The organism is Streptomyces sp. NPDC002536, from assembly GCF_053594995.1.
Window position 1 is genome coordinate 1 of the sequence record NZ_JBSFWU010000046.1, and the last position, 56,534, is coordinate 56,534.

Here is a 56,534-nt window from a genome sequence, read left to right on the forward strand (position 1 = left end):
ACCCGCGGTGCGCTGACCACCTTCTCCATCGCCAACGACGTCGCGAAGTACTTCGCGATCATCCCCGCGATGTTCGCGGTCGCCTACCCCGGCCTCGACAGGCTCAACATCATGAAGCTGCACAGCCCGACGTCGGCCATCTCCTCCGCGATCATCTTCAACGCGCTGATCATCATCGCGCTGATCCCGCTCGCCCTGCGCGGCGTGCGCTACCGGCCCTCGTCCGCGGCGGCCCTGCTCAGCCGCAACATCTGGCTCTACGGCCTCGGCGGCCTCGTCCTGCCCTTCGTCGGCATCAAACTCATCGACCTGGCCGTCCAGTTCGTCCCCGGCCTCCACTGACGGCAGTCAGAAGGCGAAGAAGGCGAGTCCTCATGCTCCTGCGTCTCCCGTCCGCGGCCCGGCAGTACTTGTCGGCTCTGCGCATCCTGCTGGTGTTCACGGTCGTCACCGGCATCGCCTACCCCCTGGCCGTCACCGGCATCGCGCAAGCGGTCTTCCCCCGCCAGGCCGGCGGCTCCCTGATCGAGGACCACGGCAGGCCCGTCGCCTCCGCGCTCCTCGGCCAGAACTTCGCCCTGCCGAAGCGGAATCCGGCGGACCCGGCCGAGCAACTGCGTCCCGATCCCCGGTGGTTCCAGCCCCGCCCGTCCGCCGCCGACGCGGGCAAGGGGGCGGGCCCGTACGACCCGACGGCCTCCGGCGCGTCCAACCTCGGCCCCACCGACCCCGACCTGGTCGCGGCCGTCGGCCAACGCCGGGCCGCGGTGGCCGCGTTCGACGGGGTCGATCCGCGGACCGTCCCGGCGGACGCGGTCACCGCGAGCGGTTCGGGGCTGGATCCGGACGTCTCCCCCGCCTACGCCCGCGAGCAGGCGGCCCGGGTGGCCCGGGCCCGTCGGCTGCCCGCCGGGCGGGTGCGGAGGCTTGTCGACGCGCACGTCGACGGGCGCAGCCTGGGCTTCCTGGGCGAGCCGCACGTGAACGTCGTGGAGCTCAACCACGACCTGGAGTCGCTGGGATGACCAGCGCCCCGTCAGGGGCGCGGGGCTGCTGACATTTGCGGCTCCGCCGCGTGGGCGCGACCAGCCACCGACGTCGACTGCGGGTGCGTCGTGGCCGATCGCGCAGTTCCCCGCGCCCCTGACGGGGCGCAAGCCCTACCGGGGCACCGAGGCCAGGAACTCCAACAGGGCCGCGTTGACCTCGCCGGGGCGTTCCTGCTGGGTCCAGTGGCCGCAGCCGGGAAGGGTGATGCTGCGGGTGAGCCGCGGCAGGATCCGGTCCAGGGAGGAGAGGACCTGGTCCATGCCGGGGAAGCCGCGGACGAGGTCGCGGTCGCCGGACACGTAGAGGGCCGGGACCTCGATGCCACGGCCGGCGAAGGGGGCGAGCAGCTCCCAGTTGCGGTCGATGTTGCGGTACCAGTTCAGGCCGCCGGTGAAGGCGCGGTCGCCGTGGTACGCGTACTCGCGGACGAAGACCTCGACGTCCTCCTCGGTGAGCCACGCGGGGAGTTCCTTCGGCTCCCGCATGGTGTCGAGGAGCGTGGCGCCCTCGGGGACGACCCAGGGGCGCGGCGGGTCGGTGGCCGGGCTGTCGCCGGAGCTGCCGGACAGGAGGCTGCGGAAGGTGGCCGCCGGGTCCTGCGCCAACTCGGCGTCGGCGACGCCCGGTTCCTGGAAGTACTGCTGGTAGAACCCGTCCCCGAGCACCGCGCGCAGCGCGGACAGCGGGGGCGCCGCACCGCGCGGCAGGTGCGGGACGCTCAGCCCGGCGACCGCGCGCACCACGTCCGGGCGCAGCAGCGCCGTCGTCCAGGCGACCGGGGCGCCCCAGTCGTGGCCGACGACGACGGCGCGCTCCTCGCCCAGCGCGTGGATCAGCCCGATCACGTCGCCGGTGAGGTGCAGCAGGCTGTAGGCGGCGATGTCGCCGGGCTGGTCGCTGCGGGCGTACCCGCGCTGGTCCGGTGCCACCACCCGGTACCCGGCCGCGGCCAGGGGCGCGAACTGGTGGCGCCAGGAGTACCAGCACTCGGGGAAGCCGTGCAGCAGCAGGACCAGCGGGCCCTCCCCCTGCTCGGCGATGTGCAGCCTGATGCCGTTCACCTCGACGTGGCGGTGGTCGACCGCGACGCTCATGTGCCCTCCCCTGCTCGAAGGTTGCTTCCCGCACGATACGCCGCACGTCGGCGGCGCGGTCAGAGCACCCCGTGCGCGAGCCGTTCCAGGTCGGCGACGGCCGACTCGACGGGCGGCAGTGTCAGTATCTGCCGCTGGGCGCAGCGCACTTCACCGGCGATCCGGGGGCTGTCCAGCACCTGCCCGCAGACGGCGGCGACCCGGCCGGGGTCCGGGATCTCGCCCGCGTCGGCGAGCCGGCCGCCCAGCCCGAGCTCCTGCACCCGGTCCGCGTTGCCCGGCTGGTCGCCGAAGCAGGGCGCCACGGCCATGGGCACGCCGGCGCCCACTGCTTCCCTGATGCTGTTGTATCCGCCGTGGGTGACGAGCAGTTGGGCGCACCGGAGCAGCAGGGGCTGCGGAAAGCGGTCGACCAGGTGCACGCCGCCGTGTGCCGGGTCGTGCTCGACCGGGAGACCGCCGGTGGCGACGAGGGCCACGCAGTCCAGCTTCGCCAGCCCTGCGACGACGGCGTTCAGCACCGGCACGGCGCCGAAGGCGCCCCCGGGCAACCCGGCCAGCAGGGGCAGCACGGTGCCGACGGCGGCGAGCACCAGCGGTCTGTCCGTGGGCAGTTCGGCCATCCAGTGGGGCAGGACCTCGGCAGGGTCGACGTCCGCCGGCTGACGGTAGGCGAAGGTCGTGGCGGCCGGGTGGGTCATGAACGAGAAGGCGGGCGGCATGCAGTCCATGCGGCCGTACCGGTGGATCCAGTGCGGATCGTCCTCGGCGGGCAGTCCCAGCCGGACGCGGTGCCCGTTCAGGACGGGCAACAGGCGCACCGGGTCGAGGTGGTTGGCCGCGCCGGACGGCGCCGCCACATGCGGGATGCCCAGCACCTCGGCCACCAGGCACCCGGCGAGCTCGCCGCCGTCACGGACCAGCAGGTCGGGGCCGAAGTCGCGGGCGGCGGGCAGCAGTGAGGCACAGCTGTCGGCGAGGTGGGGGCCCGCGAAGAACTCCACGGCCCCCGCCCCCGGCGGTCCGGGCTCGGCGGCCCCGCCCCCGCGGAACCGCCGGGCCATATACGCATGGAGATCCGCCATGACCCCCGCGACCCGCACCGGACGGCCCGCGAAGCCGGGCACGAACGGCGGGGGCACGGCGACGAGCACGGCATGACCCGCCGCGGCCAGCGCTGAGACCAGCGGCAGCAGGGCCCTGGCATGCGAGGAGGATCCGGTGACGGTACAGAGCACGCGCACCCCGGGATCCCTGTCCGCGGGGCCGCAAACGGAAACCCGCATTCATCCCCGGGACGGAAAATACCCCGGAGCGGATTGACGCCCGGGGTATTTCTCTGCGTATATTGAGTGTTTCCCTGTCCGGTTCAATTCAGGCCAGGGAGAAGCCTTATGGGGACATGCTATCGGGGCGGGAGCCGAATTGTCAAACGAGGAAATGCAGCACGAGCAGGAATTCCTCGATCTGCTGTACGCGCGGCTCGCCGAACTGCGGGCACGCGCCGAGGAGTCGGTGCGCGAGGCCCTGGGCCGGGACGGGCGCACCTTTCAGGCACGCCTGGAGCGGGACGTCGCGGTGGCCGAGCAGTCCGGGCTGCTCGCCGCGTTCGACGCCGGGGAGCACGGACTGTGCTTCGGGCGGCTGGAGTTCCGCGACGGCCGCGACCATCACATCGGGCGCATCGGCATACGCAGCGACGACGCGGAGCGCACCCCGCTGGTCGTCGACTGGCGGGCCGAGGTCGCGCGGCCGTTCTACCTCGCCACCGGGCACACCCCGATGGGGCTGCGCCGCAGGCGGCACATCAGCACCGAGCAGCGGCGGGTCACCGCACTGCACGACGAGATCCTGGACCTGACCGACCCCGAGCGCACCGGCCACGAGGGGACGGACGCGGACGCGGTGCTGCTGGCCGCGCTGGACTCGGCGCGCACCGGGCGGATGCACGACATCGTGCAGACCATCCAGGCCGAGCAGGACCGCATCATCCGCGCCCCGCACCACGGCGTGCTCGTCGTCGAGGGCGGCCCGGGCACCGGCAAGACCGTCGTCGCCCTGCACCGCGCGGCGTACCTGCTGTACGCCCACCGGGAGCAGCTCGCCCGCCGGGCCGTGCTGATCGTCGGGCCCAACCCGGCGTTCCTCGGCTACATCGGCGAGGTGCTGCCCTCGCTCGGCGAGACGGGCGTGCTGCTGGCCACACCCGGCGAGCTCTTCCCCGGCGTGACCGCCACCGGTACCGACACCCCGCGGGCGGCCGAGGTCAAGGGCGGCGCGGCCATGGCCGGGGCGCTGGCGCGGTTCGTCCGCGACCGGCAGGCGCTGCCCGAGCCCGGGATCGTGATCGACCACGAGGACGGCGAGCTGCGGCTGGATGCGGAGATCGTGGAGGCGGCCCGGTGCCGGGCGCGCGAGACCGGGCTGCCGCACAACCTGGCCCGTCCCTACTTCGCGTTCGCCGTGATCGACGCGCTCACGGCCCAACTGGCCGACCGCCTCGGCGCGGACCCGTACGGCGGGCCGAACCTCCTCGGCCCGGACGACGTCGCCCAGCTCGGCAAGGCCGTCGCGGCCAGCGCCGAGGTGCACGCCGCCGTCGACGAGCTGTGGCCGGCCCTCACCCCGCAGCAGCTGGTCGCCGACTTCCTCGAAGAGCCCGTGCACCTCCCGGAGGCGGACGCCGCGGCGATCCGGCGTGCGGGCGGCGCCTGGACGCCCGCGGACGTACCGCTGCTGGACGAGGCCGCCGAGCTCCTCGGCGAGGACGACTCCGCGGCCCGCGCCGCCGCCGAGGCCGCGCAACAGGAGCGGATCGCCTACGCGCAGGGCGTGCTCGACCTCTCCTACGGTTCCCGCACCCAGGAGTTCGAGGACCGCGAGGACGAGGACTCGGAGGTGCTGGCCGCCCACGACCTGGTCGACGCGGAGCGGCTGGCCGAGCGGCACGAGGAGGCCGACCACCGCAGCGCGGCCGAGCGCGCCGCCGCCGACCGCACCTGGGCGTTCGGCCACGTCATCGTGGACGAGGCGCAGGAGCTGTCCGCGATGGCGTGGCGGCTGCTGATGCGGCGCTGTCCGACCCGTTCGATGACGCTGGTCGGCGACCCGGCGCAGACCGCCGAGCCGGGCGGCTGCGGCGCGTGGGAGAACATCCTCCCGCCCCACGTCGGCGACCGCTGGGAGCACGTCCGGCTCGGCGTCAACTACCGCACGCCCGCAGAGATCATGGACGTGGCGGCGGACGTCGTCCGGTCCGCCGACGCCTCCTTCGCACCGCCGCGCTCGGTGCGCTCCACGGGCGTACGGCCCTGGGCGCTGCGCGCCGGCGACCTGCCGGGGGCGGTGCGCGACGCGGTCCTGCGCGAGGGCCGCGCCGAGGGCCGGCTCGCGGTGATCGCCCCGCGCGACCTGCTGCCCGCTCTGGCCGCCGTCCTCCCGGACGCGTCCTGCGGGGCCGCTCCGGATCTCACCCGGCCGGTGGTGCTGCTGGATCCGCGCCAGGCCAAGGGGCTGGAGTTCGACACGGTGATCGTCGCGGAGCCGGCGGAGTTCGGCGCGAGCGACCTGTACGTCGCGCTGACCCGGGCGACACAGCGACTGGGTGTCGTGCACACGGAGGCCCTCCCGGCGGGGCTGGAGGGTCTGGAGCGACTCAAGGGAGGGGAGTGACGGGAGTGATCACCGGGCGGTAGCATCCAACCATGGTCGCTCACAAGGCAGTTGTCGCAGTCGAGGTCAGGCCCTTCCCCACCGCGGCGTTGTTCCATCACCTCCTGACGTACCCGGTCGTCGAGATCGACGGCCGGGAGTACGCCATGAAATGGGGTACCCAGGACATACCCGTCACTGCCGGGCAGCACCGCATCAGCGTGTTCTTCCGGTACCGGGGGCAGAAGAGCACCCATCTCGCCCAGGCGAGCCGGGAGTTCACGGTGGACGGTGCGGCCCGGCGGGTGAGCCTTGCAGCTCGGCTGGGCCCGCGGAACGGGAGCCGGTTCCGGATCAGTGAACCGGTGACGGAGGCCTGACCTGCACTTGCAGGTCGTCGGTAGCTGGTCGCGCAGTTCCCCGCGCCCCTGACGGGGCGCGGCCCTCCGGCGTGGCGCATACCACCGCCGAGCCGATCATCACCAGGGCGAAGCTCCACAGGCCCATGGTGAGGATGATCGAGCCGTGCAGCACGATGTCCATGGCCAGTCCCGCCTTGCGCCAGCGGTCGGAGGCCAGGACGCAGACGCCGATGGCGATCTCGATGATCAGCGCGCCCCAGGTGAGCGCGACCACGACGAACGCGTTCTTGGACAGCGCGAGGAAGAGCCCGTCCCAGGGCTGTCCCACGCCGAACATGTTGTCGCGCAGGAAGTAGTACTCGGCCGTGCCGTTGGCCCAGTCGGCCACGCCGAACTTGCTGATGGCGCTGTCGAGATAGAGGTACGCGATCTGCACGCGGATGGCCAGGAACGCGACGAAGGTGATCGTGCGCCACGAGGGGGCCAGTTCCCGGGTGGGCTGCTGCCAGTGCCAGGTGCGGTCGTCGGCCAGGCCGATGGGGATCATGAGGAAGCACATGATCATGGCGACGGACTCGCCGCCGTCGGGCACGGCGATGCTGACCGCGATCGAGTACGTGGCCCACGCGTGCGGAATCGCCGTCCAGCGCGGGCGGTATCCGCTGGCGGCCACCGCCAGGATCACGATCAGCAGCCAGCGTTGCACCTCGGGGCCGGCTCCGGCATCGCCGAGGCACATGGCGGAGGCGGCGCGGACGGAGTTGCAGTGCGGGTAGTCGGCCATACCGACGACCGGCACGAGCAGGGCCTTGACCGGGGTCAGCAGCATGAAGCTCAGCTGGGCCACCGCGATGACGGTGCGCCCGATGCCGAACCAGCGGGAGCGCATGTCGTGCCGGGCGGTGCGCGCGGCCAGGCGGTCGGCGAGGGACTGTACGGCGGGCATTATCGGCATCGGATGTCCAGGTGGGCGACGTGCTCGACGCGCCGGTCGTAGGAGACTTGGTTGCGGAAGCTCCACGGCACCGTCGTCTCCCGGGTGAGGTAGGCCTCACCGCAGACCGTCGGCACGGGGCTGGTGTTGTTCACCTTCAGCGCCGGCTTCTTCGACGCCTCCCGGAGACAGTCGTCGAGATAGCCGGCACAGCCGGACCAGTGCTGCGTGGCGTTCGTGCTGAAGAAGCCGATCTCCGGCCCCTGGGCCCGCTGGGTGCGGGACAGGCCGAAGAGGTTCGCGGGTGAACCCTGAGGCGTGTTCAGGAGGTTGTGCACCGAGCCGTCGGCTCCGTAGGAATAGATTCCGATCTGTTCGCCCTCCGGGTTCCGGGTGAAGAACGCCCAGTTCTCCGGCGTGAGGATGTTCAGGGCCGGCCGGATCCCCTTGGAGTGGCGGCTGCTCAGCGCGTTGGTCGGCATCGTGTAGAAGAGCGACAGGGCGAGATAGCCGAAGACGAGCAGACAGGCGGTGACGAACAGGAGGAGCTGGCGTGCGGATCCGGTCCGGGTTGCCGTCGGTCCGGGGTGGGTTTCTGTGGACGTACTGGTCATCCGGGCATGGCCCCTATGCGGCGCTGGTACGGGTCGGGTCTCGTGCAGGCGAATGCGCAGGTAAATGGGGCCCTGCCGGGCCGCGTTGTGCGCGACGCGGCCCGGCAGGGTGTCGGTGGGTCAGAGACCCTTGGCCACTGCGGAGACGAAGTTGCCGGCGTCCAGGCTGTTCGACTTGCTCATGTCGAAGCCGTAGCTCACCGCGGCCGGGACCACGACGAGGGTGAAGGCCACCTCCGTCGCGACGGCGCCGTTCGCGTAGCCGATGGCATTGATGGCACCGAGGACGTTGATCTCGATCAGGACGTTGGCGTCGTGCCAGGCCCAGCCGTTGGCACGGTCCGGGCTGTTGCCGAACTTCTTGTGCTGCGCGATGAACGTCTTGATGTCGTCGTTCAGCCGCTCCATACCGGCCTTGGCCGCGTACGGGTCGTTGATCTGGACGGGGACGGTGACCTTGTCGTGGAAGTCGGCGTCGATCGCCTTGAGCTCCTTGGTGAACTCCGCGATCTGCTCGGGCGTCACCTTGTCGGCCTCGGGCGTGCGGTGCGCCCGGATCTGCTTGGCCAGGTCCGGGTGCTCGTCCGCTGCCTTGCCCTTGGCGAAGATGAGCAGACCGACGATGTCCTCGTCGGAGTACTTGATGGTGTGCTTGGCAGCCTTGCCGGACAGCGACGCGGTCACCCCGGAGTTCTTCGCGGGGGCGGCCACGGCCGCCGTGCCGGAGACGACACCCACGGTGAGGACGGCCGCTGCGCAGGCGAGCGCAGCACTCTTCTTCAGCTTCATTGAGGTACCTTCGATGAGTCGTTGCAAACAGGTTTCACCGCCTGGACGGCGGCAGGCCGGCGCTCCGCTTGCGGGCATGCAGAGGAGGAGGCCGGCGCTTGAGGACCGGTGGCGGAGGGAGTCGCCTCCGCCACCGGAAATCGGAAGGGGCGTGCCGCGCGGGCCGGTTCAGGCGGGCCCGTGGTGCTCGCGGCGTGCGGCGGCGTTGGCCGCGGCGGTGGCCGAGACGGCGATGGCGACGTCCACCGCCCCGCTCGCTGCGACGATCGCGACAAAGACCCAGGAGGGCCCGCCGGCAAGGCCGTTGGCCAGAGCACCGACTCCGGCGACGAGCAGTACCGGCACCAGCCGCAGGTAGCGCCGCCGGGCCGCGAGCTGCCCGGCCTGCCAGGCCGCGTCGCTGCTGCGGACCTCCCGGGTGCGCACGCCGACGAAGGCGTTTCTGCCGAGCGTGCCGTTCCGGCTGCTGCGGGCAACGGCGAGGACGACGAGAGCGGCGACGAGACAGATGACGGCGAGAATGACGCCCACGGTCAGTTGAGAACTCATGGTGCTGCTTCCCCCTGGCGAGCCCACATGATCTGCGACTCGGCCATCGTGGCACTGTCGTTCGAGGCGATCAACGGCGCCGGGGTAAATCTTGATGTGCTCCTGCCGCACTTGAACACCTGAACCTCACAGGCGACTTGGGGCGGCCGACTCGGCGCCGCTGCCCTCGGGCCGGAAAACCATCACACCCGATAACACCTGATATCCGGACACCTCCCCCTACCCTGAGAGGCATGACGCAGACACCGGCAACGCGCGCCTATGACGAGCGCGCCCTCGTCCAGGGCACCGCCTGGGTCCTCGTGCTGCTGGCCCTCGGCATGGACGTCTTCCACCGGTCCTGGAAGTCCCTCGCCGTCGTGGCCGGGCTGGTCCTGCTGATCAGCATGGCCATCGCCATCCGGCACGAGAACGTCAACCTGGTGGCGTTCCTGAAGAAGACCGGCATCTGGTCCGCGCTGATGATCACCGTGCTCGTCGTGGAACTGGGCGTCCACGCGCACTGGGACATCGACTCGGTGACGAGCGGGCAGGTCACGACGGCCACGGTCCTCGTCATGATCGGGGACCTGGTCGCCGAGGCCCGCGACCACGTCAGCGAGAAGGTCGGCAGCCACCAGCAGAACGACCGGATCCGGGACTCCGTCAACACCATCGGACTGACGATCGAGAAGCTCCGACTCCTCACGGCAGGCCGGCGAGGACGGTGAGCAGGCCGTCGATCTCCTCCGCGGTGTTGTGGACGTGCAGGCTGACCCGCACGGAGTGCTCCCGCTCCCCCGCCCCGGCCTGGCAGTGGTTGTCCGTGCGGACCATGAAGCCGTGGCTGAAGAGGATGAAGCCCAGGTCGCCGGAGCCGATGTCGCGGTGCCGGAAGGTGACGATCGCGGTGCGCCGCTGCACGCGGGAGTCCGCCGCCAGGCTGAGGCCGCAGCCCAGCACCCGGTAGGCGGGCAGCCGGCTCAGGCCGTCGGTCAGCCGGGCCGCCAGGGCCGTGCACCACTGCGCGATGCGGTCCGGGCCCGCCTCCTCCAGCCAGTCCAGGGCCGCCGAGAGCGCCGCGATGCCGACCGTGTTCGGGGTCCCGTCCCAGCCGCCCGGCGAGAAGCGCGGGCCGCGGCGGCCGCGTGACCACACCGCGCCCGTGCCCGGCAGGGCCAGCGCCTTGTGCGCGGAGAAGACCACGAAGTCCACGTCCAACTCGGCCACGGAGACCGGCAGATGGCCGACACTCTGGGCCGCGTCCAGACAGATGGGCACGTCCGGGCCCACCGCCTGCCGGATGCGGTGGACGTTCATGTCGCCGCCGTAGACGTGGTGCACGTGCGTGGCCGCGACGAAGCGGGTGCGCGGGCCCACGACGGCGGCCAGCGCCGCCGGGTCGTAGTCGCCGGAGTCCTCCTGGTACGGCAGTTCCCGCACCCGGATCCGCACACCCTGACGTGCCAGCAGGTCCCGGGCCTCCAGCCAGGGCGTCAGGTTGGCCTCGTGGTCGGCGAACGGGACCACGATCTCGTCCCCGTCGGCAAGGTGCGCGGGCAGCCAGTCGCGGGCGACGGTGCGCAGGCCGTCCGTCGTGCCGGCGGTGAAGTGCACGGCGGAGCGGTCGGGGGCCGGGTCGCCGAGGAACTCCTTGACCCGGGCGCGGGTCCGTTCCACCAGCGCCGTCGTGGCGTTGGCCCAGGGGTACGTGCCCCGGCCCGCGTTGGCGTTGCTCGTGGTGAGGTAGTGCTGCACGGCATCCAGGACGGCCTGCGGCTTCTGGGAGGTGGCCGCGCTGTCCAGGTAGGCCAGCTCCGGGTGCGCGACGACGATCGGGAACTGGGCGCGCAGGGCGTGCTGCCAGGCGGCGAGGTCCTCCAGCGGTCCGGTCATGTCACTCACGCACCAGCGGGGCGCCCGCGTCGCGCCAGGCGATGATGCCGCCGGCCAGGCTGCGCGCGTCGGGGTGGCCCATGCGGGCCAGCAGGGCGGCGTAGCGGGCGGACTGCTCGCCGACCGGACAGGCCAGGAGGACGGGCTGCTGCTTGCTGAACGGCAGGCCGCCCCGCAGGAGTTCGTCGAAGATCTCGTCGACGATGTTGATCGACCCCTCGATGTGCAGGGCGCCGTAGGCGAAGGGGCTGCGCAGGTCGATCACCAGGGGCTGCTGTTCCGCGATCCACCGCTGGGCGGCCGCGATGCCGACGGCCGCCGCCGACTGCACTTCGGCGGGGGTGAGGGTGGCCACGGAGTTCTTCACCGGCGGCCGGTTGAACAGCTCGGGGCGGTGCCGGCGGACATAGCTGAGGTAGCTCTCGCCGCGGTCGCAGACGATGAAGACCGCGGTGGCGCGCTCCGTCAACTCCTCCTCGGCGGCCCGCAGATGGCGCACCGCCCCGTAGTAGGCCGCTCCCCCGGTCGGTCCTGCGAGGATGCCGCAGCGGCGGGCCAGGGTGAGCATGCCGTCGATGGCCTCGTCGGTGCCGACGGCCTCGATCGTGTCGTAGGTGTCCGGGGCGAAGAGGCCCACCTCGTGCACCTCGTCGACAGTGCGGATGCCGGGGATGAAGTCGGCCTTCCTGCCGACGAGTCCGACGACCCGGACGTCCGGGTCGTGGGCGCGCAGCACGCGGGCCACGCCCGTGGAGGAGCCCGCGGTGCCGATGCAGGCGATGAACCAGTCGGGGGCGCGGCCGTCGAGGTCGGCCACGATTTCCGGGCCCGTGCCCGTCGCGTGCGCCTCGGTGTTGCGGTCGTTGAAGTACTGGTCGGTGTGCAGGTGGGCGCTGCCGGGCCGGGTGAGCTCGCGGTGGAAGAGGGTCAGCGGGTCCTCGGTGAGGGTCGGGTCCAGGCACTCGGTCTGGCCGGGCAGTTCCTCGATCTCGGCGCCCAGCAGCAGCAACAGGTCCTTGATCTCCGGGATGCGCATCCGGTTGGTGACGCTCTTGAACGGCAGCCCGTGCATGCCGGCGATCAGGGCCAGCGCCTTGGCGGTGTTGCCGCTGGACAGCTCCACGACGGTCTCGCCGCGCCGGACGGCGCCGGGCAGGCCGGGCCGGGCCATGTGCCAGGCGGCCCGGTCCTTGACGGAGCCGAACGGGTTGAGCATCTCCAGCTTCGCGTAGAGGTCGATGCGGCGCAGGCCGTGCACGGCCGGATCGATGCGGACCAGCGGGGTGTTCCCGATGACCTCGGTGATGCTGTCGTACCTCATGCCTGTCGGTCCCCCTGCCGCGTGATCGGCCAGTACTGCTCGTCGAGGCACCACTGCCAGCCGCCCGCCGCGCGGTGGACCGCGACCTTGCGGGCGGGGGGCTGCCGCTGTGCGCGGGTGGCGCCGAAGTCCATGCAGTAGCCCGCGGTGTTGGCGAAGGCCAGCAGGTCGCCGGGGCGCGGCGGGCGGGGCAGGAACACCGTCCTGCGGGTGATCAGGTCGCTCTCCAGGCACAGGCTGCCGGTGAGGTGCACACCGGTCGGCGGCCCGCCCGGGGCGTCGCCGTCGCGGCCGACGAGGACGGGGTCGACGAGCACGCCGTGCTCCTCCAGACCGATGTCGCTGGCCTTCGCCGCGAGCCGCACCAACTGCTCGCCGGAGTCGGTCCGCCGCACCTCCAGCACCCGGGCGAGGGTGAACCCGCACTGGTCCAGCAGGGCGCGGCCGGGCTCGGTGTGCAGGTCGTAGAGGTTCTCCAGCAGCAAGGCGCCCAGCGGGCGGCCGAGGGAGGGGGCCGGCAGGGAGAGCAGTGCGTCGAGGTAGGCGGCGCCCGCGACCGGGCGGTGGGAGGGGTACAGGCCCAGGGTGCCGCGTAACGTGCCGTTCTCGGCGCGCAGGCCGTAGCCGTGCCCGGCCCAGGTCAGCGGGGGCCGCCGGCCGAGGACGGCGTGGGTCAGCGCGGTGGTGTAGCGGTCCCACTGGTCGCCGTGCGCGAGGTAGTTCACGCCGAAGCCGCCGCCGACGTCGACGGCGCGCGGCCGGAAGCCGCGGCGGCGCAGGGCGTCCATGGCGTGCAGGCAGCCCTCCAGGGCCACCGCCTTCTCATCGAGGCTGGTGGTGTCCAAGTGGTAGGCGGTGCCGGTGGGTTCGACGGTGTCGCGGTGACGTTCGAGGGCGTCCAGCAGTCGGTCGAGCGACCCGGCGGAGGTGCCGAAGCGGCTGGGCCGTGACCGGATCCGGACGCCGGGCGCGCGGAAGTCCGACAGCCGCAGCAGGACGCGCACCCGGGGCAGGCCGTGCTTGCGGACGAGGCCCGCCAGCTCCTCCAGCTCCCCCTGGCCGTCGATGTGGACGGTGGCCCCGGTCAGTGCGGCCAGCCAGAGGAATTCCGGGTCCTTGGGGCCCGTGGCCACGATGCGGTCCGCGGTGAACCCGGCGCCGAGGGCGTGCTGCAGCTCGCCGAGCGAGGCCGCGTCGAGGGCGGCGTCCGTCACGGCGAGCCGTCGCACCAGGGCACTGGACCGGTTCGCCTTGTGCGCGAAGAAGACGCTGCCGGAGAGGTGGTGGCGCCGGTAGACCGCGCGGAAGTGCTCCGCGTTCTCCGCGATCCGGTCGGGCAGCAGGACGGCGAGCGGGGAGCCGAGCGCGTCGGCGAGCGCGTGCAGGAACGCGCCGGACTCCAGCAGCGGGGCGAGCGGCGGCTCCAGCCGCGGTTCCAGGTGGAGCGGTTCCGGGTGCAGCGGTTCCAGGTGCTCAGGGGCCTCGTTCATCCCGGCTCCCTCTCCCTCGGACGGATGCCCACCGCGACGGGCATGAGCCCATGATTGCCTTCTGTTCCTGTGCCGTCCATTGTCTGTCGGCAGGCCGTGGCCGTGAGGGCCCTCTTGCTCCGGCAGCGAACAGCCGCATTCCCTTGAGGAGTTGCCCGGGAGACCTCATCGCTCCGCTGGAAGTGCAGTACTGCGGCTGCGGGTGGTCCGTGGCTGATCGCGCAGTTCCCCGCGCCCCTACGGGGCGCGGAATCGCACTGGACTTCGACAAGTCCGCTGAGGAGGTTCCGTGGCACAGATGCGGGCGAGAACCGGCACCGCCGACCCGGCCGTGGCGAGGGTGCCCCGGCGGGTGCACCTCGTGGCGGCGCTGGGCGGCATGTCCGGTGTGCTGTACGGGTACGACTCCGGCGCGATCTCCGGCGCGCTGGAGCCGCTGTCGGACCGCTTCGGGCTGGACTCCACCGGGCAGGGTCTGGTCACCAGCCTGATCCTGCTCGGCGCCCTGCCCGCGATCGTCGCCGGTTCGCTGGCCGCACGGCGCTGGGACCGGCGGCATCTGCTGATCCTGGCGGGCGCCGTGTTCCTGGCGGGCTCGGTGGGCTGCGGCCTGGCGCCGAACGCCCCGGTGCTGCTGGCCTCCCGCTTCGTCCTGGGCATCGCGGTGGGCCTGGCGAACATGTTCGGCCTGATCCACCTCAGCGAGCTTGCACCGAAGCACCTGCGCGGCCGGATCACGGCGCTGTACCAACTCGCCGTCAACGTCGGCATTCTGCTCGCCTACACCGTCGACGACGCGCTGTCGGACGCGGGGGCCTGGCAGTGGATGCTGGGCCTCGGGGCGCTCCCGGCGGCGCTCTTCCTGGCCGGCATCGTCGCGAGCCCGCCGGGCCCGCGCTGGCTGATGCTGCGGGGCCGCGAGGCCGAGGCGGCCCGGGTGCTGCGCGGGCTGCGCGCCGACGCCCGGGCGGCGGACGAGGAGGTCGCGGAGATCCGCGCGAGCCTGGCGGAGCAACACGCGGGGGCGCGGGAGCTGTTGGGGGAATACGCACCGGCGCTGCGGGTGACGCTGGTCCTGACCTTCTTCCAGGTCTTCACGGGCATCAACGCGGTCGTGTACTACGCGCCGGTCATCTTCTCCGGCAGGGCGGGCGCGGGCACCATGGCCAATTACGGTGTCGGAGCGGCGCTGGTCCTCTCGACGGCGCTCTCCCTCCCCTTCATCGAACGCCTGGGCAGAGTACGACTGTTGAGTGTCTCCCTGACCGCCCAGGCCCCGCCGCTGGTGCTGCTGGCGCTCTTCCCGCACGTCACCGCCCTCGCCGTGCTGTGCGTCTTCGCGTACACCTTCGCCTTCGGCTTCGGCCTCGGCCCGGTGTTCTGGCTGTACTGCCCGGAGGTGCTGCCGCTGCGGGCACGGGCGCTCGGCATGGGCGTGGTGACGTTCACCCAGTACCTGCTCAACTTCTCCTTCGCGCTCGCGTTCCCGGACGTGCTGCGGGCGTTGGGCAGCGGGGTGTTCGGGGTGTTCGCGGTGCTGTCGGCGGTGGCCGCCTGGTACGTGCTGCACAACGTGCCGGAGACGGCGGGGCGTTCGCTGGAACAGATCGAGGCGTACTGGAGGCGGAAGGAATGATGAAAACCTCTGTACTCGGCCGGACCGGCGTCCCCGTCACGCGGATCGGCTTCGGGGCCGCTCCGCTGGGCGGCCTGTTCCGCCCGGTGCCGGAGGCCGAGGCGGAGGGCGCCGTGACGGCGGCCTGGGAGGCCGGGATCCGCTACTTCGACACCGCCCCTCACTACGGCGCGGGCCTGTCCGAACAGCGGCTCGGCGCGGCGCTGCGGGGGCGTCCGCGGGACGCGTTCACGGTGTCCACGAAGGTGGGGCGCCTGCTCGGCGCGGAGGGAAGCGGGGGTGCGCCCGAGTTCACGGGCGCACCGGACCGGGTGCGGATCCGCGACTACAGCCGCGACGGGGTGCTGCGCAGCCTGGAGTCGAGCCTGGGGCGGCTCGGTCTGGACCGGGTGGACGTGGTGTACGTCCACGACCCGGACGAGCACTGGGAGCAGGCGGCGGACGAAGCCTTCCCTGCGCTGGCGCAGTTGCGGGCGGAGGGCGTGGTGCGGGCGATCGGGGCCGCGATGAACCAGTGCGCCATGCTGGCGCGGTTCGTGGCCGAGACGGATCCGGACGTGGTGCTGTGCGCCGGGCGCTGCAGTCTGCTGGACGGCAGCGCACAGCGGGAGTTGTTCCCGCTGTGCCGACGGGAGGGGGTGGCGGCTGTCGCCGCCGGGGTGTTCAACAGCGGGGTGCTGGCGGAGCCGTGCCGCGGGGCGCGATACGAGTACCGGCCCGCACCGTCGGGTGTGGTGGAGCGGGTGCGGCGGATCGCCGCGGTGTGCCGGCGGTACGGGGTGCCGCTTGCGGCGGCGGCGCTGGCGTGGGCGGGGCGGGATGCGGCGGTGGCGTCGGTGCTGGTGGGGATGCGGAGTGCGACCGAGGTCGCGGAAGATGTGCGGTTGGCCGGTGTTGCGGTTCCGCCAGAACTCTGGCGGGACTTGGGGGCAGCGGGCCTGTTGCCGTGAGCCGGGGGCGCCCCGTAAGGGGCGCGGGGAACTGCGCGAGCAACCACAACAGGCCCGCAGCCAACGAGCCGAGGGGGGCGCCCCGTAAGGGGCGCGGGGAACTGCGCGACCAGCCACCCACGGCTCGCAGCCGACGAACCGCGCCCCCGAAGCCCGCACCGGAACCGCCGACTTCGGGGCGAAACCATAGGTTCGCCCCGTATGGTTCCGGCATGCCGCTGCCGCGCCCCCGCCGGACCAGCTCGACGCTCGCCAACGTCTACCGACTGCTCGCCGCCGGCGCACTGGCCGGCCTCCTCCTCGCAGGCATGGCCATGCCTGCCGTCGGCGTACTCGGTCTGAGCGCCAAAGCCGCGACCGATGATTTCAACGGCCTTCCCGACATCCTCACTTCCTCCCCCCTCACCCAGTCCTCCCGCATCTACGACGCGAGCGGCGGCCTCATCGCCACCGTCTACGACCGCAACCGGACCGTCGTGCCCGGCGACCGGATAGCCCCGCTGATGCGCAAGGCCCTCGTCGACATCGAGGACAGCCGCTTCTACCGGCACGGCGCGATAGACCTCAAGAGCGTGCTGCGCGCGCTCGACCGCAACACCACCAACGGCAGTGTCGTGCAGGGCGCTTCGACCCTCACCCAGCAGTACGTGAAGAACATCTTCGTCGAGGAGGCGGGCGACGACCCGAAGGCGGTGCGGCAGGCCCAGCGCCAGACCGTCGACCGCAAGATCCGTGAACTGCGCTACGCGATCGAGCTGGAGAAGACCCTCACCAAGGACGAGATCCTCACCGACTACCTCAACATCACCTACTTCGGCGAGCAGGCGTACGGCGTCGAGGCCGCTGCGGAGCGGTACTTCGGCGTCCACGCCGCGGACCTCTCCCTGCCTCAGGCGGCGCTGCTGGCCGGACTGGTCCGGTCCCCGTCCTCGTACGACCCGATCGTCAACCCGCGGCTGGCCCGGCAGCGCCGCGACACCGTCCTGCGCAAGATGGCCCAGTACGGCACCATCACCACCGCGCAGGCCCGGCAGGCCATGGCCGCGCCGGTGAAGCTCGACCCGAACCCGCCGCGCGAGGGCTGCATCACCGCGCAGCAGGGCGAGGGGTTCTTCTGCGACTACATCCGCCGGATCGTCCTCGACGATCCGGCGTTCGGCAGCACGGCCGCCGCCCGCCGGGCCCTGTGGCACCGCGGCGGCCTGCAGATCCGTACGACCCTGGATCCCCGCGCGCAGCAGGCCGTTCAGCAGTCCGTGACCTCCCACGTCTACACCACCGACCAGGCGGCCGCGGCGACGACCCTCGTGCAGCCCGGCACCGGCCGGATCGTGGCGATGGCCCAGAGCCGCGACTATGGCACGGGGGCGCACGAGACCGGTCTGAACCTCAACGTCGGTACGGCCATGGGCGGCGGGCTCGGTTTTCCCACCGGCTCCACGTTCAAGCCCGTCGTCGCGGCGGCGGCGCTGGAGGACGGCGCCCGGCCGGACCTGAAGTATCCGTCGCCGTACTCCATGCCGTGGCCGGCCATGACCGACTGTGCGGGGCACGGCTACACGAGCGGCGGGCAGCAGGTGCACAACGACAGCCCGTCCCTGGTCGGCCCGTTCGCGATGCCGGAGGCCATGGCCAAGTCCGTCAACACCTACTTCGCCCAGCTGGAGGCCGACACGGGCCTGTGCAAGGTCGCCGCGATGGCCGGCCGGCTGGGCATCGCGCGCCAGGCCGACGGGAACGCGCTCCAGGTCGTGCCATCCCTGACACTGGGCACCAACGACCTGACCCCGCTGGACATGGCGAACGCCTATGCCGTGTTCGCCGCCCACGGCACCTACTGCGCCCCGGTCGCCGTCACCTCCGTCACCGGTCCGGACGGCAAGGAGCTCGCGGTGCCGCAGGCCGGCTGCCGGCAGGCCGTGTCGCAGGGGACGGCCGACGCCGTGTCGGCCATGCTCAAGGGCGTCGTCGAGGACGGCACCGGCAAACCGGCGGGGCTGAACGGCCGAGCCAGCGCCGGGAAGACGGGCACCACCGACGCGGGCAAGCAGGTCTGGTTCGTCGGCTACACCTCCGGGCTGTCCGGGGCCACCGTCGTCAGCGACCCCGCGAGCCCGCAGGATCTCGACGGGCAGAGCATCGGCGGCGCCGTCATCGGCCAGGCGTTCGGCGGCACGCTGGCGGGGCCGATCTGGCGCGACGCGATGGAGGGGGCGCTGTAGCGCCCCCATCGGGGGCGCGGGGAACTGCGCGATCGACCACAACGCGCCCGCAGGTGGCTGATCGCGCCCACGCGGCGGAGCCGCACATGTAACAGCCCCGCGCCCCTTACGGGGCGCCCCCCGTCACCCCGCCAGTACCGACTCCGCCGCACCCCGCCCCAGGAGTTCGTGCAAGAGCCGCGTGGCCGGCAAGGCGGGGTCGAGATAGACGTGCTCACGCCGGTGGCCGACAACCGCGAGCAGTTTGCGGAAAGTGTCCTTCGCCTCCTCCCGCTGCCCGGCGCGGTGCTGGGCCTGGCCGAGCAGGCCCAGGTGCAGCGGGAGGCGCAAGTGGCTCCTGGACAGCCGCAGTTCGTCCAGGGAGGCGTGCATGAGCGCGAGGCCCTCGGCCTCCCGGCCGGAGTGCGTCAGGGCCCAGCCCCGGGGCAGGCTCAGCATCGCCTTCCAGTAGAGCAGTCCGTGGTCGGCCGCCACCTGTACGCCCTCGTCGGTCGTGGACAGCGCCGTTTCGGCGTCGCCCTCCCAGGCGGCCAGCACCGCGTCCACGTACAGGGCGAAGGACCGGTCGGAGGGGCGGCTCTCGTAACCGGTCAGGCGCAGCAGTTCCGCGCGGCGCCGCGCGGCCGCCTCCCGGTCGCCGAGGAGCCAGTGGGTGAAGGCGTCGTAGGAGCGGCAGGAGACGCGCGGGTCGTGCTGGAAGGTGCGGGCCAGCTCGTGCCCCTCGCGGGCGAAGCGGTCGGCCATCGCGACGGCGTGTTCCAGTTCCCCGAGCGCTTCGGGCAGCCGGCCGCGGAGGTGCAGGACGATGCCCTCGCCGTAGGCCGCGCCGAGGAGGGCGACCGGGTGCTGGGTCCGGGCGGCGATCTCCCGTGACAGGCCGGAGAACTGGCGCGATTCGTCGTAGCGGCCGGTGACCAGAAGTGCTGCGCACAGGGCCCAGAGCACCGACGGGTCCTCGGGGGCGTGCGTGACGGTGCTCAGGGCGCGGCCCCGGCCGAGGGCCGCCTCGGCCTCGGCGTCGCCGTAGCCGCGGGTGGTGGCCAGCACTTGGCCGAGCTGGATGTGCAGCCGCTGCTCCAGGCCGCGGGCCGAGGTGTCGTCGGGCGACAGGTAGCCGACGAGGTGCACCGCACGGCGCAGCCAGGTCTCGACCTGTTCGTACGCCAGGTGCTGCTCGGCGTGTTCGGCGGCGCGCAGCAGCCGGGGCAGCGCCTCCTCGGCGTGGATGGCGTCCTTGGCGTTCCAGGTGTGGTGGGCGACTCGTTCGATCTCCTCGTCCCCCACCACCTCCCCGTGCCGCCGGGCGCACAGGGCCTCGGCGATGCGGGCGTGCAGCCGGTGGCGCTCGTCGCGGGCGATCTCGTCGACGAGCGTCTCCCGCACCAGCGCGTGGGCGAAGTGCAGCCGCCCGGGGTGGTGCGGGTCCTCGCCGAGCAGTTCGGCGCGGATCGCCGACTCCAGTGCCGTGACGACCGGTTCGGCCTCGGTGTCGGCGATGCGCAGCAGCAGGTCCGTGTCGATCACGTCACCGATGACGGCGCACAGCCGCAGGAGGCTCAGGACCTGTTCGGGCAGTGCGGCGAAGCGCTGGCGCAGCGCCTCGCGCACGCCGGTGGGGATCCGGGTGAGGAAGACGTCCGTGGCGCCGCTGTCGTGCAGGCGCCGGGCGTCGCCGAGGAGGGAGAGGAGCTGCATGACGAAGTACGGGTTGCCCTCGCTGCGTTGGTGCAGCGCCTCGACGACGCCGGCGTCCACGCCCGGCCCGGCCTGGGCCTCGACCAGGGCGGCGACGGCGGGCCGGGAGAGCCCGTCGAGCCGCAGCGTCTCGGTGCGGGGGCCCCTGAGGACGTCGGACAGCAGCCGGCTCATGGTGGCGTCGGAGTCGACCGCGAAGTCCCGTGCGGTGAGCACGATGCTCAGCGAGCGGCCCTGGCGGCGGGTGCCGAGCAGGGCGAGCAGTTCCAGGGAGGGGGTGTCGGCCCAGTGCAGGTCTTCCAGGAGAAGCGCGATCGGGCGCTTGTCGGCCAGGGCGACCAGGACCTCGCAGACCGCGTCATGGGTGAGGAAGCGGGCCTGGGCCCAGTCGGCCTCAGAGGCCGGCAACGTCTCGGGACCGGCGAGCCGTTCGGGCATCAGCGGGGCCAGGAGTGTGCCGAAGGGGGCGGTGGCGGCGCGGAAGGCGTCCGGCCGGGCGGCCGAGAGGCGGCGCAGGACCTGGGTCCACAGCCAGTAGGGCGGGACGCCCTCGCCGGGGTGGCAGTGGCTCCACACCACGTCGAGGTTCTCGTAGGCGGTCTCCAGGCCGGGGGCGAGCTCGGTCAGCAGCCGGGTCTTGCCGACGCCGGCCGGGCCGAGGACGGCCGCCACGTGGCCGTGGCCGGTGAGGGCGCCCGCCGCGGCGGTCACCAGGCGGTGCAGCTCCTGGTCCCGGCCGACCAGCGGTGAGGGGACTCCCCCTCGGGGCCGGTCCGGCTCCGAGGCGGCTGCGGCGGAGGGTGCTTCGGCCGCGGGCTCGGCGGGCGGTACGGGCAGTACGGGCGGTACGCCGCCGTCCGGTTCCGCGACGGCCGGCTCCTGGCGGAGGATCGCGGTGTGCACCCGCTGGAGTTCGAGGGCGGTGTCCACCCCGAACTCCTCGACGAGATGGCTGCGGGTGCGCTCGTAGACCTCCAGCGCCTCGGCCTGCCGGCCGAGCCGGGAGAGCGCGGTCATCAGGTGGCCGACGAGCCGCTCGCGGGTCGGGTGCCGGCGCACCTCGCGGTCGAGCTCCGCGGCCACCTCGTCGGCGGCCCCGAGGGCGAGTCCGGCCTCGGCGCACGACTCCAGGGCGGTGAGCCGAAGTTGCTCCAGCCGGATCGTTTCGTCGGCCAGCGGCGGGTGCGCGCCGAACTCCGTGTACGGGGAGCCGTGCCACAGGCCCAGCGCCTCGGCGAGCCGGTCGCGCGCGGTGCGCGGGTCGTCGCGGTCCAGCAGCTGCCGCCCGGCGGTGACCAACTGCTCGAAGCGGCCGACGTCGGTCCGCTCCGGGGCGAGTTCGAGGACGTATCCGGGCGCCCGGTAGCGCAGCACCGAGGGCGTGCCGCCGCCGGCTGCGGGGTCCAGGACGCCGCGCAGGTGGGAGACGTGGCTCTGCAGCGTGGCGACGGCCTGCCGCGGGGGGCCGTCCGGCCACAGCTCCTCGACGAGCAGCTCGGTGGGCACGACCCGGCCCAGGCGTATGAGCAGCAGCGCGAGCAGCGTCCGGCGGCGCGGGGGACCGAGCGGCAGGTCGTCCCCCTCGTGCTGCGCCGTCATGGGGCCGAGGACGCGCAGCAGCGGTCCGGGCGGCACGGCCCGTCCGGTGTGCGGCGACGTGCTCGGCGACTGCGGTGCGGGCATACGGGTTCCTGTCGTTCTACGCGCGGGCTGTGCCGGTGGACAGGGCTCGGTGTGACCGCCCCCCTCCGGAAAGTGATCTTGGCATAGGGAACGAATCATTCCAAGACCTCCAATCAGCCAACGACATCCCAACGGCAAGCAGACGGCAAGGAGTCGGCAAGTGCCGGAGCGCGAGCGGCAAGGCGCCGCCAGCGTCCCGACCAGGCCACGGCAAGGACGGTGACGCACGATGAGGCGACGTCCGGCCGGCGACCCCCCACCGCCGGCCGGACGCTGCGCCGGACCGGACCCCGGCGCAGACCGCACAGCAGACAGGGACCACCAAGCCCCCATGCCATTCGCGATTCTCTTTCCAGGACAGGGCGCGCAGTTCCGGGGAATGGGAGCGGACGTCTTCCACCGCTACCCCGGGCTCACCCGTTTCGCCTGCGACCTCCTGGGCTACGACCTCGTCGCGCTGTGCCGCGACGACCCCGACGGCCTGCTCTCCCGCACGGAATACACACAGCCCGCCCTCTACACCGTCAACGCCCTGCACACCTTCGAGCGTACGCACCGCGAGGACCGGCAGGCCGACTGCTATCTCGGGCACAGCCTGGGCGAGTACAACGCCCTGCTGGCCGCGGGGGTTTTCGACTTCGAGACGGGCCTGCGGCTCGTCCAGCGGCGCGGCGCGCTCATGGCCGCCGCGTCCGGCGGCGGCATGACCGCGGTCATGGACACCCCCGAGGAGCGCCTGCGGGACATCCTCGCGCAGGACGGCGTCGAGGGGGTCGACGTGGCGGGCTACAACACCGACGCCCAGATCGTCGTCGCCGGCCCGTCCGGCGTACTGCGGGACGCGCACGCGGCGCTGCAGCGCCGGGACGTGCGGTGCGTCCCGCTGCGCGTCAGCGCCCCGTTCCACTCGCGCTACATGGAGCCGGCCCGCGCCGCATTCGAGGAATTCCTCCGGCAGTTCGCCTTCGCGGAGCCGGTAACCCCGGTGATCGCCAACGTGACCGGGCGCCCCTACGAGAAGGGCGCGATCGTCCGGACGCTGAGCGAGCAGCTCGTCGCGCCGGTGCGCTGGACGGACAGCATCCGCGGTCTGCTCGCCCACGACACCCCGCTGGAATGCGAGGAAGTGGGCGGCAAGTCCCTGCTGCGCATGGTCGACGGCATCCGCGTCTCCTCCCCTTCTTCCTCTCCTGCTTCCTCCCCCACCCCCGTCTCCCCTCCCCCCGGCCGAAACAGGACGTGAACGAATCGTGGACAGAACAGAGAAGATCCGGCAGTTCGTCGAGGACCGTTTCCTGGTCGAGTTCGGCGGCGACGTCACGGCCGACAGCGACCTCTTCAAGGCCGGGGTCATGGACTCCTTCGGCTACATCCAGCTCATGGGCTTCCTCGAGGACGAGTTCGGGATCGGCATTTCGGACGAGGACATGCTCACGAGCGTCCTCGTCTCGCTCGACGCGATCGACGCCTTCGTGGCCGGAAAGCTCTCCGAACGCCAAGGGGACGCTGCATGTGCGGGATAGCCGGATTCGTCGCGCCGTCGCTCCAGGGCGGCGGCGCGGCGCCCGAGACCGTCACCGCGATGCTGTCGCACATCCGCCACCGCGGGCCGGACGAGGCGGGCTACTACCTCGACGACGGCATCGCGATGGGCATGGTCCGGCTGGCGATCGTCGACCTCGCCTCGGGGCAGCAGCCGATGCCGGACCCCTCGGAGCGGTACTGGATCTGCTTCAACGGTGAGCTCTACAACCACCTCGAACTCCGTGCCGAACTGGAGCGGCTCGGCCGGACGTTCCGCACCCATTCCGACACCGAAGTGGCCCTGCAGTCCTGGATCGAATGGGGCCCCGCGTGCCTGCCCCGCTTCAACGGCGCCTTCGCGTTCGCGATCCGGGATGCGGAGTCGGGCGAGCTCTTCCTGGCCCGTGACCGCTACGGCAAGCGCCCGCTCTTCTATTCCGACCGCCCCGGCGCCTTCCTGTTCGCCTCGGAGATGAAGGCCTTCCGCGCCTTCCCCGGTTTTCGTTTCGAGCTCGACCCCCGTGAGCTCGAAACGATCTACTCCGTGTGGACACCGCTGCCCGACCGCACCCCCTTCCGGGGAATCCGCCAGCTCCCGATGGGCAGCGTCCTCACCGTGCGCGGGGAGCACCGCGCCCTGCACGCCTATGAGGAACTCGGCGTCACCGCGGACCCGTTCACGGGCTCGGAGGACGAGGCGGCGGCGTACGTCCGCGAGACGCTCCGCACGAGCGTCGAGCTCCGGCTGCGCAGCGACGTCGAGGTCGGCGTCTATCTGAGCGGCGGCCTCGACTCGTCCATCGTGACCCGGCTCGCGACGGACCTCTCGCCGTACGAGGTGCGCACGTTCTCGGTGGAATTCGAGGACCGCACCTTCGACGAGTCGAGCAGCCAGCAGATCGTGGCCTCGCACCTGGGGACCCGCCACTCATCCATCGCCGTGACGGCCGCCGACATCGCCGAGGCCTTCCCGTCCGCCGTCTACCATGCCGAAGTCCCGGCGTTCCGCACGGCATTCGTCCCCATGTATCTGCTGTCGCGCCACGTGCGCACGGCCGGTATCAAGACGATCCTCAGCGGCGAGGGCGCCGACGAGGCGTTCCTCGGCTATTCGCTCTTCCGCGAGACGCTGCTGCGCGCGTCCTGGAACGAACTGCCGGACGAGGAGCGGAAGGCGAAGCTGGCCGCCCTCCACCCCGAGCTGGCGCATTTCGGCCCGGCCCACCAGAAGCACATGGCCGGGCTCTTCCGGCAGTTCTCCGCCGAGCAGTTGCCCGGCCTCTTCTCGCACGAGCTGCGCTACCAGAACGGCCGGTTCGCCGCCCGCCTGGTGAAGGACCGTACCGAGCCCTTTGCGGACCTGCTCGACCTCGTCGGCACCACACCGGGCTACGCGGCGCTCTCCCCCGTCCAGAAGGCGCAGTGGCTGGAGTACAAAACCCTGCTCCCCGGCTATCTCCTCTCGACGCAGGGCGAGCGCATGGGCCTCGCGCACGGCGTCGAGAACCGGTGCCCGTTCCTCGATCCGGCGGTGGTGCGGGCGGCCGCATCGGTGAATCTGCGGTTCGACGACGGATTCACCGAGAAGGAGATCCTGAAGAAGGCGTTCCGCGGCGAGCTGCCCGAGGTGAGCATCACCCGGCGCAAGCAGCCGTACAAGGCGCCGGGCAGCGCCGTGTTCAAGGCGCAGCGGCCCGACTACCTGGAACTTCTGCTCTCCGACGCGGAGCTGAAGCAGCTCGACTGCATCGATCCGGTCTTCGCCCGCAAGCTCGTGGACAAGGTCATGTCCACCCCCGACGCGGAGATCAGCACCAAGGAGGACCAGGCGTTCGTCTGTCTGCTGTCGACGGCCGTCCTCCACCGGCAATTCGTGATGAAGAGAGAAGACGTGACGGTCACCCCGTCGGACGCCGAGCTGAAATTGCACACGATCGTGGACAGGCGGGGCGCATGAGCACGAACGACGTCGCCATCATCGGCCTGGCCCTGAAATTCCCCGGCTCGGACACGCTTGAGGAGCTCCTGCAGCACCTCGTCGCCGGACGGTCGCTCATTTCCGAGGTGCCGGCCGAGCGCTGGTCGAAGGAACGCTGGTACGGCAGCCCGAAGGGCGGTGCCGAGAAGACCAGCAGCATCTGGGGCGGGTTCGTCGAGCAGGCCGACTGCTTCGACGCCTCGTTCTTCAACATCTCCCCGCGCGAGGCGGAGAGCATGGACCCGCAGCAGCGATTCGCCCTCGAACTCGCCTGGAAGGCCATCGAGGACGCCGGATACCGCGCGAGCGAATTCGCGGGCACGAAGACCGGCGTCTTCATGGGCGTGTGCCACGCGGACTACGCGGAGCTCATGGAGCGCGAGGGCGTCAGGACCGACGTCTACTTCCCCACCGGCACCGCGTACTCCATCATCGCCAACCGCATTTCGTACGTCCTCGACCTCCAGGGGCCGAGCATCACCAACGACACGGCGTGCTCGTCCTCGCTCGTGTCGGTCTACGAGGCCGTCTCCGCACTGCAGAACGGCGAATGCGGCCTCGCACTCGCCGGCGGCGTCAACCTGTGCTGGTCGCCGAAGCACTTCGTCGCCTTCAGCCAGGCGAGCATGCTCTCGCGCACCGGCCGCAGCCGCGCCTTCGACCAGAGCGCCGACGGCTACGTGCGCGGCGAGGGCGGCGCCGTGCTGCTGCTGAAGCCGCTCGCGCAGGCGGTCGAGGACGGCGACCCGGTCCACGCCGTCATCAAGGGCATCGCCACCAACCACGGCGGCAGGACCAGTTCGCTCACGGTCACCAACCCGGCGGCACAGTCCGACCTGATCCAGGGCCTCTACGACCGGGCGGGCATCCGCCCGGAGACGGTCTCGTACATCGAGGCGCACGGGCCGGGGACGCCCGTCGGCGACCCCATCGAGATCGTCGCGCTCAAGCGGGCGTTCGCGAACCTCCACGCGGCGCAGGGCACCGAGGCGGAGCCCGGCACCTGCGGCATCGGCTCGGTCAAGACCAACATCGGGCACCTCGAAGGGGCCGCGGGCGTCGCCGGGATGGTCAAGGTGATCGGCGCCCTGGCGACCGGGACGCTCCCCGCGACCGTCGGCTTCGAGGTGCAGAACAAGCTCATCAAGCTCGACGGCAGCCCGTTCACCATCGTGGGCGGCACCCGGCCGTGGCCCGCCGCGGCCGGCGGCGCACCGCGCCGCGCGGGCGTGAGCTCGTTCGGCTTCGGCGGGACGAACGCCCACGTCGTCATCGAAGAACACCGCGTCTTCGAAGAACACCGTACCGGCGGGACCGGCGAAGCCGAATCCGCCGAGGGGCCGCACATCGTTCCCCTCTCCGCCAAGACCCCCGAGCGGCTGCGTGCCGTCGCCCGCGCCCTCCTCGGCCACCTCCGCGCGCCGGAGCCCGGCGACGAGGTCGCCGCCGCGCTGCGCCCGCCGCAGGCCCTCGCCGACATCGCGTACACCCTCCAGTCCGGCCGCGAACCGATGCCCGCCCGGGTGGCGTTCGTCGTCGCGGACACGGCGGAACTGCGCACGGCGCTCGCCTCGTTCGTGAACGGCACCCTCGGCGACGGCAAGGCCCACGGCGCGGACGACGACACGGCCACCCGCTGGGCCGAGGGCGGCACCGTCGACTGGGCCGAACTCGGCAGCACCGGACGCCGGTTGAGGCTCCCCACATACCCGTTCGCCCGGGAACGGCACTGGTTCAGGGCGCCGGAGACGACATCCGGCCGACAGGCCGTGCTCCACCCGCTCGTGCACCGCAACACCTCCGACCTCTCCGAGCAGCGCTACAGCTCGGCCTTCACCGGGGACGAGCCGTTCCTCGCCGCCCACCAGGTGCGCGGGGCCCGCGTGCTGCCCGCCGTGGCCTACGTGGAGATGACCCGCGCGGCAGTCGAGTACGCCACCGGCGGCGGAGCACCGCTGCGGCTGCGCGACGTCGCATGGCTGCGGCCGCTCGTCGCAGGCGGCGCGCCGGTCGACGTCCACGTGGGACTCGTCCCCGGCCACGACGGCAGGATCGCGTTCGAGGTGTACTCCGGCCCGTCGGCCGACGTCCACAGCCAGGGCACCGCCGAACTGTGCGCTTCAGAAGAGCCGTTGACACTCGACCTCGGCGCCCTGCGCGCCGCGTGCCCCACGCCGCGTGCTGCCGAGGACGTCTACGCGGCCTTCCGCGAGCAGGGCCTGGAGTACGGGCCCGCCATGCAGGGCCTGAGCGAGGTCTTCCTGGGGTCCGGGGAGCTGCTCGCCCGCATCGAGCAGCCCACGGCGACCGGCGCGGACGACGGCTTCGTGCTGCCGCCAAGCGTGCTGGACGCGGCCTTCCAGGCCTCGCTGGTCCTGATGGCGGAGACCGCGGACGCACCGGCCCGCGGTCCCGTCCTGCCGTTCGCGCTGGAGCAGGCCGACGTCCACGGCCCGTGCCCGTCCGAGACCTGGGCCTGGGTGCGGCGGCGCGAAGGCAGCGGCGTCCTCGACACGTTCGACATCGACCTGTGCGACGCCGACGGCGTCGTCGCCGTCCGGCTGCGCGGCCTCGTCCAGCGGGCGGCCACCGAGAAGACCGGCCGCATCGTCACCGCGACGAGCGGGTGGACCGATGCACCCGTGGAGCAGGGCGCCGCCGCCACGCTGCACGGCTTCGTCGCCGGCAAGGCCGCAGCACCCGCGGACGGCATCGTGCTCACACGCCTCCCCGACGTCACGCCCGACCGGCTCGCCGACGGCGTGGACGCCGTGCTGCACACCGTCTTCGCGCAGGTGAAGGAACTGCTGACGTCCCGGCCGGGCACCGCGCAGCGCTGCGTCGTCCTCGTCGACGACCGGGTGCCGCGGCACGTCCACGCCCCGCTCACCGGCCTGTTCCGCACCGTCGCTCTGGAGAACCCGCTCGTCACCGGCCGCGTGGTGCGCGTCCCGCAGCTCGGCACCGCAACGCCCGGGCGACTCACGGACGTTCTCCGCGCGGAGGCGGCCGACACGGCACCCGACGCCGAGATCCGCTACGCGGCGGACGGCACGCGCCAGGCGTGGCGCCCGATCACCACGGACCCCGCCCCCGGCGACGGCCCGGAGGTCCCGCCGCTGAAGGAGGGCGGCGTCTACTGGCTGACCGGCGGACTCGGCGGCCTGGGACGGCACTTCGCCCGCTACCTCGCACGCTGCTCGGGCACCACCGTCGTGCTGAGCGGCAGGACCGCCGACGAGGAGGCCCTGGCCGCACTGCGCGAGACCGGGGTCGATGCCCACTTCGTCCCCGCCGACGTCACCGACAAGCAGGACGTCGAGCGCGCCGTCCGCACGATCCTCCGCGAGCACGGCTCGCTCGACGGGATCGTCCACGCGGCAGGCGTGCTGCGCGACGCGTACGTCCTGCACAAGGACGCGGACGACCTGCCCGCCGTGATGGCACCGAAGGTGCGCGGCGTGCTCAACCTCGATGCGGCGACCCGCGATCTGGCGCTGGACTTCGTCGCCGTCTTCTCGTCCGTCGCGGGCGTCTACGGCAACTCCGGGCAGTCCGACTACGCGGCGGCCAACGCCTTCCTGGACGCCTTCGCCGGGCACCGGCAGACGCTGACGGACGTCGGCGAGCGGTCGGGCCGCACCGTCGCCGTCAGCTGGCCGCTGTGGGCGGACGGCGGGATGACGGCGGACGCCGTGACGCAGGAGGCTATGCGCCGGCAGCGCGGCTGGGAGCCCCTGCCGACGGAGCCCGGCCTGCGCGTGTTCGGCCACGCCCTCGGCGACGGGCCCGGGCATGTCGTCGTGGCGTACGGGGCGGACGCGACCATGGCGCCCGAGGGGCGCACCGTCGCTGTCACACCGTCTGCACCATCTGCACCATCTGTGGAGCCGATCACCGAGGGCGATCTGGCGGAGCGAACGGCCGTCTTCCTCAAGCGACTTCTGGGCGAGGTGCTGCATCGCGACCCGGAGACGATCGACCCGGAGGTCAATCTCGTCGAGTACGGGATCGACTCGCTCAGCATCCTGGAGACCACCGGACGTCTGGAGGACGTCTTCGGCCCGCTCTCGAAGACGATCTTCTTCGAGTACGTCAACATCGAGGGCGTTGCGGGGTACTTCGCCGAGGCGCACCGTGAGAAGCTCGAAGCCGTCCTCGCTGCGCGAGCAACCACGGAGGGCCCGCAGTCGGCGCACCGCCCAGGGGCCCGGGGCGAAGCCGCGGGAACGCCGTCCGCGGGTGCGTCGTGGCCGGGCGCGCAGTTCCCCGCGCCCCTGACGGGGCGCCGCAAGATCCGCCGGACAGGCTCCACGGCCCCGCAGGCCGAAGTGGCCGCCGCGCGCGACGGCTACGACGACTACCACGACATCGCCATCATCGGCATCTCCGGCCGCTACCCGGGCGCCGAGACGCTCGACGAGCTCTGGTCCGTCCTCGAAGAGGGCCGCCACAGCTTCGAGGAGGTCCCGCGCGACCGCTGGGACCACGACGCCCTCTACAGCCGCGACCGCGACGTCCTCGGCAAGAGCGTCATCCGCACGGGCACCTTCCTGCGCGGCATCGACGAGTTCGACCCCCGCTACTTCCGCATCTCGAAGCGCGAGGCCGAGCGGATGTCGCCGGAGGTGCGGCTCTTCCTGCAGGCCGGCGTCGAGGCCCTGGAGGACTCGGGGTACTCACGGGAGACGATCCAGCGGCAGTACCAGGGCGACGTGGGCGTGCTCGTCGGCACGATGAGCAACCACTACAACCTGTACGGCTTCCAGAACAACCTCACGCGCGGTGCCCCGGCGAGCGGCAGCTACACGGGGACGCTCCCCAACATGCTGTCGTACTTCTACGGGCTCACCGGCCCGTCGGTCTTCCTCGACACCATGTGCTCGGGATCGTCGACGTGTGTGCACCAGGCCGTTCAGATGCTGCGCAACCGCGAGTGCCGGATGGCGGTCGCGGGAGGCGCGAACCTCCTGCTGCACCCGTACAACCTCGTCTCGTCGTCGCAGGAGCACTTCACGACCGCGACCTCGGACGTGATCCGCAGCTTCGGTCTCGGTGCGGACGGCACGATCCTCGGCGAGGGCGTCGGCGCCGTCGTCCTCAAGCCGCTCGTCGAGGCCGAGCGCGACGGCGACCACGTGTACGCCGTCATCAAGGGCACCGCCCTGTCCAACGCCGGTGTGCGCAACGGGTTCACCGTCCCGAACCCGCACATGCAGGCGCGCGCGATCGAGAAGGCCATCGAGGACGCGGGCGTCGACCCGCGGACCATCACCTACGTGGAGGGCCACGGGTCGGGCACCTCGCTCGGCGACCCGATCGAGGTCAAGGCGCTCACCACCGCCTTCCGGAAGCACACGGACGCCACGCAGTTCTGCGCGCTCGGCTCGGTGAAGTCCAACATGGGCCACCTGCTGCACGCGGCCGGCATGGCCGGCCTCGCGAAGGTGCTCCTGCAGCTCCGCGAGGGCACCCTCGTGCCGTCGCTGCACAGCTCCGAGCTCAACCCCGACATCGACTTCGCCGCCACGCCCTTCCGGGTGCAGCGCGAACTCGCCCCGTGGGAGCCGGTGACCACGACCGAGGGCGGACGCACGGTCGTCCACCCCCGGCGCGCCGGCATCACCTCGATCGGTGCGGGCGGGATGAACTCGCACATCGTCCTGGAGGAGTACGTGCCCGCGGCCGGCGCACCGCGCCGGGAGAACGACGGGCGCGCCGAGCTCTTCGTCTTCTCCGCGATGACCGACGAGGCCCTCGCCGCGTACCTCGCCCGCTTCCGGGAGTACCTGGCCGGAGCCGACGAGGCCGATCTGCCGGCGATCGCCTTCACCCTGCGCGTGGGCAAGAACGAACTCCCGTGCCGCTGGGCCTTCTTCGCCCAGGACGCGCACGAAGCCGCCGAAGCGATCGGCCGCTACCTCGCGGGAGACCGCGACCTCGCCGCCGCCCTCGCGGGCGACGGTCCGCGGGCGGCGACGGCGCGCGAGCTCGCCACCGCATGGGTGGGCGGCAGGCGCACCGACTGGGACCTGCTGGACGACTCCCGCCCGCAGCGGCGCGTGTCCCTCCCGGCGTACCCCTTCGAGAGGGTGCGCTGCTGGGTCGAGCAGGAGGACGGCGCGCCGTCCGTGCTCGCGCCGCTCGCCCTGCGCGACAAGGTCCACCCGCTGCTCGGCCGCAACGAGTCCGACGTCGACGGCCTGCGCTACGGCCTCGACGTCCACCTCGGCGACCTCGCCGACTACGGGCTGCGGAACGGCCGGACGCCCGGGATCGTCCCGACGTTCGCCGTCGACATGGCGTTCGCCGCGGCCCGGGTCTCGGGCTTCGCCGCCGACGCCGTGGTGAGCGGCCTGCGCCTGTCCGGCCCGGCCGACTGGACGGGCACGGCGCGCCTGGTCACGACGTTCACCCCGGCAGGCCGGCGGTCGGCCTCCGGCGTCGTGTCGGCGGAGGACGCCTCCGGGGCCCGCGTGCCCGTCGCGCAGTTCACCGTGCACCCGGGCGACGGCCGGACCGCACCGCACGAGCCGCTGCCCGTCGCCGGCCTGCGGCGCGACGCGCTGCGTGTCCTCGGCAAGGAGGACGTCCTGGCGGAACTGGCCGAAGGCGGCACGGAGTACGAGCCGTTGTCCTCCGGCCTCACGGAGGCGTACCGGCTGCGGGACGGCCGGATCGTCCTCGGCGTCGCCGCGCCGGAGCTCCAGCGCGACCACGCCCGGCGCAACGTCGCCCTCCCGCCGTTCGTCCTCGCCGCCGTCGCGCAGGCGGTCCACCTCGCGGCGCAGGCCGTGCCGCGCCGGATCGACGAGGTGCGGCTGTACGGCGACGCCGCCGAAACCGCCTATGTGCTCTGCGAGTTCGCCGCGGGACGCATCCGGCTGCTGAGCCGGAGCGGGGCGGTCCTGGGCGAGTTCACCGGGGTGCACTGCGACGAGGAGGCGGTGGTACCTGCGGTGGCTGTGCCCGCGCAGGCTCCCGCCGACAGCGTGCTTGCCTCCGTCGTCGACGAGCTGCGGGACATCGCCGCAGGCATCCTCAAGTTCGAGGCCGCCGAACTGGACGTCCACACGACGTTCGACGCCTTTGGCTTCGACTCGATCTCGCTGGTGTCGTTCGCCAAGCAGGTGCAGGAGCGGCTCGGCGCCGACCTGAGCCCGGCGGCGTTCTTCGACGTGAACACGTTCGACGCGCTGGGCAGGCACCTGGTCGCGGACCTGGGTGCGCAAGTGCCGGCCTCCGAAGCCGAGATGCCGGAGACCGCCCCTGTCTCCGCCCCCGACGGATCCCCGATGCGGATCGCCGTCATCGGTGCCGCGGGCCGCTTCCCCGGCGCGCCCGACCTGGCCGCGTACTGGGCGAACCTCGCCGACGGCAAGGACTCCGTCTCGGAGTTCCCCCTGCACCGCTACGACGCCGCCTACCGTGCCGCCGTCGAGGCGTCCGACTTCCCGCGGCACGCGGGGGTCCTGGACGACGTCGACGCATTCGACGCGGCCTTCTTCCAGATCTTCCCGCGCGAGGCGGAGCTGATGGACCCGCAGCACCGCCTCGCCCTCGAAACGGTCTGGAACGCGCTGGAGGACAGCGCGTACACGCCCGCGGACCTCCCGAAGAACACCGGCCTTTTCCTCGGCGTCTCGGGCACCGACTACGCCGGCCTCCTCACGGCGTACGGCACACCGCCGGACGCTTTCACGTCGACGGGCAACGCCCACTCGATGCTCGTCAACCGCATCTCGTACGTGCTCGACGTGCGCGGCCCCAGCGAGCCGGTGGACACGGCCTGTTCGAGCTCGCTCGTCGCCGTGCACCGGGCCGTGGAGGCCATCCGCTCGGGGGCGTGCGACGTGGCGGTGGCCGGCGGGGTGAACCTGCTGCTGAGCGTCGACACGTTCGTCAGCGCGCACCGCGCCGGGATGCTCAGCCCGGACGGCCGCTGCAAGACCTTCTCGGCCGACGCGAACGGCTATGTGCGCGGCGAGGGCGTCGGCGCCGTCGTCCTCAAGCCGCTGGACGCGGCCGAGCGGGACGGCGACGCGATCCTGGGCGTCATCGTCGGCAGTGCCGAGAACCACGGCGGCCGGGCCAACTCCCTGACGGCACCGAACGCGGACGCCCAGGCCGAGCTCGTCACGGCCGCGATGGGCGGCACGGACCCCGACACCATCGGCTACATCGAGGCCCACGGCACCGGGACCGCGCTCGGCGACCCGGTCGAGGTGCGCGCGCTGCAGACCGCGTTCCGGCGGCTGGGGAGCAGCAACCACGGTGCCTGCGGGCTGGGTTCGGTGAAGACGAACATCGGCCACCTGGAGGCCGCGGCGGGCATCGCCGGCTTCCTCAAGGTGCTCCTCGCGATGCAGCACGGCACCCTCCCCGCGACCCAGCACTGCCGCGAGATCAACCCCCATATCCGGCTCGACGGAGGGCCTTTCCACATCGTGCGCGAGAACGAACCCTGGCAGCGCCTCCGCGACCGCGACGGCGCCCTCGCACCACGGCGTGCGGGCGTGAGCAGCTTCGGCTTCGGCGGCGCGAACTGCCACGTCGTCGTCGAGGAGTACGCACCGGACGGCGACGTCCGTGACGACGCCCCCGCACAGACCGCCGTCGTCGTCCCGCTCTCGGCCCGCACGGGCGAGCAGCTGCGCGACCGGGCGGCGGGACTGCTGCAGTACCTGGAGACAACGGAACGGCCGGCTGCGCTCGCCTCGATCGCCTGGACCCTGCAGGCGGGGCGCGCCCCGATGGCCGAACGGGCCGGCTGGACCGTGGCCTCGCACGCCGAACTGGCCGACGGGCTGCGCGCGTTCCTCGCGGGCGACGGCGGCCGTGCCGCGGAGCCGGGGACGGTGCTCGCCCGCTGGCTCGCGGGGGACGTGCCCGACTGGCGTGCGCAGCACGGGGCGAGGACGCCGCGGCGTGCGCATCTGCCGGCGTACCCGTTCGCGCGGGAGCGGTACTGGATTCCCGGGCGGGAGGCCGGGGTCGAGGCCGAGGTCGAGGCCGGGCCTGCGGTGCGCACGACGCTCCTCACGCCCCGCTGGGCGGAGCAGCGGCCGGTGCGGACCGGGGACGCGCGCCGTGTGGTGCTGCTGTGCGGGGGCCTTGTGTCGGCGCAGGGTGCCATGGAAGGCGTTCGCTGTGTGTCGGTCGAGTCGCCCGGGCTGCGGACCGACAGCCGCTTCGCGGACGTCTCGCGCCAGGTCTTCGACATCGTCCGGGATCTCGTCGCCGAGGCGCACGAGGGCAGGATGCTCGTGCAGGTGCTGACGGACGATCCGGTCGACCTCGCGCTCGGCGGTCTGCTGCGGACGGCGGCGCTGGAGCACCCGTGGCTCACGGGTCAGGTCATCTTCCTTGAGGACGGAGCCCGTTCGGGCGAGGATGTCGCAGCGATCGCTGCGGAGAACACGGCGGAGGACGGCCTCGTCCGCTACCGGGACGGCGTGCGCACCGTATGCACCTGGGATACGGCGGCGCCGCAGCCGGGCGGTGCGGGCGTGCCGTGGCGGGACGGCGGCGTCTACCTGATCACGGGCGGCGCGGGCGGCATCGGTGCCGTCGTCGCACGCCGCATCGCACAGGACGTGGCCCGGCCGGTGCTCGTCCTCACCGGCCGGTCGGCACGGGACGCGCGCATCGACGCGCTCCTCGGCGAACTCCGGGCCGCGGGTGCGGACGCCCGTTACGAGCAGGCGGACGTCTCGCGCTGGGAAGAGGTGCGCCACTTGGTGGCGCACGTCCGGAAGACCGCAGGGGACATCCACGGCATCATCCACTCCGCCGGCGTGATCCGCGATGCGGTGCTGACGCGGAAGACGGCCGAGGAGTGGGAGGAGGTGCTGGCGCCGAAGGTCGCCGGCCTGGTGAACCTGGACCGCGCGATCGGCAGCGCGCCGCTCGGCTTCCTCATCGCCTTCTCCTCCGGCGCGGCCGTCACCGGGAACCCCGGGCAGGCGGACTACGCCACGGCCAACGCGTTCGTCGACGCCTTCGCGGCGGAGCGCGCTACGCGCGTCGCGGCCGGCGAGTGTTCGGGGCGCACGCTGTCGGTCGCGTGGCCGCTGTGGAAGGACGGCGGGATGACGGTCGACGAGGCCGGCCTGGCCTATCTGCGGCAGAGCCGTGGCCTGACGCCGATGGAGTCGGCCGACGGCCTCAAGGCCCTGGCGGACGCGTGGTCGCTGGGCACGGACCGGGTGTGGGTCCACCACGGGGAGACGAAGGCGGAACGCACGTCGAACACCCCGGCACCCTCGGGACGCCTCGCACAGGAGACCCTCCGCCTCCTCACGGCGCTGTACACGCGGGTCACCAAGCTCGCACCGGGCACGGTCGACCCGGACGAACAACTCGGCTCGGCGGGGCTCGACTCCATCACGGTGCTGCAGCTGAACAAGGAACTGACGACGGTGTTCGGGGAGGTCTCGAAGACGCTGTTCTACGAGTTCCCGACGCTGCGGGCGATAGCGGCGCATCTGGCGGAGAAGTACGCACCGGAGGCGCGGGCATGGACGGGGACGGAGCCCGAAGCTGCGCCCCGTAAGGGGCGCGGGGAACTGCGCGAGCAACCACAGCCGACCCGCAGCCGCACGACCGCGGCAGCACCCCCCACAGAGCGCGAGCCCATCGCCATCATCGGCATGAGCGGTCGCTACCCCGGCGCCCTGGACCTCGCCACGTTCTGGGACAACCTCAAGGCGGGCCGCACCGGCATCGGTGAGATCCCTTCCGACCGATGGCCGCTCGACGGCTTCTACGAGCCCGACCGCTCCACCGCCGTCGCCACCGGCCGGAGTTACGGCAAGTGGGGCGGATTCCTCGACGGGTTCGCCGACTTCGACCCGCTGTTCTTCCGGATCTCGCCGCGCGAGGCCTACGCCATGGACCCGCAGGAGCGGCTCTTCCTGCAGGCCTCCTGGGAGGTGCTGGAGGACGCGGGATACGCCCGCGCGGAGCTCGCGCGTCGTCACGGCCGCCGCGTCGGCGTCTTCGCCGGGGTGACCAAGTCCGGCCACGCGCGGCACGGCGCGGCCCGCCTGCCCTCCGGGGAGACGGTCGTGCCGGCCCTCTCCTTCGCCTCGCTGAGCGCCCGCACCTCGTACGTGCTGGACCTGCGCGGCCCGAGCCTGACGCTCGACACGATGTGCTCGGCGTCGCTCACCGCGATCCACGAGGCGTGCGAGCACCTGCAGCAGGGCGCGTGCGAGCTCGCCATCGCCGGTGGCGTCAACCTCTATCTGCACCAGCTGGACTACATCGAGCTGTGCAGCTCGAACATGCTGGCTGCCGGCCCCGAGTGCCGCAGCTTCGGCGACGGCGGCGACGGCTTCGTCCCCGGCGAGGGCGTCGGTGCCGTCCTGCTCAAGCCGCTGTCGCGCGCCCTCGCGGACGGTGACCGCGTCCTGGCGGTGATCCGCGGGACGAGCATCAACCACGGTGGCCGGTCCCACGGTTACACCGTGCCCAGCCCGGGCGCCCAGGCGGAGCTGATCCGCGACGCGCTGACGCGCGCAGGCGTCTCGGCGCGCGACGTCGGCTACGTCGAGGCGCACGGCACCGGCACCGAGCTCGGCGACCCGATCGAGGTGACGGGCCTGACCCAGGCCTTCGAACAGGACACGGCCGACCGGCAGTTCTGCGCGCTCGGTTCCGTGAAGTCGGCCATCGGGCACCTGGAGGCCGCCGCGGGCATCGCGGGCCTCACCAAGGTCGTCCTGCAGATGCAGCACCGGCAGCTCGCGCCGAGCCTGCACGCCGACACCCCGAACCCGAACATCGACTTCGCGCGCACGCCGTTCTTCGTGCAGCGTGAGCTCGCACCTTGGCAGCCCGGACATGGGCCGCGCATCGCGTCGGTCTCGTCGTTCGGTGCAGGCGGTTCCAACGCCCACGTGATCCTGGAGGAGTTCGCCACCGCCGACACCGCCCCGGCGGAGGACGGCCGCGAACACCTCGTCGTCCTGTCGGCCCGGACGCCGGAGCAGCTCCGCGACGCGGCCGCACGGCTGGCCGACTTCCTGGAGCGGAACGACGTCGGCGTGGCCGACCTCGCCTTCACGCTCCGGACCGGGCGCGAGGCCATGAAGGAGCGCCTCGCCACCGTCGCATCGTCCACCGCCGAACTGCGGTGCACACTGCGCGCGTTCCTCGCCGAGGGCGACGGGGCGGCGGGCGTCCACCGCGGGACCGCCGGGCGCACCCGCGGCATCCTCGCGGAGATCGCCGCCGACGAGGACCTCCAGGAGTTCCTCGTCGCGCGCTGGGGCCGGGCGGGCAAGCTCGGCCGGCTCGGCGCCCTCTGGGCCGACGGGGCGGACCTCGACTGGCAGGCCCTGGACGACGGGGCGCCGCGCCGCCGGATCGCCCTGCCCACGTACCCGTTCGCACGCGACCGCCACTGGATCGGCGACCTCGCCCCGGTCGCGACCGGCACCAGCACATCCGCTCCGCCCGCCGCGGAGCCGGAGGAGATCATGAACGTCACGCCCGACGGGCAACTCGCCCGCCTTGTGCGGGAGAAGATCGCCAGGGCGCTCGCGATGCAGGAGCACGAGATCGACGGCGCGCTCGCCTTCGCGGACTACGGCCTGGACTCCATCCTCGCCGTCCGCGTCGTGCACGAGCTCAACGAGGCGCTGTCGCTCGACCTGTCGACGAGTGTCATCTACGACCACAGCACCGCCGACCGCCTCACCGCGCACGTCCTCGCGGAGCACCGCAAAGCCGTGCCCGCCCACGCGCCGCAGGTCACCCCGCAAGCCGCTCCGCGGAGCACCGGGCGTACGCCCATAGCCGTCGTCGGGATGAGCGGCCGGTTCGCCGGTTCCGACTCGCTCGACGAGCTGTGGGACCATCTGGCGGCCGGTGACGACCTCGTCACCGAGGCCACCCGCTGGGACATCCGGGGCTCGCGCTGCACGCGCGGTGCGTTCCTCGACGGGATCGACGAGTTCGACCCGCTGTTCTTCAACATCTCCGGTGTCGAGGCCGCCGTGATGGACCCGCAGCAGCGGCTGCTGCTGGAGGAGTCCTGGAAGGCGCTGGAGGACGCCGGTTACGCGGGCCGGCAGATGAACGAGCGCCGCTGCGGCGTCTACGTCGGCTGCTGGGACGGCGACTATCAGACCCTCGTCGGCGAGAACGCGCCCGCGCAGGCCTTCTGGGGCAACACGGCCTCCTTCGTCCCCAGCCGCATCTCGTACTTCCTCAACCTCAAGGGCCCCGCGATCGCGGTCGACACCTCGTGTTCGAGCTCGCTCGTCGCGATCGACCTGGCGTGCAAGGACCTGTGGGCGGGCGAGACGAGCATGGCCCTGGCGGGCGGCGTCTACGTGCAGAGCACTCCGCGGCTGTACGAGCTGGCCGGGCGTGCCGGGATGCTCTCGCCGACCGGGCGCTGCCACGCCTTCGACCACCGCGCCGACGGGTTCGTCCCCGGCGAGGCCGTCGGCGTCCTCGTCCTCAAGCGGCTGGAGGACGCCCTCGCCGACGGGGACCACATCCACGGCGTGATCCACGGCTCCGGCGTCAACCACGACGGCGCCACGAACGGGATCACGGCGCCGAGTTCCGTGTCGCAGGAGAGCCTGCTGAGCGAGGTGTACGCGTCCTACGGCATCGACGTCGAGCAGATCCAGCTCGTCGAGGCGCACGGCACGGGCACGAAGCTCGGCGACCCGATCGAGTTCGAGGCGCTGACGCGCGCGTTCCGCAAGGGCACGGACCGGACCGGGTACTGCGCGCTGGGTTCGGTCAAGACGAACCTGGGCCACACCCAGCACGCGGCGGGCGTCGTCGGCATGATCAAGGTGCTGCTGGCGCTGAAGAACGAGCAGATCCCCGCGTCCCTGCACTTCGAGGCGGCCAACGAGGCCGTCGACCTGACGGCCAGCCCGTTCTATCTGCCCACGCGCACCCGCAAGTGGGAGGCGCCCGGCGGCGGTCCGCGCCGCGGTGTGGTGAGCTCCTTCGGCGCGAGCGGCACGAACGCGCACTTCGTCATCGAGGAGGCCCCGGCCGCCCTGCGCGCCCGGACCCCGCGCAGCGCCCACCTCATCGTGCTGTCGGCGCACTCGCGCGAGCAGCTCGCGCAGCAGGTGACGCGCCTGGCGGCGCACTGCCGCCGCGAACCGGCCCTGGACTGCGGCGACATCGCCTACACGCTCCTGGCCGGCCGGGAGCACTTCGCCCACCGCCTCGCGTGCGTCGTCCGCGACCGCGAAGAGCTCCTGACGGTCCTGGACGAAGGCCTGGGCGGGGCACGGGCGTTCACCGGCGAGGCGAGGACCGCCGACGGTGCCCCGTCCGCTGCCGAGGCCGTGCGCCGCTGCTCCCCCGCGTCGCCCGCGTACCGCAGCGACCTGGAGACGCTCGCCGCGCTCTACGCGCAGGGCGCCGCGCTCGACCACGACGTGCTGTTCGCGCCGGGAGACCGCAACCGCGTCCCGCTGCCGGCGTACCCGTTCGCCCGCGAGAGCCACTGGGCCGCGCCGACGCCGCCGCGCCGGGCGGCACGGCCCGTCACTGTTCCGGCAGTTGCGACCGTTCCGGCTGTTCCGGCTGTTCCGGCCAGGGGCGCGTTGCACGCGCCCACGACGCTGACCGGTGACGAGTCCGTCCTCCGCGACCACCTGGTGCACGGCCGCCGGGTCCTGCCCGGTGTCGCGCACCTGGAGATGGCCCGCGAGGCCGCGGCCCGCGCGCTCGGTGCCGGCGCCGCGGAACCGCTCACGATGCGCAATGTCACCTGGGTGCGGCCGCTCGTCTGCGACGGCGCGCCCGTCGAGGTGGACGTCCGGGTGAAGCCCGCGCACGACGGCGGGGTCGCCTTCGAAGTGACCGCGGACGCCGCGGTGTTCAGCGAGGGCCGGGTCGCCCGGTCCACCGGTCCGCGCCCGGCGCCGGCCGACCTCGCGGCCCTGCGCGCGGCGTGCCCGGCTCCCGTGTCCGCGGCCCGTATCGGCGAGGCCCTCGTGTCGATGGGCATCACCCACGGCCCGGCGCTCCGCGCGATCGGCGAGGCCCACGCCGGGCCCGGCACCGTGCTCGCCCGGCTCGCCCTCCCGGCCGCGGCCGAGGGCGGTGCGGAGTACGTGCTGCACCCGGCGCTGATGGACTCGGCCATCCAGGCCTCCATGGCCCTGTACCTGGACAGCACATCGGAGGACACCTCGGTGCCCTTCGCCCTCGACCGGCTCGACCTCTTCGCCCCCTGCACGTACTCGATGTGGGCCGTCGTCCGCACCGCGGACACCGAACAGGCGGGCAGCACGGTCGAGCGGCTCGACATCGATCTCCTCGACGCGGACGGCGCGGTGTGCGTCCGCATGACCGGCTACGCCTCGCGCCGCTCCCCCGCGCCGGTGCCCGCGTACTTCGCGCCCGTGTGGGATGCGGTCCCGGCGGCCGAGGGCGGTGTGCGCGTCCCGTCCCGGCAGGACCGCGTCCTGGTCGTCGGCGGAACGGACGCCCAGCGTGCGGCCATTGCGCTCGACCACCCGGACTCGCGGCCGTGGAGCCTCGGTCCGGACGCGTCGGCCGACGAGATCGCCCGCGCCCTGCAGGCCTCGGGCCCGCTCGACCACCTTGTGTGGATCGCCCCCGGCACGGCGCCGGAGCCGGGCGACGCGGCAGGCTTCGTCGCCGCGCAGGAGGAGGGCGTCATCGCGGCCTTCCGCATGATCAAGGCCCTGGTGCGGACGGACCACGACGCCCGCCCGCTGGGCATCACCCTGGTGACGCGGCGCGCCCTCGTCACGCACGAGGGTGAGAACGTCCTGCCCGCCCACGCCGGGCTGCACGGTCTCTTCGGCTCCCTGGGCCGCGAGTACACGCACTGGACCGTGCGCCGCACCGACCTCGACGACACCGTCTGGCCCGCCGGCCTCACAGCCCTGCCCGCGCACTCCCACGGCGACACCTGGGCGCTCCGCTCGGGCCAGTGGCTCGGCCGCCGGCTCGCCCCGTGCGCCACGGGCCCCGCGCCCGCGGCCCCGTACCGCGAGGGCGGCGTCTATGTGGTGATCGGCGGCGCGGGCGGTCTGGGCACGGCCTGGACGCAGCACGTCGTCGAGCGCCACGGCGCCCGCGTCGTGTGGATCGGACGACGGGCACACGACGCCTCCATCGAGGCCCAGTTGCGTGCCGTCCACGGCCGCGGCGAGGTCCACTACATCGCGGCCGACGCCACCGACCCCCTGGCGCTGCGCCGCGCCCACGCCGAGATCAAGAGCCGCTACGGGCGGATCGACGGCGTGATCCAGGCCGCGCTCGTGCTGCGCGACCAGACCCTGGCCGCGATGGACGAGTCCGCCTTCCGCGCGGCCCTGTCGGCCAAGGTCGACGCAAGTGCCGCCATGGCACAGGTCTTTGCGGGCGAACCGCTCGACTTCGTCCTGTTCTTCTCCTCGCTCCAGTCGTTCAGCACGGCGGCCGGGCAGAGCAACTACGCGGCCGGGTGCACCTTCGCCGACTCCTACGCGCACCTGCTGTCCCGGCACTGGGCCTGCCCGGTGAAGGTGATGAACTGGGGCTGGTGGGGCAGCATCGGCAGCGCGGCCTCCGACTTCCACAAGCAGCACATGGCCCGGTGGGGGCTGCTGTCGATCGAGCCGCCGGAGGGCATGGCGGCCCTCGGCACGCTCCTCGGCGGCCCGCAGGCGCAGGCCGGGTTCGTCAAGGTGACCGGGCTCGACGCCCTCGAAGCGATCGACCCCGCAACGCGGGCGACGGTGTACGGGCGGGCTGCCGAGCACATTCCGGCCCACGCGGTCACCGCACGGGCCGCGGCGCCGGACGTGCGCGAGACGCTGCGGGCGATGGCCGAGTGGCGCTCGGCCGAACGCGACCCGATCCTCGCCCGGATGACCCGAGCCCACCTGCAGGCGCTCGGCGCCGTCCCGTCGGGCCCGCACACGGACGTCGCTGCGCTGCGCGAACGGGCCGGAATCCTCGACCGGTACGCGACCTGGTTCGACCACGCGCTGCGCATGGCGCCCGACGCCGTCCCGCCGCTCGACGTGCTCACCCGCGAGTGGGACGAGCGCCGCGCGGCCTGGTCCGCCGACCCGGACAAGAAGGCCGAACTCGCGCTCGTCGACGCCACGCTGCGCGCCCTGCCCGACATCCTGACCGGCCGCACGCGCCCGACGGACGTCATGTTCCCGCGCGGCTCCGTCGAACTCGTCGAGGGCTGCTACCGCAACAACCGGGTGGCCGACACCTACAACCGGGCCATGGCCGACGCCGCCGTCTCCGTCGTGACGGAGCGGCTGCGCCGCGAACCGGGAGCGCGGCTGCGCATTCTGGAGATCGGCGCCGGCACGGGCGGCACGAGCGTGGGGATGTTCGCCGCGCTGCGCCCGTTCCAGGAGCACATCGAGACCTACACCTACACGGACCTGTCCAAGGCCTTCCTCAATCGGGCGCGGAGCGAGTACGGGCCCGACGTGCCGTACCTGACGTGCACGCGCTTCGACGCGGAGCAGCCGCTGGCCGGCCAGGGCATCCCCGCGGGCAGCTTCGACCTCGTCATCGCCGCCAACGTCCTGCACGCCACCAGCGACACGCGCAACACGCTGCGCAACGCGAAGGCGGCGCTGCGCGACGGGGGTTGGCTGCTGCTGAACGAGCTCGCGCAGTTCGACGTCTTCAGCCACCTCACGTTCGGCCTGCTCGAAGGCTGGTGGCTGTTCGAGGACGCGTCCCTGCGCATCCCGGGCTCGCCCGCGCTGTCGCCGGAGAGCTGGCGTGATGTCCTGCACGGCGAGGGCTTCCCGTCGGTGGTGTTCATGCTGCCGGAGGCGGATGCGCTGGGGCAGCGGATCATTGCGGCGGAGAGCGACGGGGTGACGCGCCAGCGGGTCGCCCTGCGGGCGGCCAGGACGACGACGGTGCCCGCGCAGGCATCGGCGCCCGTACCGGCTTCGGCCCCGGCGCCCGTTGTGACCCCGCAGGCCCCCAAGCCCGTGCCGCAACTACCCGTCGCGGACCGCGGCGAGACACTGACCGCGTACCTGCGCGAGAAGGCCGCAGACACCCTCAGGATCCCCGCGGAGAAGATCGACCCGACGGTGCCGCTGTCGCACTACGGCATGGACTCGATTCTCGTCCTGCAGCTCACCAACGCGCTCCGCGAGGACCTGGGCGAGGTGTCGTCCACACTGCTCTTCGACGCGGAGTCGATCGAAGCGCTCTCGGCGCACTTCCTCGCCACGGGTGGCGAGCGTGTCGATGCGCTGACGTCGCGGCTGCGGCCCGACGTCCCCGCCGCCCCGGCCCCCGAACCGGCGCCCGCGGCGGCAGGGCTCGGCATGCTGTTCCGCACGGCGGCCCGGACGGGCAAACTGGAGCGGATCAGCGCGCTGTTGACCGCGGCCGCGGAACTCCGGCCGACGTACGCGGCCGGCGGCCCCGAGCCGGAGACCATGCGGCTCGCGGACGGCGCCCGTGACCTCCCGCTGGTCTGCGTGCCCTCGCTGATCGCGCCCACCGGGGCGTACCAGTTCCTGAAGTTCGCCGCCGCGCTGCGGGACCGGCGCGAGGTGTGGACGGCCGCCCTGCCCGGCTACGGCACCGGCGAGCCGCTGCCCGAGACCCTGGAGGCGGCGGCCGACCGGCTGGCCCGCACCCTGCAACAGCGGTTCGCCGGGCGGAGGTTCGCGCTCGCGGCCTACTCGTCGGGCGGCTGGCTGGCCCACGAGACCGTCCGGAGGCTGGAGGCCCTGGGCACCCCGCCGGCCGCGCTGGTCCTGCTGGACTCCCCCGGGTCGACCGGCACGGCGATGTGCCGCGGCATGGCCACGATCACGCGCCGGCTCGTCGACCAGTTCCCGCAGCTGCCCGTCGAGGACGACCAGTTGACGGCCATGGCCTGGTACGCGGAGCTGTTCGACGGCTGGCGGCCCGGCCCGGTGGCCGCCCCCACCCTGTTCGTCGGGGCGCAGCAGGAGTGCCTGCAGGAGGTGCTCGGCGACGGCCTGCCGGACTGGCGTCCCGACTGGCACCTGCCGCACTCCCGCCGCGAAGTGACGGGCAATCACTTCTCGATGCTCGAAGAGGACGCCACCACCACCGCCGCAGCCGTCCACCAATGGCTGACCGAGCACGTCGGTTGACCGGATCGCCATCCCCCACTGATTCAGGAACGGAACCGACATGAACCATCTGACCAGCCTGCGCGACTATCTCGACGAACTGGCCAAGCGTGACGACCTGCGCGTGATCGACGAGGAGGTGGACGTCGAGCTGGAGATCGGCGCCATCGCCCGCTACGCGACCGAGAACCGGGCGCCCGCGCACCTGCTCTCCCGCATCCGCGGCCACGAGCCCGGCTTCCGGGTGCTGACCGCGCCCGCCGCGCTGAGCAGTGACCCCAAGTACCCTTACGCGCGGGCCGCATTGTCGCTGGGTCTGGACCCGGAGACCCCGCCGCTGCGTCTGATGGACGGCCTGGTCGCGGCCCAGGCGGCCGAGCCGGTCCCCCCGGTCGTGGTGCCGACGGGCCCGTGCCAGGAGAACGTCCTCCTGGGCGACGACGCCGACCTGACCCGCTTCCCGTTCCCGCTGCTGCACCAGGGCGACGGCGGCCGGTACGTCAACACCGTCGGCACGTTCGTGCTGCGCAGCCCCGACGGGAAGTGGACGAACTGGGGCATCGCCCGGACCATGCTCCACGACGCGCACCGCATGGCCACCTTCACGGGCTCGCCGCAGCACATCGGCGTCATCGACGACATGTGGCGGGAGCGCGGCGAGCACACGCCGTTCGCGCTGGTGCTGGGCGCCGAGCCGGCGGTCCCGTTCGTCTCCGCCATGTCGTTGCCCGAGCACGTGGACGAAGCCGCCTATCTGGGCGCGTACTTCGGACACCCGCTGGAGGTCGTGCGCTGCAAGACGGTCGACCTGGAGGTCCCGGCGACCGCCGAGATCGTCATCGAGGGCTACATCGACCACGACGACCTCATTCCCGAGGGCCCGATGGGCGAGTACGCGGGCTACGTGCCCGAGCCGCACCAGTGGAACCTGCCCGCCTACCGCGTCACCGCCATCACGCACCGCAACGACCCGATCCTGCCGGTGGTGTGCGCGGGCAAGCCCGTCGACGAGGACCACACCCTCATCGGCCTGACGCACTCGGCCCGTTGGACCCACTACCTGCGCGAGAAGGGCATCCCGGTCACCGCGGCCTGGATGATCCCGGAGTCCGCCGTCCACGTCCTGGCGGTCACGGTGGACCGCGACTGGCGGGAGAAGACGGGCTTCGACTCGTCGGAGGAACTGTCCCGGGCCGTGGGCGACGCCGTCGCCGGCTTCCCGCACGGCGGCTGGTGGGTCACCCGCATCATGGTGCTCGACAACGACATCGACCCGACCGACCTGCGCGACGTCCTGTGGGGCTGGGCCACCCGCTCCCACCCGTCGGACGGCTCGCTCGTCCTGCACGACACGGCGATCATGCACATCATGGCGTGCTACACGGACGAGGAGCGCGCCACGGGCCTGGGCCCGACGGTCGTCTACGACTGCATCCGCGACCTGCGCAAGCTGCACAGCACGGCGTTCGCCGACAACTACCCGGAGGCGGTGCAGCGGAGGGCGCTGGACCTGATGGCGGGGGCGGGGCGGGCGGAGGGGATGGTCGGGTAAGGCATGGGGATTCCCCGCGCCCCGTCAGGGGCGCGGGGAATCCCACAGCTCTCAGGCGATGAACCCGACCTCCGGGTACCGCCGCGAAGCCCCCTCCAGCAGATGCCCGGTGTCGGCACGACCGCACAGGTGCAGATCGAAGAAGGCTCGCACCGTGGCCCGCACGGCTGCCACCGCACGGGCGGCCGGAATGGTGCCGACCGGGAAGCCGCCCTTCAGCTGCGGCACGAGCGCCACGACGTCGGTGAAGGAGAGGTGCTGCGCGTCGGCGAGCCGCAGACAGCGATGCCAGCCGCTGAAGTGCTTCCAGGCCTCTTCCCACGACTCGTCCTTGTGCAGGCCGTCGTGCTCGGCGGCGTCCATCAACAGGAACGGCCGCCCCAGACCGCCCGTGACGACGGGACCCCACAGCGTGCCGTCCAGGTCGATCCCGGCCCGCACCCGGCGGTCCTGGTACATGAGGGCCGCCGAGGAGGCACCGCCGAGCGAGTGGCCGAACGCGCCCACGCGGCCGAGGTCCAGGGTGCCGCGCAGACCGTGCGGCAGTCGGCGCCGCTCGGCGTCGGGGTTGCCGCCACGGTCCAGGACGGCGAGGCAGTCGAGGACGAAGCGCAGGTCGTCGGCGCGGACGGCAACGGCCTTCCGCATCTCGTCCTTGTCGCGCCCGACGACGGTGCGCGTCTGGACGCGCCCGTCGGGGAACTCCACCTCGCCGGAGTCGTGCGGGTGGTCGACGGTGACGACGACGTAGCCCCAGGACACCAGGTCCTCGACGACGAGGGTGTTGAAGGAGCGGTCGGAGCCGAACCCGGGCGAGTACAGCAGCACCGGCCGACGACCGTGCCGGGCAACCGGCGCGGTGTCGGCGCTGTGGGTCATCGGCATCGCATAGCCGTCGAGCTTGCCGGGGTAGCTGGCCTTCACCGCACGGGCGGCGCCCTCGGACAGCCACGGCAGCATCGCGTGACCGCGGGTGCCGTGCGCCGGATAGTGCAGGGTCGCCATCAGCTCACGCGGCTGCCCGGAGTCCGTCCAGGGATCCTTGCGGTCCCGGTCGACGAGGTGCAACTGCACGGCACCGACGTGCTCGGGTCCGGAGGGCCCGTCCAGGTGGAGCGGGGTGAGGGCGGGGGCCGGGGTGGTGGCTGCGGGGGCGGCGAAGGCTGCCGGTGCGGCAACGCCTGCGGCCAGCAGACCGAGACCGCCGGCTATCAGGGTGCGGCGCGCGGGACGAACGATCGACACGGTGCTCCTCTCAACGGCCGCCGATGGGCCGTCACATCACGGGCAGCCTAGGTCACTCTGTTTGAGGCAAGAGGGTGGGGGCCGTCCGGCTCGTTCCGGGTCACCCCACCCGTGCCCGCCAGCGCTCGTAGTCGACGTGGCCCCAACGAGGTCTGTCGGACGGAAGAGCCATGTCCAGCCCCCGCGCTGCGCACTGGTGGAGCCATGCCTCGCCAGCAGCGTGGCTGGCGAACATCAGCGGTCGGTGCACGCCATCCGGGTAGGCCAGGCCGGCGAAGTCCTGCAGACGCCAATCGACGATCCGCCATCGGCCGTCCGCGTGGTAGGTCAAGGTGTAACGCGCCTCGGCGACGGTCAGCACGGCCGCCGGGCCTCTGCAGTGACCTCGGGCCCGACCGGGCACCTGGTGTGCCGGTAGAGCACTACGGGTACTCCGGACGACCGTTCCTGATGATGGCGTCGTACGGGCGCAAGGGGCTTGATCAACGCCTTGCACGCGCAGCAGCGTTCGCCCTTCGGCGCGTACGTCACGTACTCCCACACGCCTGTGTCTTCCGCCGTCCAGCTCATCCCGATGCCCTTCGCCGCGCTACTGGGTTGGCGATCGTGCCGCTGGTGATCGGGACGGAGGAACCTCCTGCGTTTCCCACTCCAGGACGTCCCATGGCCTGTAGAACGTCCCTATGCGGAACGAGCGGTTGCGAGAGGCCATGGCATCCGGGGGCTGGACGCACGCGGCGTTGGCGAACGTCGCAGGTGTGGACCCGAAGAGCGTGGAACGGTGGGTCAACCTCGGGCGCATCCCACGGCGGGCAACGGCCCTGATGGCCGCCGAGGCCCTGGGAGAAGACGTTCACGTGCTCTGGCCGGCACTGCGACAGGGGCGAGTTGCACGGGCCGTCAGCACAGAGCTCGTGGCGCTCTACAGCAAGCGGGCGGACCTTCCCGTCTCCGTCTTCGCGGATCTCTTCGCAGCAGCGCAGGAACGGATCGACGTGCTGGTGTACGCCGCCGTGTTCCTGCACGAGGCGTACCCCCGGTTGAACGACCTTCTCCGGGAACGAGCGGCCGAAGGGTGCAGAGTCCGCATCGCAGTCGGTGATGCGACCAGCGAGAACGTACAACAGCGCGGAAAGGAGGAAAGGTTCGGCCACGGAATCGAGTCCCGCTGCCACCTCTCGCTCATGCACTACAGGCCGCTGGCGGACGTTCCCGGAATCGAACTGCGCACACACGGCACGACGCTTTACAACAGCCTGTACCGGGCGGACGACCAGGTATTGGTCAACGCCCACGTCTGGGGCGTGAACGCGTACAAGGCACCCGTGTGGCACCTTCGATACAACGAAGACGGCGGGATGTTCGACACCTACGCGGACAGCTTCGATGCCGTGTGGGAGACAGCCCGCCCAGTGGAGAGGTGATCGCATGGCACGCACCGAGTACTACGACGACCCTCATGCGCCGAAGCCCAACAGCATGGTCGTCGCCGCCTCGGCTGTCGTCACCGACGACCAGGGCCGTATCCTCCTGCAACGGCGCCGGGACAACGACCTGTGGGCCCTTCCGGGCGGCGGCATGGATCTCGGCGACTCGTTGCCCGGCACGGCCGTCCGAGAGGTCAAGGAGGAAACCGGGCTCGACGTGGAGATCACCGGACTCGTCGGCACCTACACCGACCCGCGGCACATCATCGCGTACAGCGACGGAGAGGTGAGGCGGCAGTTCAACGTCTGCTTCACCGCGCGGATCACCGGCGGTGAGCTGACGATCTCGGACGAGAGCACGGAACTGCGGTTCGTGGAACCGGCCGAACTCGACCCACTTCCCATGCATCACACGCAGCGCCTACGCCTCCAGCATTTCTTGGAAGAACGCGCCTCGCCCTATCTGGGGTAGGCGCCTCGGGGCCCGAGGGGCAGAGCCCCTCAGACCCCGGGCCCCACACCCCTACCGGTCGAACCAGACGTGCGCCTGCCCTGTCCCGATCCCGTTCTCGTACTCGCCGAAACGGCGCCCCCGCCCCCGCCAGGACTCGCCGCCCAACGCCCCGGCCATCATCAAGTAGTGGCCGAACCGGGCCTCGGGTGCGTACCGCAGGTACTCCGGCATGGTGCCGATCACCCGGTCGTGCCGGCCCTCCTCCAGCCACGCGATGCGCTGTTCGTCCGCCGCGCGCGCCTCCGCGGTGACGATGTGCGCCGGGTCACCGGCCATCCGGTTGCGCAGTTCGGACAGCGGCCAGAAGCGGTGGGACAGGCCGCCCGAGGCGACGAGCAGCACCCGCCTGTCGATGCTCCCGATCGCTTCCCCTACGCACGCGCCGATCCGCAGGAAGTCCTCGGTCGTGGCCGTCTGGCACACCGAGACCGATACCCACGGCTTGTCCGGCTTCCCCAGGTACGTCCAGAGGTTGAGCGTCGCGTAGTGGATCGGAAGGTACGGATCGTCGTTCGCGCTCACCCACAGCGAGCGCTTCTCCGCGAACTCGGCCACCGCACCCGCCAGTTCCGGGTCCCCCGGAACGTCGTACGGCAGCCGGCTGATCGCGCCCGGCATCTCGTCCGAGGTGAACAGGCCCTCGCGGCGCGCATGGGAGGTGATCACCGCCTCAGTCGTCGTCGCCCAGTGCGAGTCGAAGACGATCACGGTGTCGTAGTCCGCCTCCTCGATCACCTCGCTCCGGAGCCGTTCCAGGCCCGTCACCAGCGTGAAGTCACGGCCCCCGTTCTCCTGCAGCCGCATGGCCTCCGGGAACATGATGACGGGCGCGTGGGAGAGCAGGCCCGCCCCGGTGACCTCACCCATGGTCCACCTCCGGCACCAGCAGGAGCTTGCCGCTCGTGCGCCGCGCCGCCAAATCCGTGTGCGCCCGGTGCGCCTCCGACAGCGGGTACGTCCCGCTGACCGTGAACTTCAGCGTCCCGTCCAGCAGGCCGGCGAACACCTCTCCCGCCCGCCACTCGAACTCCTCGACCGTGGCCCGGAAGTGTTCCAGGTACGGGCGCGTCAGGGTCAGCGAGCCGCCCCACAGCAGCCGCATCACGTCGACGGGCGGCACCGCCCCGCTGGCGCCACCGTAGAGGACCAGCGTGCCGCGCATCCTCAGCGAGGCCAGGCTCGCGTCGAAGGTGGCGGCGCCGACGCCGTCGTACACCGCGTGCACGCCCTTGCCGTCGGTGAGGCGGCGCACCTCGGCGGCGAGGTCCTCGGTCTCCGTGTAGCGGAGGACTTCGTCCGCGCCGTTGGCCCGGGCCAGTTGCTCCTTCTCCGCCGTCGACACCGTGCCGATGACGCGCACACCGCGCCGCTTGAGCAACTGGGTGAGCAGCAGCCCCACTCCGCCCGCGGCGGCGTGCACGAGCACCGTCTCGCCCTCGCGCGCCGGGTAGGAGTCGTTGGCCAGGAAGTGGGCGGTCATGCCGTGGACGAGCACGCCGCCTGCGGTGCGCAGGTCGAGGCCGTCGGGCACGACGATCGCCTTGTCCTCCGGGACGAGGACGCGCGTCGCGTAGCTGCCGAGGACGGTCGTCCAGGCGACCCGGTCGCCGGTCTTGAAGCGGGTCACCCCGGGGCCGACGGCCAGGACGGTGCCCGAGCCCTCCTCGCCCGGTACGCACGGCACGGGCAGCGGGTAGCGGCCCTCGCGGCGGTACAGGTCGATGAAGTTGACGCCGGCCGCGGCGAGTTCGACGAGGATCTGGCCCTCGCCGGGGGCCTCCGGGTCCGGCTTCTCGACGTACAGCTGGACCTCGGGCCCGCCCGTCTCGCGGATCTCGATCGCGTGCATCAGTGGGTGCTTCCCTTCACATCGGTCAACTCGACCTGGTACGTGCGCAGCCAGTCGTCGAGGCGGACGGTGGACTCCACGAGGATCCGCTCGAACTCGGACAGGCTGCCGGTGGAGGTCTTGGAGGTGAGGCGGCGTACGGCGTCGCCGTCGAGGAACGGGTTCAGCGGCGCCTCGCCCTCGCCGGTCGCCGTGACGAGGCCGGTGATGAGGGCGCGGTCGTAGGCGGGGTCCTGGATCGAGGGGTAGGCGGCCTTCTTGCGGCGCAGCACCGACTCCGGCAGCAGGTCGGCGGCGGCCGCGCGCAGCAGGGCTTTCTCCTCGCCGCTGAAGGTCTTCATCTCCCAGGGGACGTTGAAGACGTACTCGACGAGGCGGTGGTCGCAGAACGGGACCCGCCCCTCCAGGCTGCTGGCCATGCCCATGCGGTCCTTCTTGTCCAGGAGGATGGGGAGCCAGCGGGTGAGGGTGACGTAGCCGAGTTCGCGCGTACGGCGCTCCTCGGCGTTCTCGCCGTCCAGGTGCGGGACTTCGGCCAGGGCCGTGCGGTACAGGTCGGCCTGGTACTCCGCGAGGTCGATCCCGTCGACGAACCAGGGGTGGAACAGGTTGCGCGGGTCGAGGCCGCGGTGGGCGCCCAGCTTGAGCCAGGGGAAGGTGTCGGCGCTGCGGGCTCCCGGGTCGGAGAACCACAGGTAGCCGCCGAAGACCTCGTCGGCGCCCTCGCCGGACAGCGCCACGGTGGCGTGCTCGCGCACGGCGGCGAACAGCAGGTACAGCGAGACGTCCAGGTCGGCGAAGTTGAACGGCAGGTCCCAGGCGCCGAGGACGGTGCGGCGGACGGCGGGGTCCAGCAGCCGGGCCCGGTCGAGGACGATCGCGTGGTGGTCGCTGCCGACGTGCCGGGCGACTTCGAGGGCGTACGGGCCGTCCGGCGTCGGCCGGATGGGGTCGGCCTGGAAGTTCTCGGTGTGGCCGGTGAAGTCGACGGAGAACGTGGACAATTGCCCGCCGTCCGCGGCACGGGCTCGTGCCGCGAGCGCCGTGACCGTGCTGGAGTCCAGGCCGCCGGACAGCAGCGAGACCAGCGGCACGTCCGCGACCATCTGGCGCGGCACGATGTCGTCGAGCAGGTCGCGGACGGTGGCGATGGTGGTGCGCAGGTCGTCGGTGTGCGGCCGGGACTCCAGGGCCCAGTAGCGCTCCTCGCGGATGCCGTCGCGGCCGACGCGCAGCAGGTGGCCGGGCTTGACCTCGTGCATGCCGCGGAACGGCACGCGTCCGGGAGTGCGCAGGAACAGCAGCGCGTCGCACAGCTCCTCCGCTCCCGCGACGGCCTGCGCCAGCGGGTTGGCGAGGATCGCCTTGGGCTCGGAGCCGAAGAGCACGCCGCCCGGGGTGGGGTGGTAGAAGAGGGGTTTGACGCCCAGCCGGTCCCGTACGAGGAGGAGTTCCTCGCGGGCGGTGTCCCAGATGGCGATGGCGTACATGCCGTTGAGGCGGTGGACGAAGTCCGTGCCCCACTGGAGGTAGGCGCGCAGGGCGACCTCGGTGTCGCTGCGGGTGGTGAACCGGTGGCCCAGCAGGGCGAGTTCCTCGCGCAGTTCCCGGAAGTTGTAGATCTCGCCGCCGTAGGAGATCACGGCCCGGGGCGTGCCGTCGCGGGGGCCGGGCTCGGGGGTGCGCATCGGCTGCGTGCCGTGTTCGAGGTCGATGATCGCGAGGCGCCGGTGGCCGAGGGCGGCGTGGGTGTCGCGCCAGGTGCCGCCCGCGTCGGGCCCTCTCGCGATCAGGGTCCGGGTCATGGCCTCGACGGCCGGGGTCTCGTGGGTGAGGTCGCGGGTGAAGTCCACCCATCCGGTGATGCCGCACATGTCAGTTGCCCTCGCTTCCGGGCAGGCCGGTCCGGTCGAGGCTTCCGGTCCGGTCGAGCCAGGGGCCGCGGCGCCAGCCGTCGATGTCGTAGTCGTCGAGGCAGTCCTGCACCATGGCCTCGTAGCGGGCGAGGCTGCCGCGGCGGGTCGCCCAGCGCAGTGCGTCGAGGCGGATCTGCTCGCCGTTGCCGGAGTAGTTGCGCTCGTACAGTTCGTGCCGGCCGCCGAACTCGGTGCCGATGGCGTCCCAGACCAGCTTGAGCAGCTTGATGCGGTCCTCGGCGCTGGAGTCGGAGCCGCGGTAGAAGCGGTCGATGAGCGGCCGCAGTTCGGGGTTGGCCAGGTCGCGGCCGCTGGAGGGCACGGCGAGGGGCGCGCCGCCAAGGGTGGTCTCGAACAGCTCGTGGACCCGTTCCCACACCTGCGCGTTGTACATCCGCATCGCGGAGGCGTGCTCCAGGCGCGGTACGACGGTGCCGCCGCTGCCGGGCTCGGGGTCGTGGGCCATGGCCGAGGTGAGCGCCCACACCATGTCCCGCATGGTGATCAGCTCGCCGACGGCGGCCTGTACGCCGCGGAACTCGTCGGTGCCGTTGGCCTTGGTGCCGCGGGAGAGCAGCCCGGCCATCAGCTCCAGCTTGACGCTCAGCCGGGTGCCGGACTGGAAGTTGTAGAGGTTGGGGAAGCCGGAGGTGGCGTAGAAGCCGGTGGCGCGCGGGATGTCGCGGTGGACGAGGACGTCCTCCCAGGGGATCAGCGCCTCGTCGAGCAGCAGCACAGCGTCGTTCTCGTCGAACCGGCTGCTCAGCGGGTAGTCGAACGGATCGCCCTGCCCGTAGGGGGTGCGGCAGACCAGCTTCACGCCGGGGTTGTCCATGCGGACGAAGAAGACGAGGGCGAACGCCTCCGCCTTGCCGGGGACGAGGGCCGCCGAGCCGACGGGGGCGACGAAGCCCGCGTTGGTGATCGCGGAGCCGGTGGCCAGCATCTTGGCCCCGCTGACCACGACTCCGGCGTCCGTCTCGCGCACGGCGTGCACGAAGACGTCCTCCATGTCGTGGATCGGCTGCTTGCGGTCGATCGGCGGGTTGATGATGACGTGGTTGAGATAGAGCGCCTTGCTCGCGAACTCGCGGTACCAGGCGGTGGCGTTGTCGGCATACGGGCCGTAGTAGTCGGCGTTGACGCCGAGGCCTGCCATGAACGACGCCTTGTATTCGGGGGTGCGCCCGAGGAACCCGTAGCCCATCCGCGCCCAGGTGGCGATCGCCTCGCGCGCCTCGACGAGCTCGGCCGCCGAGCGGCTGGGCTTGAAGAACTTGTGGGTGCGGATGCCGGTGTCGGCATCGACGCCGGTGAGCACGTCGGCGGTGGCCGGGTCGTGCAGGGCGTCGTACAGCCGGGCCACGGACAGCGCGGAGTTGCGGAAGGCGGGGTGGGTGGTGACGTCCTTGACGCGCTCGCCGTTCAGATACACCTGACGGCCGTCGCGCAGGCTCTCCAGGTAGGCGTCGCCGGTCATGAGGTCATTGGTGGCAGTCATCGCACCAGCCCGGGGTTGTCGAGAGCGGGGGTGCCGAGCACCTGGACGCGGCGCAGGTGCCGGGGGGCGCCGCTGGTGAAGGCGTTGCGGCCGTGCAGGAGGGTGTAGTTGTCGGTGATGACGATGTCGCCGGTCTGCCAGGCGTGGGCGTACAGGTGCGCGGGGTCGTACAGCGCGGCGCGCAGGCCGGTGTGGAAATCGGCGAGTTCGCCCTCCGGGAGGCCGGTGAAGGCCAGGTCCGGGTGGTTGACGAAGCCGGCGTCGTCGGCCGCCGTGGGCTCGTTGTAGCGGATGACCGGGGTGCCGGTGACGGGGTGGGCGTCCACGACGGGCGAGACGGTGACGCTGTCGTAGTACTCCATCTTGCGCTGGTAGGTGCCGGTCACCCCGGACCAGCGGGCGACCGTCTCCGGGTCGGTGTTCTCCAGGACGGCGGCGGTCTGGGAGAACGTCGTCTCACCGCCGTTGCCGGTGCCCGGGGCGTGGACGCACTGGAACACCTGGAATTCCGGTATCTGTTCGCGGTACATGCCGTCCCAGTGCATGGGCATGTGGCTGTGGTCGAAGATGTGGTCCTCGGGCTTCTCCTGCTCGACGAGTTCGAGCACGGTGCCGAAGGGCCAGACGCTGAGCTCGCCGAAGCCTTCGCAGTACGTGGACAGTTCGCCGGGCGTGGCGAAGACGTCGAACCCGCGGAGGAGCACGAGATGGTGCTCCCGGACGAGCGCACGCAGGGCGGGCACGTCGATGGAGGTGACGGGCGTGCCGGCTTCGGGCGCGTGGAGGGCAAGCCCGAAGGGCGAGATGGGGGTGGTGTTCATAAGGTTCTCCAGTGGCATGGGCGCCCCGAAAGGGGCGCGGGGAACTGCGCGAGCAACCACAACGGACCCGCAGCTACAGGACGTAGTGAGTGGGGCGCCCCTCAACGAACACGGCCCGGGCGCCGGCCCGCTCGGCCTCGGCCCGCTTCATGAGCGTGTGCCGCCCGTCCCGCTCAACGGCAACGGAGTGCCACGGCGTGAGCCAAGCGTCCGGCGTATCGCCGAGCAGAATCCCGATCTTCTCCGTGCTGCAGGGCTGCGGATGGATCGACAACCGGATGGCGGACGGGAACAGCTTGCCCAGCAGGTCTCCCCAGGCCCTGCTGCGCTGTATGACCCGGTAGGCCAGATCACGGCACCGCCGCTGCAGCGCGGACCGCGTCCCCGTGTAGTCCGGACCGGACAGGTCCTCCAGCATGAACCGGGTGATGCCGCGGTACATGGCGAGCGGGGCGCCGCCCGCACGGACTTCGGCGCGCAGTTCGTCGAGCGTCGGGGCGTAGGCGGTGGAGAGCATGGTGCGCATCTCCTCGTGCCCGGCGCCGCTGTAGACGTCGTCGAGGGTGAACTGTTCGAGGTGGCCGGCGCCGATCCTGGTGATCATGCGGTCGAGCTCACGGGCGTAGGCGGTGACGTTCTCGTCGCTCACGCCGAGGAGGTCGTTGAACACGCGCCCGTCGGAGCAGATGGTGATGGCCGCTCCGGGCGGGTAGATCTCGCTGATGCGCTCGCACAGTTCGTTCAGGAAGCGCAGGGCGAGTTCCTCGGCGAGGTCGGGCAGCGGGCCCAGGACCTTGGCCGGGTTGGGGGACTTCGTGGGGAAGGCGGGCAGCACGAAGTCGATGCGCCGCCCGCTCTCCATGGCGCTGCGGACCGTGTCCAGGTGGTGCCTGGCGCACCGCAGGCAGACCCGTCCGGTGCAGCCTCCGTCGCGCATTCTGCGCTGGTGCGCCAGGACCTCCCGGATGACTTCTATGGAAACCAGCTCGATATCGGGTGCGGCGAGATCGGACACCGCGCCTCCCTTCGTGGACTGGCTCCCACCGTGCTCGACGTGCGCATGAGAAACGCACAAGGCCTGCACAGTTGTCCGCGCCCCGTCAGGGGCGCGGGGAACTGCGCGATCAGCCACCGACGGCCTGCAGCCGACGCACCACCCAGGGGTCCGGGGCGAAGCCCTGGGAAC

At 72.2% G+C, this 56,534-nt stretch carries 32 protein-coding genes and 1 pseudogene; 15 read left to right on the forward strand and 18 right to left on the reverse strand.

All coding sequences use genetic code 11. The features are described from left to right. Both ACWD4B_RS18420 and kdpC read left to right on the forward strand, forming a co-directional pair. Positions 1-342 (forward strand): annotated as a pseudogene (locus tag ACWD4B_RS18420) (potassium-transporting ATPase subunit B); the annotation flags it as partial. Between the two features lie 32 nt (positions 343-374). Beyond that, positions 375-1,025, forward strand: a complete 651-nt coding sequence (gene kdpC, locus ACWD4B_RS18425) for a potassium-transporting ATPase subunit KdpC (protein ID WP_451421700.1) — start codon at positions 375-377, stop codon at positions 1,023-1,025. 135 nt (positions 1,026-1,160) lie between these two features. Here the strand turns inward: kdpC and ACWD4B_RS18430 are convergent, their stop codons facing one another. Next, on the reverse strand, positions 1,161-2,144 hold the full coding sequence (locus tag ACWD4B_RS18430) for an alpha/beta fold hydrolase (RefSeq protein WP_451421701.1): 984 nt from the start codon (positions 2,142-2,144) through the stop codon (positions 1,161-1,163). 59 nt (positions 2,145-2,203) lie between these two features. Then, positions 2,204-3,388 (reverse strand): glycosyltransferase, encoded by a 1,185-nt coding sequence (locus tag ACWD4B_RS18435; RefSeq protein WP_451421702.1) that lies wholly within the window; start codon positions 3,386-3,388, stop codon positions 2,204-2,206. 196 nt (positions 3,389-3,584) lie between these two features. Here ACWD4B_RS18435 and ACWD4B_RS18440 point away from each other — a divergent pair, with 196 nt between their 5' ends. Both ACWD4B_RS18440 and ACWD4B_RS18445 read left to right on the forward strand, forming a co-directional pair. Further along, positions 3,585-5,816 (forward strand): HelD family protein, encoded by a 2,232-nt coding sequence (locus ACWD4B_RS18440; protein WP_451421730.1) that lies wholly within the window; start codon positions 3,585-3,587, stop codon positions 5,814-5,816. 32 nt (positions 5,817-5,848) lie between these two features. Continuing rightward, on the forward strand, positions 5,849-6,175 hold the full coding sequence (locus ACWD4B_RS18445) for a hypothetical protein (RefSeq protein ID WP_451421703.1): 327 nt from the start codon (positions 5,849-5,851) through the stop codon (positions 6,173-6,175). Here the strand turns inward: ACWD4B_RS18445 and ACWD4B_RS18450 are convergent. The 4 genes from ACWD4B_RS18450 to ACWD4B_RS18465 all read right to left on the reverse strand — a co-directional run bounded on the left by ACWD4B_RS18450 (position 6,150) and on the right by ACWD4B_RS18465 (position 9,043). Next, positions 6,150-7,103 carry a sporulation-delaying protein SdpB family protein gene (locus ACWD4B_RS18450; protein ID WP_451421704.1) on the reverse strand — a complete coding sequence of 318 codons (954 nt, stop codon included), beginning with the start codon at positions 7,101-7,103 and terminating at the stop codon, positions 6,150-6,152. The genes ACWD4B_RS18445 and ACWD4B_RS18450 overlap by 26 nt on opposite strands. After that, complete coding sequence (locus tag ACWD4B_RS18455; protein WP_451421705.1) at positions 7,103-7,705, reverse strand: SdpA family antimicrobial peptide system protein; 603 nt, start codon at positions 7,703-7,705, stop codon at positions 7,103-7,105. The genes ACWD4B_RS18450 and ACWD4B_RS18455 overlap by 1 nt, the downstream gene beginning before the upstream one ends. 120 nt (positions 7,706-7,825) lie before the next feature. Continuing rightward, positions 7,826-8,494: a sporulation delaying protein family toxin gene (locus ACWD4B_RS18460; RefSeq protein ID WP_451421706.1), complete on the reverse strand. Its 669-nt coding sequence runs from the start codon at positions 8,492-8,494 to the stop codon at positions 7,826-7,828. A gap of 168 nt (positions 8,495-8,662) precedes the next feature. Further along, a complete protein-coding gene (locus tag ACWD4B_RS18465; RefSeq protein ID WP_451421707.1) occupies positions 8,663-9,043 on the reverse strand; it encodes an SdpI family protein in 381 nt (126 codons plus the stop codon). Between the two features lie 233 nt (positions 9,044-9,276). On the opposite strand from ACWD4B_RS18465, the gene ACWD4B_RS18470 reads away from it, so the two are divergent. Next, complete coding sequence (locus tag ACWD4B_RS18470; RefSeq protein ID WP_451421708.1) at positions 9,277-9,753, forward strand: hypothetical protein; 477 nt, start codon at positions 9,277-9,279, stop codon at positions 9,751-9,753. On the opposite strand, the gene ACWD4B_RS18475 is transcribed toward ACWD4B_RS18470, so the two are convergent. From ACWD4B_RS18475 to ACWD4B_RS18485, 3 genes are read right to left on the reverse strand one after another with little or no spacing between them, the layout of a single operon-like run. Next, positions 9,728-10,918 carry an aminotransferase class V-fold PLP-dependent enzyme gene (locus ACWD4B_RS18475; protein WP_451421709.1) on the reverse strand — a complete coding sequence of 397 codons (1,191 nt, stop codon included), beginning with the start codon at positions 10,916-10,918 and terminating at the stop codon, positions 9,728-9,730. The genes ACWD4B_RS18470 and ACWD4B_RS18475 overlap by 26 nt on opposite strands. A 1-nt stretch (position 10,919) precedes the next feature. Next, complete coding sequence (locus ACWD4B_RS18480; RefSeq protein ID WP_451421710.1) at positions 10,920-12,239, reverse strand: pyridoxal-phosphate dependent enzyme; 1,320 nt, start codon at positions 12,237-12,239, stop codon at positions 10,920-10,922. After that, the gene (locus ACWD4B_RS18485; RefSeq protein WP_451421711.1) at positions 12,236-13,729 is read right to left on the reverse strand and encodes a Y4yA family PLP-dependent enzyme; all 1,494 of its coding nucleotides are present in this window, start codon (positions 13,727-13,729) and stop codon (positions 12,236-12,238) included. The genes ACWD4B_RS18480 and ACWD4B_RS18485 overlap by 4 nt, the downstream gene beginning before the upstream one ends. 298 nt (positions 13,730-14,027) lie before the next feature. Between ACWD4B_RS18485 and ACWD4B_RS18490 the strand changes: the two genes are divergently transcribed. The 3 genes from ACWD4B_RS18490 to ACWD4B_RS18500 all read left to right on the forward strand — a co-directional run bounded on the left by ACWD4B_RS18490 (position 14,028) and on the right by ACWD4B_RS18500 (position 18,537). After that, a complete protein-coding gene (locus ACWD4B_RS18490; protein ID WP_451421731.1) occupies positions 14,028-15,365 on the forward strand; it encodes a sugar porter family MFS transporter in 1,338 nt (445 codons plus the stop codon). Then, on the forward strand, positions 15,365-16,315 hold the full coding sequence (locus ACWD4B_RS18495) for an aldo/keto reductase (protein WP_451421712.1): 951 nt from the start codon (positions 15,365-15,367) through the stop codon (positions 16,313-16,315). The genes ACWD4B_RS18490 and ACWD4B_RS18495 overlap by 1 nt, the downstream gene beginning before the upstream one ends. Positions 16,316-16,527: 212 nt before the next feature. Beyond that, the gene (locus ACWD4B_RS18500) at positions 16,528-18,537 is read left to right on the forward strand and encodes a transglycosylase domain-containing protein (protein ID WP_451421713.1); all 2,010 of its coding nucleotides are present in this window, start codon (positions 16,528-16,530) and stop codon (positions 18,535-18,537) included. 123 nt (positions 18,538-18,660) lie between these two features. Here the strand turns inward: ACWD4B_RS18500 and ACWD4B_RS18505 are convergent, their stop codons facing one another. Further along, on the reverse strand, positions 18,661-21,915 hold the full coding sequence (locus ACWD4B_RS18505; RefSeq protein WP_451421714.1) for an ATP-binding protein: 3,255 nt from the start codon (positions 21,913-21,915) through the stop codon (positions 18,661-18,663). 331 nt (positions 21,916-22,246) lie between these two features. Here ACWD4B_RS18505 and ACWD4B_RS18510 point away from each other — a divergent pair, with 331 nt between their 5' ends. Genes ACWD4B_RS18510 through ACWD4B_RS18530 form a run of 5 tightly spaced genes read left to right on the forward strand, consistent with a single transcriptional unit; the run spans position 22,247 to position 46,075 of the window. Further along, positions 22,247-23,158 (forward strand): ACP S-malonyltransferase, encoded by a 912-nt coding sequence (locus tag ACWD4B_RS18510; protein ID WP_451421715.1) that lies wholly within the window; start codon positions 22,247-22,249, stop codon positions 23,156-23,158. Positions 23,159-23,165: 7 nt separating this feature from the next. Beyond that, a complete protein-coding gene (locus ACWD4B_RS18515) occupies positions 23,166-23,438 on the forward strand; it encodes an acyl carrier protein (protein WP_451421716.1) in 273 nt (90 codons plus the stop codon). Continuing rightward, a complete protein-coding gene (gene asnB / locus ACWD4B_RS18520; protein WP_451421717.1) occupies positions 23,426-25,396 on the forward strand; it encodes an asparagine synthase (glutamine-hydrolyzing) in 1,971 nt (656 codons plus the stop codon). The genes ACWD4B_RS18515 and asnB (ACWD4B_RS18520) overlap by 13 nt, the downstream gene beginning before the upstream one ends. Beyond that, positions 25,393-44,544, forward strand: coding sequence for an SDR family NAD(P)-dependent oxidoreductase (locus ACWD4B_RS18525; RefSeq protein WP_451421718.1), 19,152 nt, complete (start codon positions 25,393-25,395; stop codon positions 44,542-44,544). The genes asnB (ACWD4B_RS18520) and ACWD4B_RS18525 overlap by 4 nt, the downstream gene beginning before the upstream one ends. A gap of 40 nt (positions 44,545-44,584) precedes the next feature. Next, positions 44,585-46,075, forward strand: coding sequence for a UbiD family decarboxylase (locus ACWD4B_RS18530; RefSeq protein ID WP_451421719.1), 1,491 nt, complete (start codon positions 44,585-44,587; stop codon positions 46,073-46,075). Between the two features lie 51 nt (positions 46,076-46,126). Here the strand turns inward: ACWD4B_RS18530 and ACWD4B_RS18535 are convergent, their stop codons facing one another. Then, positions 46,127-47,320 (reverse strand): alpha/beta hydrolase family protein, encoded by a 1,194-nt coding sequence (locus ACWD4B_RS18535; protein ID WP_451421720.1) that lies wholly within the window; start codon positions 47,318-47,320, stop codon positions 46,127-46,129. 100 nt (positions 47,321-47,420) lie between these two features. Then, a complete protein-coding gene (locus tag ACWD4B_RS18540) occupies positions 47,421-47,681 on the reverse strand; it encodes a hypothetical protein (protein ID WP_451421721.1) in 261 nt (86 codons plus the stop codon). 322 nt (positions 47,682-48,003) lie between these two features. Here ACWD4B_RS18540 and ACWD4B_RS18545 point away from each other — a divergent pair, with 322 nt between their 5' ends. Next, on the forward strand, positions 48,004-48,744 hold the full coding sequence (locus ACWD4B_RS18545; RefSeq protein ID WP_451421722.1) for an XRE family transcriptional regulator: 741 nt from the start codon (positions 48,004-48,006) through the stop codon (positions 48,742-48,744). A 4-nt stretch (positions 48,745-48,748) separates the two neighbouring features. Next, positions 48,749-49,219 carry an NUDIX domain-containing protein gene (locus tag ACWD4B_RS18550; RefSeq protein ID WP_451421723.1) on the forward strand — a complete coding sequence of 157 codons (471 nt, stop codon included), beginning with the start codon at positions 48,749-48,751 and terminating at the stop codon, positions 49,217-49,219. Positions 49,220-49,270: 51 nt separating this feature from the next. Here ACWD4B_RS18550 and ACWD4B_RS18555 read toward each other — a convergent pair whose 3' ends face one another. The 6 genes from ACWD4B_RS18555 to ACWD4B_RS18580 all read right to left on the reverse strand — a co-directional run bounded on the left by ACWD4B_RS18555 (position 49,271) and on the right by ACWD4B_RS18580 (position 56,363). After that, a complete protein-coding gene (locus ACWD4B_RS18555; RefSeq protein ID WP_451421724.1) occupies positions 49,271-50,128 on the reverse strand; it encodes a DODA-type extradiol aromatic ring-opening family dioxygenase in 858 nt (285 codons plus the stop codon). Continuing rightward, positions 50,121-51,110, reverse strand: coding sequence for a quinone oxidoreductase family protein (locus ACWD4B_RS18560; RefSeq protein ID WP_451421725.1), 990 nt, complete (start codon positions 51,108-51,110; stop codon positions 50,121-50,123). Before ACWD4B_RS18560 ends, ACWD4B_RS18555 begins: the two co-directional genes overlap by 8 nt. Continuing rightward, positions 51,110-52,984 carry an asparagine synthase (glutamine-hydrolyzing) gene (gene asnB / locus ACWD4B_RS18565; RefSeq protein WP_451421726.1) on the reverse strand — a complete coding sequence of 625 codons (1,875 nt, stop codon included), beginning with the start codon at positions 52,982-52,984 and terminating at the stop codon, positions 51,110-51,112. Before asnB (ACWD4B_RS18565) ends, ACWD4B_RS18560 begins: the two co-directional genes overlap by 1 nt. A gap of 1 nt (position 52,985) precedes the next feature. Continuing rightward, complete coding sequence (locus ACWD4B_RS18570) at positions 52,986-54,527, reverse strand: 4-hydroxyphenylacetate 3-hydroxylase family protein (protein WP_451421727.1); 1,542 nt, start codon at positions 54,525-54,527, stop codon at positions 52,986-52,988. Next, complete coding sequence (locus ACWD4B_RS18575; RefSeq protein WP_451421728.1) at positions 54,524-55,348, reverse strand: TauD/TfdA dioxygenase family protein; 825 nt, start codon at positions 55,346-55,348, stop codon at positions 54,524-54,526. Before ACWD4B_RS18575 ends, ACWD4B_RS18570 begins: the two co-directional genes overlap by 4 nt. Positions 55,349-55,421: 73 nt before the next feature. After that, entirely contained in the window at positions 55,422-56,363 is a 942-nt protein-coding gene (locus ACWD4B_RS18580; protein ID WP_451421729.1) for an L-tyrosine/L-tryptophan isonitrile synthase family protein, read from the reverse strand. Between the last annotated feature and the right edge of the window lie 171 nt (positions 56,364-56,534).

What these genes read in the sequence shown, in the direction of transcription:
- ACWD4B_RS18505 (WP_451421714.1), bottom strand. Translation starts at nt 21,915, where the DNA reads ATGCCCGCACCGCAGTCGCCGAGCACGTCGCCGCACACCGGACGGGCC.
- ACWD4B_RS18555 (WP_451421724.1), bottom strand. Translation starts at nt 50,128, where the DNA reads ATGGGTGAGGTCACCGGGGCGGGCCTGCTCTCCCACGCGCCCGTCATC.
- ACWD4B_RS18475 (WP_451421709.1), bottom strand. Translation starts at nt 10,918, where the DNA reads ATGACCGGACCGCTGGAGGACCTCGCCGCCTGGCAGCACGCCCTGCGC.
- kdpC (WP_451421700.1), top strand. Translation starts at nt 375, where the DNA reads ATGCTCCTGCGTCTCCCGTCCGCGGCCCGGCAGTACTTGTCGGCTCTG.
- ACWD4B_RS18495 (WP_451421712.1), top strand. Translation starts at nt 15,365, where the DNA reads ATGAAAACCTCTGTACTCGGCCGGACCGGCGTCCCCGTCACGCGGATC.
- ACWD4B_RS18470 (WP_451421708.1), top strand. Translation starts at nt 9,277, where the DNA reads ATGACGCAGACACCGGCAACGCGCGCCTATGACGAGCGCGCCCTCGTC.
- ACWD4B_RS18490 (WP_451421731.1), top strand. Translation starts at nt 14,028, where the DNA reads ATGCGGGCGAGAACCGGCACCGCCGACCCGGCCGTGGCGAGGGTGCCC.
- ACWD4B_RS18480 (WP_451421710.1), bottom strand. Translation starts at nt 12,239, where the DNA reads ATGAGGTACGACAGCATCACCGAGGTCATCGGGAACACCCCGCTGGTC.
- ACWD4B_RS18570 (WP_451421727.1), bottom strand. Translation starts at nt 54,527, where the DNA reads ATGACTGCCACCAATGACCTCATGACCGGCGACGCCTACCTGGAGAGC.
- ACWD4B_RS18510 (WP_451421715.1), top strand. Translation starts at nt 22,247, where the DNA reads ATGCCATTCGCGATTCTCTTTCCAGGACAGGGCGCGCAGTTCCGGGGA.
- ACWD4B_RS18500 (WP_451421713.1), top strand. Translation starts at nt 16,528, where the DNA reads ATGCCGCTGCCGCGCCCCCGCCGGACCAGCTCGACGCTCGCCAACGTC.
- ACWD4B_RS18575 (WP_451421728.1), bottom strand. Translation starts at nt 55,348, where the DNA reads ATGAACACCACCCCCATCTCGCCCTTCGGGCTTGCCCTCCACGCGCCC.
- ACWD4B_RS18430 (WP_451421701.1), bottom strand. Translation starts at nt 2,144, where the DNA reads ATGAGCGTCGCGGTCGACCACCGCCACGTCGAGGTGAACGGCATCAGG.
- ACWD4B_RS18455 (WP_451421705.1), bottom strand. Translation starts at nt 7,705, where the DNA reads ATGACCAGTACGTCCACAGAAACCCACCCCGGACCGACGGCAACCCGG.
- ACWD4B_RS18525 (WP_451421718.1), top strand. Translation starts at nt 25,393, where the DNA reads ATGAGCACGAACGACGTCGCCATCATCGGCCTGGCCCTGAAATTCCCC.
- ACWD4B_RS18440 (WP_451421730.1), top strand. Translation starts at nt 3,585, where the DNA reads ATGCAGCACGAGCAGGAATTCCTCGATCTGCTGTACGCGCGGCTCGCC.
- ACWD4B_RS18545 (WP_451421722.1), top strand. Translation starts at nt 48,004, where the DNA reads ATGCGGAACGAGCGGTTGCGAGAGGCCATGGCATCCGGGGGCTGGACG.
- ACWD4B_RS18450 (WP_451421704.1), bottom strand. Translation starts at nt 7,103, where the DNA reads ATGCCCGCCGTACAGTCCCTCGCCGACCGCCTGGCCGCGCGCACCGCC.
- ACWD4B_RS18550 (WP_451421723.1), top strand. Translation starts at nt 48,749, where the DNA reads ATGGCACGCACCGAGTACTACGACGACCCTCATGCGCCGAAGCCCAAC.
- ACWD4B_RS18460 (WP_451421706.1), bottom strand. Translation starts at nt 8,494, where the DNA reads ATGAAGCTGAAGAAGAGTGCTGCGCTCGCCTGCGCAGCGGCCGTCCTC.
- ACWD4B_RS18560 (WP_451421725.1), bottom strand. Translation starts at nt 51,110, where the DNA reads ATGCACGCGATCGAGATCCGCGAGACGGGCGGGCCCGAGGTCCAGCTG.
- ACWD4B_RS18465 (WP_451421707.1), bottom strand. Translation starts at nt 9,043, where the DNA reads ATGAGTTCTCAACTGACCGTGGGCGTCATTCTCGCCGTCATCTGTCTC.
- ACWD4B_RS18485 (WP_451421711.1), bottom strand. Translation starts at nt 13,729, where the DNA reads ATGAACGAGGCCCCTGAGCACCTGGAACCGCTGCACCCGGAACCGCTC.
- ACWD4B_RS18445 (WP_451421703.1), top strand. Translation starts at nt 5,849, where the DNA reads ATGGTCGCTCACAAGGCAGTTGTCGCAGTCGAGGTCAGGCCCTTCCCC.
- asnB (WP_451421726.1), bottom strand. Translation starts at nt 52,984, where the DNA reads ATGTGCGGCATCACCGGATGGGTGGACTTCACCCGCGACCTCACCCAC.
- ACWD4B_RS18530 (WP_451421719.1), top strand. Translation starts at nt 44,585, where the DNA reads ATGAACCATCTGACCAGCCTGCGCGACTATCTCGACGAACTGGCCAAG.
- asnB (WP_451421717.1), top strand. Translation starts at nt 23,426, where the DNA reads ATGTGCGGGATAGCCGGATTCGTCGCGCCGTCGCTCCAGGGCGGCGGC.